54 protein-coding genes (2 of these 54 running past the window's edge) are annotated in these 56514 nt (G+C 61.6%); 7 read left to right on the top strand and 47 right to left on the bottom strand.

Translation table 11 applies throughout. The features are described from left to right. The 12 genes from murA to rsmD all read right to left on the bottom strand — a co-directional run. Positions 1 to 1093 carry the 5' portion of a UDP-N-acetylglucosamine 1-carboxyvinyltransferase gene (gene murA / locus C816_RS13160; protein ID WP_016322887.1) on the bottom strand. The gene continues 170 nt to the left of window position 1, outside the view, so the window shows 1093 of its 1263 coding nt (coding positions 1-1093); it begins with the start codon at positions 1091 to 1093; its stop codon lies off the left edge, out of view. A 66-nt stretch (positions 1094 to 1159) separates the two neighbouring features. After that, positions 1160 to 2305: an undecaprenyldiphospho-muramoylpentapeptide beta-N-acetylglucosaminyltransferase gene (gene murG / locus C816_RS13155; RefSeq protein WP_371254377.1), complete on the bottom strand. Its 1146-nt coding sequence runs from the start codon at positions 2303 to 2305 to the stop codon at positions 1160 to 1162. Positions 2306 to 2529: 224 nt separating this feature from the next. Then, the gene (gene ftsW, locus C816_RS13150; RefSeq protein ID WP_016322885.1) at positions 2530 to 3756 is read right to left on the bottom strand and encodes a putative lipid II flippase FtsW; all 1227 of its coding nucleotides are present in this window, start codon (positions 3754 to 3756) and stop codon (positions 2530 to 2532) included. Between the two features lie 165 nt (positions 3757 to 3921). Continuing rightward, on the bottom strand, positions 3922 to 4926 hold the full coding sequence (mraY, locus tag C816_RS13145; RefSeq protein WP_016322884.1) for a phospho-N-acetylmuramoyl-pentapeptide-transferase: 1005 nt from the start codon (positions 4924 to 4926) through the stop codon (positions 3922 to 3924). A gap of 100 nt (positions 4927 to 5026) precedes the next feature. Further along, positions 5027 to 6475 (bottom strand): UDP-N-acetylmuramoyl-L-alanyl-D-glutamate--2,6-diaminopimelate ligase, encoded by a 1449-nt coding sequence (locus C816_RS13140; RefSeq protein WP_016322883.1) that lies wholly within the window; start codon positions 6473 to 6475, stop codon positions 5027 to 5029. 129 nt (positions 6476 to 6604) lie between these two features. Then, positions 6605 to 9097 (bottom strand): penicillin-binding transpeptidase domain-containing protein, encoded by a 2493-nt coding sequence (locus C816_RS13135; protein WP_016322882.1) that lies wholly within the window; start codon positions 9095 to 9097, stop codon positions 6605 to 6607. A 191-nt stretch (positions 9098 to 9288) separates the two neighbouring features. Continuing rightward, positions 9289 to 9855, bottom strand: coding sequence for a hypothetical protein (locus tag C816_RS13130; protein ID WP_016322881.1), 567 nt, complete (start codon positions 9853 to 9855; stop codon positions 9289 to 9291). Positions 9856 to 9905: 50 nt separating this feature from the next. Then, a complete protein-coding gene (gene rsmH, locus C816_RS13125; RefSeq protein WP_016322880.1) occupies positions 9906 to 10853 on the bottom strand; it encodes a 16S rRNA (cytosine(1402)-N(4))-methyltransferase RsmH in 948 nt (315 codons plus the stop codon). 6 nt (positions 10854 to 10859) lie between these two features. Continuing rightward, a complete protein-coding gene (mraZ, locus tag C816_RS13120; protein ID WP_016322879.1) occupies positions 10860 to 11303 on the bottom strand; it encodes a division/cell wall cluster transcriptional repressor MraZ in 444 nt (147 codons plus the stop codon). 417 nt (positions 11304 to 11720) lie between these two features. Beyond that, the gene (locus C816_RS13115; protein WP_016322878.1) at positions 11721 to 12242 is read right to left on the bottom strand and encodes a hypothetical protein; all 522 of its coding nucleotides are present in this window, start codon (positions 12240 to 12242) and stop codon (positions 11721 to 11723) included. A 6-nt stretch (positions 12243 to 12248) separates the two neighbouring features. Further along, positions 12249 to 12740: a pantetheine-phosphate adenylyltransferase gene (gene coaD / locus C816_RS13110; RefSeq protein WP_016322877.1), complete on the bottom strand. Its 492-nt coding sequence runs from the start codon at positions 12738 to 12740 to the stop codon at positions 12249 to 12251. Further along, positions 12737 to 13309: a 16S rRNA (guanine(966)-N(2))-methyltransferase RsmD gene (gene rsmD / locus C816_RS13105; RefSeq protein ID WP_016322876.1), complete on the bottom strand. Its 573-nt coding sequence runs from the start codon at positions 13307 to 13309 to the stop codon at positions 12737 to 12739. Before rsmD ends, coaD begins: the two co-directional genes overlap by 4 nt. 213 nt (positions 13310 to 13522) lie before the next feature. On the opposite strand from rsmD, the gene C816_RS13100 reads away from it, so the two are divergent. Together C816_RS13100 and C816_RS13095 are read left to right on the top strand one after the other, a co-directional pair. Further along, complete coding sequence (locus C816_RS13100; RefSeq protein WP_016322875.1) at positions 13523 to 13873, top strand: Asp23/Gls24 family envelope stress response protein; 351 nt, start codon at positions 13523 to 13525, stop codon at positions 13871 to 13873. A 16-nt stretch (positions 13874 to 13889) separates the two neighbouring features. Next, on the top strand, positions 13890 to 15575 hold the full coding sequence (locus tag C816_RS13095; protein WP_016322874.1) for a DAK2 domain-containing protein: 1686 nt from the start codon (positions 13890 to 13892) through the stop codon (positions 15573 to 15575). 49 nt (positions 15576 to 15624) lie between these two features. Here the strand turns inward: C816_RS13095 and C816_RS13090 are convergent, their stop codons facing one another. The 5 genes from C816_RS13090 to C816_RS13070 form a co-directional block, all read right to left on the bottom strand. Next, positions 15625 to 16062, bottom strand: a complete 438-nt coding sequence (locus C816_RS13090; RefSeq protein WP_016322873.1) for a hypothetical protein — start codon at positions 16060 to 16062, stop codon at positions 15625 to 15627. A 7-nt stretch (positions 16063 to 16069) separates the two neighbouring features. Beyond that, complete coding sequence (locus C816_RS13085; RefSeq protein ID WP_016322872.1) at positions 16070 to 16654, bottom strand: hypothetical protein; 585 nt, start codon at positions 16652 to 16654, stop codon at positions 16070 to 16072. Positions 16655 to 16741: 87 nt separating this feature from the next. Beyond that, positions 16742 to 17221 carry a hypothetical protein gene (locus tag C816_RS13080; RefSeq protein ID WP_016322871.1) on the bottom strand — a complete coding sequence of 160 codons (480 nt, stop codon included), beginning with the start codon at positions 17219 to 17221 and terminating at the stop codon, positions 16742 to 16744. Between the two features lie 103 nt (positions 17222 to 17324). Then, on the bottom strand, positions 17325 to 18005 hold the full coding sequence (locus tag C816_RS13075) for a DUF2461 domain-containing protein (protein ID WP_016322870.1): 681 nt from the start codon (positions 18003 to 18005) through the stop codon (positions 17325 to 17327). A 75-nt stretch (positions 18006 to 18080) separates the two neighbouring features. Then, the gene (locus C816_RS13070; protein WP_016322869.1) at positions 18081 to 18704 is read right to left on the bottom strand and encodes a ferritin-like domain-containing protein; all 624 of its coding nucleotides are present in this window, start codon (positions 18702 to 18704) and stop codon (positions 18081 to 18083) included. Positions 18705 to 19006: 302 nt separating this feature from the next. On the opposite strand from C816_RS13070, the gene C816_RS13065 reads away from it, so the two are divergent. Continuing rightward, positions 19007 to 19747: an ABC transporter ATP-binding protein gene (locus C816_RS13065; protein ID WP_016322868.1), complete on the top strand. Its 741-nt coding sequence runs from the start codon at positions 19007 to 19009 to the stop codon at positions 19745 to 19747. Next, entirely contained in the window at positions 19744 to 20670 is a 927-nt protein-coding gene (locus C816_RS13060) for a SufB/SufD family protein (RefSeq protein ID WP_016322867.1), read from the top strand. Before C816_RS13065 ends, C816_RS13060 begins: the two co-directional genes overlap by 4 nt. 154 nt (positions 20671 to 20824) lie before the next feature. Here C816_RS13060 and C816_RS13055 read toward each other — a convergent pair whose 3' ends face one another. The 11 genes from C816_RS13055 to C816_RS13005 form a co-directional block, all read right to left on the bottom strand. After that, positions 20825 to 21667, bottom strand: a complete 843-nt coding sequence (locus tag C816_RS13055) for an anti-sigma-V factor rsiV (RefSeq protein WP_016322866.1) — start codon at positions 21665 to 21667, stop codon at positions 20825 to 20827. Continuing rightward, positions 21664 to 22155, bottom strand: coding sequence for an RNA polymerase sigma factor (locus tag C816_RS13050; RefSeq protein ID WP_016322865.1), 492 nt, complete (start codon positions 22153 to 22155; stop codon positions 21664 to 21666). Before C816_RS13050 ends, C816_RS13055 begins: the two co-directional genes overlap by 4 nt. A gap of 146 nt (positions 22156 to 22301) precedes the next feature. Next, on the bottom strand, positions 22302 to 23555 hold the full coding sequence (locus tag C816_RS13045) for an ABC transporter permease (protein WP_016322864.1): 1254 nt from the start codon (positions 23553 to 23555) through the stop codon (positions 22302 to 22304). Then, positions 23552 to 24292 carry an ABC transporter ATP-binding protein gene (locus tag C816_RS13040; protein ID WP_016322863.1) on the bottom strand — a complete coding sequence of 247 codons (741 nt, stop codon included), beginning with the start codon at positions 24290 to 24292 and terminating at the stop codon, positions 23552 to 23554. The genes C816_RS13045 and C816_RS13040 overlap by 4 nt, the downstream gene beginning before the upstream one ends. Before the next feature lie 7 nt (positions 24293 to 24299). Then, positions 24300 to 25916: an efflux RND transporter periplasmic adaptor subunit gene (locus tag C816_RS13035; RefSeq protein ID WP_016322862.1), complete on the bottom strand. Its 1617-nt coding sequence runs from the start codon at positions 25914 to 25916 to the stop codon at positions 24300 to 24302. Between the two features lie 75 nt (positions 25917 to 25991). After that, complete coding sequence (locus C816_RS13030) at positions 25992 to 26609, bottom strand: TetR/AcrR family transcriptional regulator (protein ID WP_016322861.1); 618 nt, start codon at positions 26607 to 26609, stop codon at positions 25992 to 25994. A 17-nt stretch (positions 26610 to 26626) separates the two neighbouring features. After that, on the bottom strand, positions 26627 to 26836 hold the full coding sequence (locus tag C816_RS13025) for a hypothetical protein (protein WP_016322860.1): 210 nt from the start codon (positions 26834 to 26836) through the stop codon (positions 26627 to 26629). Next, positions 26823 to 27500: a 3'-5' exonuclease gene (locus tag C816_RS13020; protein WP_016322859.1), complete on the bottom strand. Its 678-nt coding sequence runs from the start codon at positions 27498 to 27500 to the stop codon at positions 26823 to 26825. Before C816_RS13020 ends, C816_RS13025 begins: the two co-directional genes overlap by 14 nt. Beyond that, a complete protein-coding gene (locus C816_RS13015) occupies positions 27500 to 28231 on the bottom strand; it encodes a DNA/RNA non-specific endonuclease (RefSeq protein WP_016322858.1) in 732 nt (243 codons plus the stop codon). The genes C816_RS13020 and C816_RS13015 overlap by 1 nt, the downstream gene beginning before the upstream one ends. Next, positions 28209 to 28646 (bottom strand): hypothetical protein, encoded by a 438-nt coding sequence (locus C816_RS13010; RefSeq protein ID WP_016322857.1) that lies wholly within the window; start codon positions 28644 to 28646, stop codon positions 28209 to 28211. The genes C816_RS13015 and C816_RS13010 overlap by 23 nt, the downstream gene beginning before the upstream one ends. 229 nt (positions 28647 to 28875) lie before the next feature. Continuing rightward, a complete protein-coding gene (locus tag C816_RS13005; RefSeq protein WP_016322856.1) occupies positions 28876 to 29064 on the bottom strand; it encodes a hypothetical protein in 189 nt (62 codons plus the stop codon). 68 nt (positions 29065 to 29132) lie between these two features. On the opposite strand from C816_RS13005, the gene C816_RS13000 reads away from it, so the two are divergent. After that, positions 29133 to 29579 (top strand): GNAT family N-acetyltransferase, encoded by a 447-nt coding sequence (locus tag C816_RS13000; protein ID WP_016322855.1) that lies wholly within the window; start codon positions 29133 to 29135, stop codon positions 29577 to 29579. A 63-nt stretch (positions 29580 to 29642) separates the two neighbouring features. Here the strand turns inward: C816_RS13000 and C816_RS23735 are convergent, their stop codons facing one another. The 12 genes from C816_RS23735 to C816_RS12945 form a co-directional block, all read right to left on the bottom strand. Continuing rightward, on the bottom strand, positions 29643 to 29798 hold the full coding sequence (locus tag C816_RS23735; protein WP_155979012.1) for a hypothetical protein: 156 nt from the start codon (positions 29796 to 29798) through the stop codon (positions 29643 to 29645). A gap of 33 nt (positions 29799 to 29831) precedes the next feature. Then, positions 29832 to 30278, bottom strand: coding sequence for a hypothetical protein (locus tag C816_RS12995; RefSeq protein ID WP_196803641.1), 447 nt, complete (start codon positions 30276 to 30278; stop codon positions 29832 to 29834). An 88-nt stretch (positions 30279 to 30366) separates the two neighbouring features. Further along, on the bottom strand, positions 30367 to 33021 hold the full coding sequence (locus C816_RS12990) for a hybrid sensor histidine kinase/response regulator (protein ID WP_016322853.1): 2655 nt from the start codon (positions 33019 to 33021) through the stop codon (positions 30367 to 30369). 115 nt (positions 33022 to 33136) lie between these two features. Further along, positions 33137 to 34915: an ABC transporter substrate-binding protein gene (locus C816_RS12985; protein WP_016322852.1), complete on the bottom strand. Its 1779-nt coding sequence runs from the start codon at positions 34913 to 34915 to the stop codon at positions 33137 to 33139. A 232-nt stretch (positions 34916 to 35147) separates the two neighbouring features. After that, entirely contained in the window at positions 35148 to 37112 is a 1965-nt protein-coding gene (locus C816_RS12980) for a methyl-accepting chemotaxis protein (RefSeq protein WP_016322851.1), read from the bottom strand. A 497-nt stretch (positions 37113 to 37609) separates the two neighbouring features. Beyond that, positions 37610 to 38662, bottom strand: a complete 1053-nt coding sequence (locus tag C816_RS12975; protein WP_016322850.1) for a carbohydrate kinase family protein — start codon at positions 38660 to 38662, stop codon at positions 37610 to 37612. Between the two features lie 3 nt (positions 38663 to 38665). After that, on the bottom strand, positions 38666 to 39388 hold the full coding sequence (locus C816_RS12970; RefSeq protein ID WP_016322849.1) for a glucosamine-6-phosphate deaminase: 723 nt from the start codon (positions 39386 to 39388) through the stop codon (positions 38666 to 38668). 20 nt (positions 39389 to 39408) lie between these two features. Further along, the gene (locus C816_RS12965) at positions 39409 to 40305 is read right to left on the bottom strand and encodes a sugar phosphate isomerase/epimerase family protein (protein ID WP_016322848.1); all 897 of its coding nucleotides are present in this window, start codon (positions 40303 to 40305) and stop codon (positions 39409 to 39411) included. Between the two features lie 3 nt (positions 40306 to 40308). Further along, positions 40309 to 41397 carry a Gfo/Idh/MocA family protein gene (locus tag C816_RS12960; protein ID WP_016322847.1) on the bottom strand — a complete coding sequence of 363 codons (1089 nt, stop codon included), beginning with the start codon at positions 41395 to 41397 and terminating at the stop codon, positions 40309 to 40311. A gap of 55 nt (positions 41398 to 41452) precedes the next feature. Beyond that, complete coding sequence (locus C816_RS12955; RefSeq protein ID WP_016322846.1) at positions 41453 to 42304, bottom strand: carbohydrate ABC transporter permease; 852 nt, start codon at positions 42302 to 42304, stop codon at positions 41453 to 41455. A 23-nt stretch (positions 42305 to 42327) separates the two neighbouring features. Then, a complete protein-coding gene (locus C816_RS12950; RefSeq protein ID WP_016322845.1) occupies positions 42328 to 43200 on the bottom strand; it encodes a carbohydrate ABC transporter permease in 873 nt (290 codons plus the stop codon). Between the two features lie 85 nt (positions 43201 to 43285). Next, positions 43286 to 44590 (bottom strand): ABC transporter substrate-binding protein, encoded by a 1305-nt coding sequence (locus tag C816_RS12945; RefSeq protein WP_016322844.1) that lies wholly within the window; start codon positions 44588 to 44590, stop codon positions 43286 to 43288. A gap of 448 nt (positions 44591 to 45038) precedes the next feature. Between C816_RS12945 and C816_RS12935 the strand changes: the two genes are divergently transcribed. Both C816_RS12935 and C816_RS12930 read left to right on the top strand, forming a co-directional pair. Further along, positions 45039 to 46745 (top strand): sensor histidine kinase, encoded by a 1707-nt coding sequence (locus C816_RS12935; RefSeq protein WP_016322843.1) that lies wholly within the window; start codon positions 45039 to 45041, stop codon positions 46743 to 46745. A gap of 25 nt (positions 46746 to 46770) precedes the next feature. Further along, positions 46771 to 48336, top strand: a complete 1566-nt coding sequence (locus C816_RS12930) for a response regulator (RefSeq protein ID WP_242832217.1) — start codon at positions 46771 to 46773, stop codon at positions 48334 to 48336. 392 nt (positions 48337 to 48728) lie between these two features. Here C816_RS12930 and C816_RS12920 read toward each other — a convergent pair whose 3' ends face one another. The 7 genes from C816_RS12920 to C816_RS12890 all read right to left on the bottom strand — a co-directional run. Further along, entirely contained in the window at positions 48729 to 49766 is a 1038-nt protein-coding gene (locus C816_RS12920) for an aldose epimerase family protein (protein WP_016322841.1), read from the bottom strand. Between the two features lie 14 nt (positions 49767 to 49780). Then, positions 49781 to 50479 carry an L-ribulose-5-phosphate 4-epimerase gene (locus C816_RS12915; protein WP_016322840.1) on the bottom strand — a complete coding sequence of 233 codons (699 nt, stop codon included), beginning with the start codon at positions 50477 to 50479 and terminating at the stop codon, positions 49781 to 49783. Positions 50480 to 50583: 104 nt separating this feature from the next. After that, positions 50584 to 52050 (bottom strand): L-arabinose isomerase, encoded by a 1467-nt coding sequence (araA, locus tag C816_RS12910; RefSeq protein ID WP_016322839.1) that lies wholly within the window; start codon positions 52048 to 52050, stop codon positions 50584 to 50586. Positions 52051 to 52062: 12 nt separating this feature from the next. Continuing rightward, positions 52063 to 53613, bottom strand: coding sequence for a xylulokinase (locus tag C816_RS12905; RefSeq protein WP_016322838.1), 1551 nt, complete (start codon positions 53611 to 53613; stop codon positions 52063 to 52065). 12 nt (positions 53614 to 53625) lie between these two features. Continuing rightward, entirely contained in the window at positions 53626 to 54672 is a 1047-nt protein-coding gene (locus C816_RS12900) for an ABC transporter permease (protein WP_016322837.1), read from the bottom strand. A 1-nt stretch (position 54673) separates the two neighbouring features. Beyond that, the gene (locus C816_RS12895; RefSeq protein ID WP_016322836.1) at positions 54674 to 55783 is read right to left on the bottom strand and encodes an ABC transporter permease; all 1110 of its coding nucleotides are present in this window, start codon (positions 55781 to 55783) and stop codon (positions 54674 to 54676) included. Continuing rightward, on the bottom strand, positions 55780 to 56514 hold the 3' portion of the coding sequence (locus C816_RS12890) for a sugar ABC transporter ATP-binding protein (RefSeq protein WP_016322835.1). Its footprint extends 783 nt past the window's final position; 735 of the gene's 1518 nt are visible here — the last part of the coding sequence; its start codon lies off the right edge, out of view; it ends in the stop codon at positions 55780 to 55782. Before C816_RS12890 ends, C816_RS12895 begins: the two co-directional genes overlap by 4 nt.

Raw genomic sequence — 56514 nt, 5'->3', positions numbered from 1 at the left:
CCGGCGCGCCGCGGAGGATCTCCGTACCGGTGACCACCGCCACGCGGCCCGCCACCCGGATGTCCGCCCCCATGCGGACCAGTTCGTCCACATGGCGGTACCGGTTTTCAAAGATGGTCTCCTCAAAGACCGTGGCCCCCCGGCTGCGCAGCAGCGCGGCCATCAAAACCGCCTGGGCGTCCGTGGGAAAGCCAGGATAGGGCGCCGTCCGCACGGGGCGGACGCTCCCCAGCCGCCCCCGGCAGACACAGCCCACGCCGTCCCGGTCCGCCCGGACAACGCACCCCGCCTCCCGCAGCACGGCGGTCACGGTGGACAGCTGGCTCTCCCGGGCCTTTCGTAAGTAGATCTCCCCGCCGGCGGAGGCCGCGGCGCAGAGATAGGTGGCCGCCACAATGCGGTCCGGCATGATCTCGTAAGTACAGCCGTGGAGGGGACGCTTTCCGACCACCGTGACGGTGGAGGTCCCCGCGCCGGAGACGGCCGCGCCGCAGGCGTTCAAAAACTCCTGCAGGTCCACAATCTCCGGCTCCCGGGCGGCGTTGGCAATGGTGGTGACGCCCTCCGCCCCGCAGGCGGCCAGCATCAGGTTCTCTGTGGCCCCCACGGAGGGCAGGCTGAGAACCAGATCCCTTCCCCGCAGACGGGAGGCCCTGCACCGGAGCATTCCGCCGCTGTCCCGAATCTCCGCACCCAGGTCCCGAAGTCCCGCCAGATGCAGATCGATGGGCCTGGGACCCAGCTCACAGCCGCCGGGGTAGCTCATCTCCGCCTCCCCGCACCGGGCCAGAATGGCCCCCAGAAAAATGGCTGAGGAGCGCATCTCCCGCATCAGTATATCAGAGACGGCGCAGCGGTTCAACCCGGCAGTATCTGCCAGAAGGCTGTCCCCCTCCCAGCGGGCGTCGCAGCCCAAGGTCTTCAAAATCCGGATGGAGGCGTCCACATCCCGCAGGCGGGGACATCCCCGCAGCTCCACCTGTCCGCCTGTCAGCAGCGTCGCCGCCAGGATGGGCAGCACGCTGTTTTTCGCTCCCTGGACGGCCACTTCCCCCGTGAGGCTGCCGCCGCCCCGCACCAAAAGCTGGCTCATATATGTTCCCCCCGTACCCAAAAATGGTCTCATACAGACCATCCTATGGGCCCGGGGAAAAACTGGTTACTTACACACCTCCAAAATCGTCTGATAAATGCGCTCGGCGGCGTCCCGGATGCCCAGGGCCGCCATGGCCTTTTCCATTCCGGCCCGGCGCTCCCCGTTGTGGAGGATGCCGCAGGCGGCCTGGAACAGCGCCTGACCGGAGCTGTCCTTTTCCAGCAGCACCGCCGCGCCGCCCGCCTCCTCCAAGGCCCGGGCATTTTTCTCCTGGTGGTTGTTGGTCACATAGGGAGAGGGCACGATCAGCGCCGGTACGCCCAGGGCCGTCAGCTCGCTGATGGTGGAGGCCCCGGCCCGGCAGATCACCAGATCGGCCGCCCGCATAACCGCCGCCATATCGTAGATGTACTTCCGGACGTCCAGCGCCGGGTGGTCCTGCAAATCGACGCCCTTCTCTTCCAGCAGCGCCAGCAGGAGGGGATACCCCGCCTCCCCCGCGCCGTGGATGTGGTGGAAGGGCTCTTTTTTCGCCTCCAAGGCCAGGAAATCCGCCATCTGACGGTTCATGCCGGAGGCCCCCAGGGACCCCCAGAAGGAGACGATCAGCGGCCGGCCGTCATCCACGCCCAGCCGTTTTTTGGCCTCCTCCCTGGTGAGTTCAAAAAAGTCCCCCCGCACCGGCGTGCCGGTGACGGCCACCTTCTCCGGGCGCCGGTAGTGCCGGCGGCAGGACTCAAAGCCCACCAGAATCCGGTCCGCGAAGGGCTCCAGCATCTCCGTAGTCAGGCCCGGCACCATGTTGGACTCGTGGACCACCGTGGGGACGCCGGCTTTGGCGGCGGCCTTCACCATGGGATAGCTGGCGTAGCCGCCGGTGCCGATCACCGCGTCCGGCGAGAACTCCCGCAAAATCGCCCGGGCCTCCCGGGGGGCCCGCAGGAGGTTGCAGACAGAGATCAAATTGTGCCGGATCTCCCCGGGCCTGAAGGAGCGATGAAAGCTGGAGATATGGACAGTGCGGAAGTCATAGCCCGCCTTGGGGATCAGGTCCTTCTCCAGGCCCCGCTCCGCGCCCACAAACAAAAATTTTGTCTCCGGGTCCTTCCCGCGCATCAGCTGCGCCAGGGCGATGGCCGGATTCACATGCCCCGCCGTACCGCCGCAGGTGAAGATGACCCGTTTCAGGTTTTGAGGCAAGGCAAGCACCCTCTTTCGCAACGAGAAGTCAGGAATCGCCGCTCCTCCCGCGCCCGCAGACACAGAGAAGGGGATTCCCCGATTCTTCCGCCGGAGGCGGAGGAAGGAATTTCAGTCATTGCCGCCTTGGACGGCGGCGCCAGTCCGCAGACTGGCGGAGGGAGCGGCCGAGGCCGCGCCCGCAGGGCGGCTCTTAGGCCGGAGATGGAGTCCGCTCCCCCGAAAAGCTGGTGCTAGCCCGCTTTAGTAGGTTTCATCTGCCGCGAGACAGACAGCACAATGCCCATCTCCGCCAGCTGGATCATCAACGCCGTGCCTCCGTAGCTGAAAAACGGCAATGAGATGCCCGTAGTGGGCAGGAGACCCGTCACCACGCCGATGTTCAAAAACGTCTGCATGGCGATCAGGGTGGTGACGCCCACCACCAGCAGGCTTCCAAACCTGTCCCGGGCGTGGAGGGCGATCCAGTAGCCCCGGAGGATCAGTGCCGCGAAGAGCAGCATGATGATGGTGGCCCCGACAAGGCCCAGCTCCTCGCAGACGATGGCAAAGATAAAGTCGTTGTGCTCCTCCGGGAGATACAGGAATTTCTGGAGACTCTTGCCCAGACCCACGCCCCACAGGCCGCCGGAGCCGATGGAGAGCAGGCTCTGCACCAGCTGGTAACCGTCGCCCCGGGGGTCCAGCCAGGGGTTCTGCCACATGGCCAGACGGGACTGACCGTATTTGATGACCCCGGAGAACATCAAAAACGCGATGCCGCCGGCGCCGGCCACTGCCGCCGCCACCCAGGTGAGATTGATGCCGCCCACCAGCATCAGCACCGCGCCGGCGCCCAGAATCAGCACCGTGCCGGACAGATGGGGCTCCAGCATCATCAGCACGGACAGCACCCCCAGAATCAGCAGGTAGGGGGCCACGCCGTACCGGGTGGTGTTCATCTTGTCCTTCTTCTTGGAGATGGTGTCGGAGAAATACAGCACCACCGCCATCTTGGCCACCTCCGAGGGCTGGAACTGAAAGCTGGTGTTGCGGATGCCCAGCCAGCGGGTGGCGTTGTTCCGGGTAAGGGCAATGGGGTTGCCGGGAATGATGACCAGCACCAGCAGCACAATGGAGAGATACAGCAGCGGCTTCGCAGCGCCCCGGAACCGCTGGTAGTTGATCTTGCCGATGAAGAGCATAGCGGCCACACCGGCAATGGCAAAGACGCCCTGCTGGCGGAAGTACTTGATGGGGTCGTTATTGTCATAATAGGCGGAGGGAAAGCTCGCAGAGAGCAGCATCACAAGGCCGATGCCCATCAGCATCAGCACCAGCAGGCAGAAGGGCAGATCGATGGGCCCCTTGGCCAGCTCCCGGTTCAGCGCCTCCCGCTCTTTCTGACGGTGCTTTTTCTCCTGCCGGGCCAGTGCCTCCTCCCGGCTGATCGGCCGCCTGCGCCGCCGTGTCTCTACCATAGAGCTCCTCCTCTCAAAAAAGTCTCAGGGTTATTCTGAAAAAACGCAGGAAGATGCAAACTTCCCAGCAAATTATGCCGGTAAGCCGTTGGACTGATGTGAACATGCTCCGCTCATCGGAATCTTAGATTTTGAGACCTGCCAACCTCCTGCGCTGCGGTGTCCTCAATGGCGCCCCTGGATGGCCAGATACGCAAGAGCGCAGCAGACCAGCGTGACTGCGCTGAACACCGTGACTATCTTGGCCTCGCTCCAGCCGCACCGCTCCAGGTGGTGGTGTACCGGGGCCATCTTGAAAAACCGCTTGCCGTGTGTGGCCTTGAAATAGGCCACCTGGATGATGTCGGACAGGGTCTCGGCGATGTAGATAATACCCACCGGGATCAGAATCAGGGGCATATCCATTGCGAAGGCCAGCGCCGCCACCGCGCCGCCCAGAAAGAGGCTGCCGGTATCCCCCATGAAGGTCTTTGCGGGATGGTGGTTGTAGACGAAAAAGGCCGCCAGTCCCCCCGCCAGTGCGGAGGGAAACAGGGCCAGAGCCGTCAGGCGCCACAGCACCGCCGCCGCGGTGAAAAACACCATCACCACAAAGGTCACGCTGCACGCAAGCCCGTCGATGCCGTCGGTGAGGTTCACGGCGTTCACCGCTCCCACGATGACAAAGGCGGCGAACATCAGGTACAAAATCCAGTTGACAGCAATATTTATCTGGAGTCCCGGGATATACAGGCGGTTGGTCAGCAGGCCCTCGTAGCGCATCAGGCTGAGGAACACCACCGCCGCCAGCAGCTGCAAAATAAACTTCTGCTTTGCGGTAAGGCCCTCGTTCTGGTGCTGGCGCACCTTGCGGTAGTCGTCTACGAAGCCGATAAACCCGAAGCACAGGGCGAAGAGGTAGACATACAGATGGGCAAAGTTCCCGCCCAGCATCCGCGGCCAGCCCAGAACAAACACAATCACTCCGGTGCCGACGATGAACATGATGCCGCCCATGGTGGGCGTGCCCGCCTTAGAGGCGTGCCAGGCGGGGCCGTCGGCCCGGATCTCCTGGCCGGCCTTTAGTTTTCGCAGCTCGGGAATCAGGAACCGTCCGATCACCAGGGTCAGCAAAAAAGCAGCCCCGGCGGCAATCGGCGCCTCTGTCCATTCAGTCCAGATCCATACCATTTCTTGCTCCCTCTCGCCGGCCAGATACGCCGGCGCTTTCACACAGTTGGTTTTCCGAATTTTTCATTGTCTCCACAGAACGCCGGACCTCCGGCGGACTTTATCGCGCGGCATTCAGGTATTCCGCCACAATTTCACGCTCATCCATATGGTGCTTGACGTGGTTGATCTCCTGGTAGGTCTCATGGCCCTTGCCGCACAGAACGATCACATCACCCTTCTCCGCGTGGTCCATGGCCCAATGAATGGCCTCAATCCGGTCAGCTACCACCACATAGGGCGTGCCGCTGCCCTCCAGCCCCGGCAGGATGTCGGCGATGATGGCCTCCGGGTCCTCGGTGCGGGGGTTGTCGGTGGTGACCACCAGAAAGTCCGCGTTTTGAGCGGCAGTCCGTCCCATCTTGGGCCGCTTGGTCCGGTCCCGGTCACCGCCGCAGCCGAACACCGCCACGGTGCGGCCCTTGGCAAAGCCCCTCACCGAGGAGAGGACATTCTCCAGCCCGTCGGGACTGTGGGCGTAGTCGATTAGAACGGTGTAGTCCTTTCCCGGGGTGGGGACTACCTCCACCCGCCCCTTCACAGGAGGCACCTGGGCCAGAACTTTGGCGCTGTCCTCCAGGGAGACGCCTAAGGCCAGGGCCGCCCCCAGCACGTCCAGGGTGTTGTATACCATGAACCGCCCCGGGATGTTCACCCGCACAGGCACCCGCGTCTCCTTTGTCACCGCCGTGAAGGCCACATGGTCCGCCTCCAGGACGATGTCCTCCGCCCGCAGGTCCGCCTCCGCCGTCTCGGCGTAGGTGAGCATTTCACAGGTCGAGTCCGCCGTCAGCCGGGGCGTCCAGGGATCGTCGGCGTTGACCACGCCGGTCTCACAGTTCCGGAACAGCAGCGCCTTGGCGCCGCAGTACTCCTCCATGGTACCGTGGAAGTCCAGGTGGTCCTGGGTGAGGTTGGTAAACACGCCCACCTGATAGCGCACGCCGTACACCCGGTCCAGGGCCAGGGCATGGGAGGAGACCTCCATCACCACATGGGTGCAGCCCGCGTCCCGCATCCGGGCGAAGAGCCTTTGGAGCTCAAAGGACTCCGGCGTGGTTCGCTCCGTGGGAAGGGCCTCCTGGCCGATCATGTTCTGATTGGTGCCGATGAGGCCCGCCTTGGCCCCCGCCGCCTGCTCCAAAATGGCTTTGAGCAGGTAGGTGGAGGAGGTCTTGCCGTTGGTGCCGGTGATCCCCACCATGGTCATGTCCTCCGCGGGATGGCCGAAGAAGTTGGCCCCCACCGCCGCCAGCGCCCGGCGGGAATCCGCCACCTGGATATAGGGGACGTTCCCCTCCGGCGCCTTCTGGCACAGCACCGCCGCCGCGCCGGCCTCCATGGCCTTTTCGATGAAATCGTGCCCGTCTGCGGCGAAGCCGGTCATGGCTACAAACAATCCGCCGGGCCTCACCGCCCGGGAGTCATAGCTGACGTCCGAAATCTCCAGCTCCATGTCCGCCGTGGCGGACAGGACGGGGATTCCCTCCAAAAGTTCTTTTAACCGCATAAAACCGCGCCCCTTCCTTTGTAATCAGCGGAGAATCCGCCAACCTCCATTATAGGCGGCATAAAACGCAAAGTATACGGGAGAAAGTGTCAAAAGATATGCAAAAACTGTCCACCAGTCTCGTTCGGGTCAGTCCAGTACAGAGCTGTCTCCGAACCACACCGTCACCACGCTGCCGGCAGGCAGCTCCGTGCCCTCCGCCACGTTCTGGGACATGGCGTGGACGTTGCCGGAGCTGGTGACCGTGGTGCCCGCCATCTTCATGATGAGTCCTGCATTGGTCAGCATCCGGTTGGCCTCCGCCGCGGTCCTGCCGGAGACGTTGGGCACCGTGCAGGGGGTGTCCGGCTTCTCCTGATCCAGATAGAGGATGATGGAGGCGTCGTTGGGGACAATGACCCCTCCCACCGGGGTCTGGGCGGTGACCGTCTCGCCGCTGCCCACCGTCCGGCAGGCAAAGCCCGCGCTCTCCAGCTTGGCCTTGGCGTCCGCCGCGCTCTGGCCCACCACATTGGGCACCGGCACGTCGGCCACCAGCAGCTCCGAGGAGGAGTAGTCCGGCTCAATGCCGAGATCCGGCAGGATCTCGCCCATAATGCGGCTGGCGGTAGGGGCAACCATGTTGCCGCCGGAGACGAAGACGCCGGTGTTCCGGCTGGGGGTATCCATAGTGATGAGCATGATGTACTGGGGATCGTCCGCCGGGGCAAAGCACATGAAGGAGACCACCACGTCGCCCTTGGGGTTGCTGGAGGTCTTGGTGCCGGTCTTGTCGGCGGTGCCGGTCTTGCCGCCGATGCGGTAGCCCGTCACCTGGCCGTTCTTTCCGGTGCCCTCCGCCACTACATACTCCAGGCACTCCCGCACCAGGGCGGAGGTCTCCTCGCTGACCACCTGCCGGACAGGTACGGCGGCGCCGTGCTGCTCAATGATATTGCCGTCGCTGTCCAGCACCTGATCCACCACATAGGGGGTATACAGATAACCGCCGTTGATGCAGGCTGCCTGTGCGCGGATCAGCTCCAGGGGGGTGACGTTAAAGGTCTGGCCGAAGGCGTAGGACGCCAGGGAGACCACATTGGAGTTGAAGCTCTTCTCGTCGGCGAAGATGCCCTTACCCTCTCCCACCGCCATATCAAACCCAGTGGGGTCCATCAGGCCGAAGGAGCGGAGATAGCTGTAATACTTCTGGGTGCCCATTTTTAATCCGATGGAGATGAAGGCGGGGTTGCAGGAGTTGCCGGTGGCCACCTTCAGGGTCTGGGTTCCATGACCTGCCTTTTTGGAGCAGTAAAAGGGTTTATCCCACCCCTGAACCATGACAGAGCCGGAACAGCTGAAAGAAGAATTCATGTTCACCACGCCCTCCTCCAACGCCGCCGCCAGGGTGATGGGCTTGAAGGTAGAGCCGGGCTCGTAGGTGTCGCTGACGCAGCGGTTGCGCCACTGGAGGCCCTGTGCCCTGTCCCAGACAGCTGTAATGGCCTCGCTGTAATCCTCCGGCTTTTCGTAAGTTTCCTTTTTTTCCTCCAGCTCCTCCAGCGCCGCGTTCACGGAGGCCAGGAGCTTTTCATCCTGGATGGCGTTGTAATCGGCTGGATCGAAGTTGGGATAGGAGGCCATGGCGATGATGGCCCCGGTGTTGACCTCCATGACGATGCCGGTGCCGCCGTTTTTGGCGTCGAAGGTCTCCAGCATGCTCTCCATGTTCTTCTCCAGGGAGGCCTGGACCCGGGTGTCCAGGGTCAGCACCATGTCATAGCCGTTCTCCGGGTCGATGATGTTCTCATAGTGGAAGGGCAGATCCGTGTTGCGGGCGTTTTTGGCGGCCACGGTGTAGCCGCTGGTGCCCTCCAGCACGTCGTTGAACTTGGACTCCAGGCCGTAGGCCCCCTGGTTCTCACCGTTGACAAAGCCCACCACATTGGATGCCAAGGTGCCGTAGGGGTAGTACCGCCGGGAGTCCAGCTCCAGAAAGATCCCCTGGAGGGCCGTGGGCGCCTTGGTTGGATTGGACAGCAGGCGGGTCCTGCCCTCCTCGTTGACAAAGGTGAGCTCCCGGCCCTGATCGTCGATCTCGCCGTTCATGAAGCGGCGGACCTCGTCCGCCACACCCTGCTCCACCCGCTTGGTGATCCGCTGATACTGGCTCTCGGTCATTGCTGCCAGACGGAGGATCTCCTCTTCCTCCACACCCAGAATCCGGCTCAGGCCCCGGGCCACATAGGCCTCATCCAGCACCTGCGCGGGGACGTAGGTCCTGCCGGCCTCCTCCGCCTTCTTCCGGGCCTCCTCGTTGTCCTCCTCCTGCTTTCTGACAAAGGCCGCCAGCTCCAAAGGGGAGAGGCACACGTTCTCCGCCGTGGCGGATGTGGCCAGGGGGTGGTAGTTCCGGTCGTAGATGGTTCCCCGGGAGGCGGCCACCGTGCTCTCCCGGGTCTGCTGGCCGGCGGCCTCGTTCTGCAGCTCGTCGTGCCGCCGGATCTGCAGGTCGTACAGCTTCCAGAACAGCATGACAAAGGTGACCACGCCCAACAGCAGCATGACCAGCACCGTCCTGCTGCGTACTACCTGATTGGCCCTGCGGGCCGCGTCGCTTTTTCTCGGGGATTTGCCTGCCATGGGACCTCTCTTTCTCACGCCGCGGGGCGCGATATACCAAATTTGAGGGAGCAAGAAGACCTCTTCTCACTCCCTGCAAACCCACCGGCCATCAAGCGGCAATACGGTTTTTTGGGGGCCGGCACAGCCGCCGGCAGGCGCATTGCCCTCTGTCAGCCGATGGTTTTCCTCAAAGCATTATAGTGCTCAGCTCAGTCGAAATATTCCACCACCGCGTAGATCCCGTGGTGAAGGGATTCCCGCAGTCCCTCCAAAAGACCGGGCTCCTCCTGGTGGTAGACCACGGCGGCGTCCCCGCCGGAGCCGTCCACATAGTAGACCTGGCTGGCGCCGGGCTTCGTCATGCCCGCGGCCTCTGCCGCCGCCTTCACGGTGGCCAGGTCGTAGATCTGCTCATACTGGGTGGTGAGCACCACGTTCTCCTTCTCCAGCACCTTCAATTCACTCCGCAGCCCCACCATATCGGCGGAGAGCACCGTCAGCTGGATGTAGCTCAGCAGAAGCAGCACGACCAGCACCGCTGCCGCCGCCGCGCCCACCACGGCCAGAGGGGCCACATGCTGCGCCTCCCGCAGCTGAACCTTGGGGAGACTGTGTACCTTGGGCTTTTCCCGGGCCACCTCCCGCCGCCGGGGGGCCTCCCCGGCGTGGCGCAGTTCCCGCTCCCGGACCTCAAAGTCCAGGCTGCGGGCCAGATTGCCGTCCACGGACGCGGGACGGCCCTTGCGGTAACGCAGATCCTTTGCCGCCGAAGCCAAAGAAAATCCCCCTCTCTGCGAAATTTCGGGACAGCTTGTCCCGTCAAACATCAAATGTCAAATAGTCCACACTTCTCCGCCGCCCGGAGCTTGGCGCTCCTGGCCCGGGGATTTTCACTCAGCTCCGCCGCCCCGGGCACAATGGGCTTCCGGGTCACCAGGCGGATCTTCGGCTTTTTGCCGCACACGCACACAGGGAACTCCCGCGGGCAGGTACAGCCCCGGGCCTGCTCCCGCAGGGTCTGCTTGACAATCCGGTCCTCCAGAGAGTGGAAGGTAATCACCGCCAGCCGTCCGCCGGGGTTCAGGCTGTCCACCGCTGCCTCCAGCATGGGGGGCAGCACATCCAGCTCGCCGTTGACGGCGATGCGGACGGCCTGAAAGGTCCGCTTGGCGGGGTGCTGCTTCTCCCGCAGCGCCGCCGGGGGCATGGCGCTTCGGACGATCTCCACCAGCTCCAGCGTGGTCTCCACAGGGCTTGTCTCCCGGGCCCGGACAATGGCTCTGGCGACAGCGGGAGCGTACCGCTCCTCGCCGTACTCATACAGGATGCGCCGCAGCTCCTCCTGGCTCCAGGCATTGACCACCTCCCAGGCTGTCAGGGCCGCGGTGTCGTCCATGCGCATATCCAGCGGGGCGTCCTGCATGTAGGAAAAACCCCGAGATGCGTCGTCCAGCTGGGGCGAGGACACGCCCAGGTCAAACAGAGCCCCGTCCACGCCGGAGACTCCCGCGTCCCGCAGAATGTCCGCAAGATCGGAAAAGTTGCCGTGGACCAGCGTTACCCGGTCCCGCCAGGGGGCCAGACGCTCCTCCGCCGCCTGGATGGCGGCCGTGTCCTGGTCAATACAGATCAGTCTGCCGCCGTTGAGCCGCCGGGCAATCTCCCGGGAGTGCCCGGACCGGCCCAGGGTCCCGTCCACATACACGCCGCCGGGGCGGATGTTCAGCATCTCGATGCACTCGTCCAAAAGGACCGGCTTATGGGTATACTCCATAGGCGCTCACCCGCGGTTCCTTCGGGCGCGGGCCAGGGCGTCCATGGCGGCTGCCATATCGTCGCTCTCCAGCATCTTCCGCTCCCGCTCGGCCCAGGTCTGCTCGTCCCAGATCTCGGCAAAGGAGTTCAGTCCCACGATGGTGGCGGTCTTTTTCAGCCCCGCGTGAGCGCGGAGGCTGGCGGGAATCAGCACCCGCCCCTGCCCGTCCGGCTCGCACTGGACGGCATTGGCGTACAGCAGGGTCAGCGCCCGCATCTCGCTGTAACTGAGATCGTCCATCTCCTCGGACATCTGCTCCCACTTGGCCTGGGGATAGATGGTCAGGCAGTGCTCCGCGCCGATGGTGATATAAAAGGTGTCGCCTAGGGCCTCCCGCATGGCGGAGGGAATGACCAGGCGGCCTTTGGAGTCGATGCTGTTGTTGGATTTTCCCAGCAGTCTCGCCATGGAAGGCCGCCCCCTTTCTCCCCTCTTTTTGGGATTTCGTGGGCTTTGATGGCACTCAATACCCCTAATCACCCACTTTTCCCCACCAGTGTTTTATAGTATACGCAAAAGCCGGGGAAATTGCAAGGATTTTTTTCCGCCGGAAATTCGCAAAAAATACGCAAATTCCCACGTTTTTTGTCTAAAATTTGCATTTTCAAACGCGCGTTCGATCAGAACTCCACTGGTTGACGTAAAACAAAAAACACCCGCAAGCACAAAATCTTGTGTTTGCGGGCGCAGCTTTGTGGTCTGTGACCCAGATATAGTTTTTTCGAAAATATTACCGGAGGTTTTCCGTCATTTTTAACAAATTTATATAAGGTCTCTCTCAGCCGCTCGAAAAGCCCCGGGAATTATGGTCAACCACGGACAGGCTCAGCCGGTGGGGGCCTCCAGATCGCCTTTGCCAGCCAGCTTGTCACGCTGCTCCTGCATGGCGGCGGCGGAGGCGCTGCGGAAACGGACCCGGGACTGCTTCACCTCGTCCAAAGCGGCCTGAACGGCCTCCTCCGTGCGGGCCAGGGCGTCCTCGGCGTACTCGTTGGCCACCTGGTAGAGCTGGCGGGAACGCTCCTCCGCCCGGCCCACAATCTGCCGGGCCTTCTCCTTGGCGGCGTAGATGACCTCGCTCTCGGAGACCTTGGTCTTGGCGTCCAGCTCCGCCTGGCGCATCATGCGGTCCACGTCCCGCTTGGCCTCCTCCACAAACTTCTCACGGGCGGCCAGCAGCTCCTGCGCACGCTTGATCTCCACCGGCAGCTGGGCCCGCAGCTCCTCCAGCAAATCCAGAATCTCATCCCGGTCCACCAGACTCATATTGGGCTTCAGCGCCGGGGACTTGGCGTCCTCGATCCGCTCAAACAGCATATCGATCAGACGGTTAATATCATTGGCCATAGGTCCCTATCCTTTCTGACTTTCCATCATCTCCAGCACCATCGGCACAATGGACATGGGCAGGTATTTCTCCAGCGGCTGGCGGTAGCGGATCATCTCCCGGGCCATGGAGGAGCTGAAATGCTGGTACTCCTGCCCGGCAGGCAGCAGCATGGTCTCCAGTCCGGGACAGATCCCCTTGTTAATGAGGGCCATCTGGTACTCCGCGTCAAAATCCGTCACGTTCCGCACGCCCCGGACGATGACGCCCGCCCCGTGGGCCGCGGCGAAGTCCGCCAGCAGGCCGGGCCAAAGCTCCGCCTCCACATTGGGGAGCTCCGCTACGGCGGCGCGCACCAGCCGAAGCTTCTGCTCCGGCGTAAACATCTGGCTTCGCTTCTCCGCGTTGGGGCTGACGCAGACCACCACGCGGTCAAAACAGGCGGCGGCCCTGCAGATCACGTCCAGGTGGCCCAGCGTGATGGGGTCAAAGCTGCCTGAGCAAACGGCTGTTCTCATGGGAGTTGTTCCTCGTTCTCTTCGTTTCCGCCCCGGCGGAAGACGGTCAGGCCGATCTTCCCGTAGCGGTAGGTCCGGCGGATGCGGTAGGGCTCCTCCGGCTCCGCCATCACCCGGTCCGCCGGGTGTTCCGCCACAATTATACCATGTGGATTCAAAATGTCAAATCCTGTTAGAAGCGCCAGCGCGGGCTCCAGCAGTCCCGCCTGATAGGGCGGGTCCAGAAGCACAAGGTCGAACCGCTCCCCCGCCGTCCGCAGGTACTCCAGAGAGTCGCCCCGCACCACCCTGGCCCGGTCCTGGAGGCCGGTGAGCGTCAGATTCTCCCGCACCAGGCGCACCGCGTCCTCCCGCCGGTCCACAAAGACGGCGGAGGCCGCTCCCCGGCTGAGGCACTCAATGCCCAGCTGGCCCGTGCCGGCGAAGAGGTCCAGCACCCGCCGGCCCTCGATGTCGCACTGGAGGGCGCTGAACAGCCCCTCTTTTACCCGGTCGGTGGTTGGGCGGGTCTCCATTCCCCCCAGCTCCTTCAAACGGCGGCCCCTTGCGGAGCCGGTGATGACGCGCACGGCGCTCCCTCCTCTGTCCTCCGCCGTCGTCCGGCGGTTTTCCCCTATTCTACGGCAAATCCCACCGGTTTTCAATAGATTTTTGCGGTTCAAGCCCTCTTTTTTGGGACTTGTACTTTCCGGAGGAATCGTATATAATAGAATTCTCTTAATATGGCTCGCAGGGGCGGCTGTTTCCTCCCCTGTCAATATCAGGAAAGAAAGGACGTTCTCATGATTCAATTCAAATCTGATCAGGGTGAGATCTCCATCAGCAGCGCCGTATTCTCTAATATCACCGGCATGGCCGCCACCAACTGCTTCGGCGTCAAGGGCATGGCCTTCCGCTCCATGACCGACGGCCTGGTCCACCTGCTGCGGCGGGAGGCCATGAGCAAGGGCGTCAGCATCACCTATCACGACGACAACTCCATCTCCATCGAGCTCCACATCATCGTGGAAAACGGGGTCAACCTGCCCGCGGTGTGCCGCTCCATCATGAACGAGGTGCGCTATGTGGTGACAAAAAACACCGGCGTACCCGTCAAGGCTGTGGACGTGTGCGTGGATTCCATGACCTTGTGAGGGAGGAACGAGCCGAATGAACGAACAGATTACCGGGGCCCTCTTCAAACAGATGGTGCTCCATGGCGCCGCCGCCATCACCGCCCAGAAGCAGGCCATCAACGACCTGAACGTCTTCCCGGTGCCCGACGGGGACACCGGCACCAACATGAGCATGACCATCGGCACCGCTGTCACAGAGCTGCGGAAGGCCGCCCCTGCCACGCTGACCCAGGCCGCCGACCTCACCGCCTCCGCGCTGCTGCGGGGCGCCCGGGGCAACTCCGGCGTCATCCTCTCACTGCTGTTCCGGGGAATGAGCAAAGGCCTCAAGGGCCTGGAGACCGCCGACGCCGCCGCCTTCGCCGCCGCCATGCAGCAGGGCGTCTCCTCCGCCTACAAGGCGGTGATGAAGCCCGCCGAGGGCACGGTGCTCACCGTCTCCCGCCTTGCCGCCAAGCGGGCGGTGGAGGCCGCCGCGGAGGAGCGGGACATCGAAAAGGTGCTGGAGGAGGCCATCCGGGAGGGATATGAGACCCTGGCCCAGACCACCGACATGAATCCCGTGCTGAAAAAGGCCGGCGTGGTGGACGCCGGCGGCAAGGGATACCTGCTGATCCTGGAGGGGATGCTGGCGGAGATGCGGGGCGAGCCCATGCCCGAGACCTCGGGAGACGCTCCCCAGGAGAAGGCGGACTTCGCCGCCCTGTCCAGCGAGGACATCACCTTCACCTTTGACACGGTGTTCATCGTCCGCAAGACGGTGGAGCGGTCCCTGGACCCCCTGCGGACATATCTCGACAGCATCGGCGACAGCCTGGTCATCGGCGAGGATGACGACGCCTTCAAGGTCCACGTCCACACGGACATCCCCGGCGCCGCCCTGACGGAGGCCCAGAAGTACGGCACTCTGGAGCTCGCCAAGATCGAGAACATGCGCACCCAGGCGGAGGATCTGGCCGCCGGCCGCCATGTCCAGAGCACCGACGATCTGGACGCCGTGGAGCAGGCCCTTGAATCCGGCGCCGCCCCCGCCGGCGGCCACGTGGTGGCCCCGCCGGAGAAAAAGTACGGCTTCCTGGCGGTGTGCGCCGGAGCGGGCCTGGAGGCAGTCTTCAAGGACCTGGGTGTTGACAGCGTGGTGTCCGGCGGGCAGACCATGAATCCCTCCACCGAGGCCATTCTGGAGGGCGTGGACGCCGTCCCCGCCGAGACGGTGTTCGTCCTGCCCAACAACGGCAACATCATCATGGCCGCCCAGCAGTGCGCTGCCCTGACGGAGAAAAAAGTGGTGGTCATTCCCACCAAAACCGTGCCCCAGGGCATCACCGCCATGATGAACGCGGATTTTGAGGCCCCGGCGGCGGAGGACATCACCGCCGCCATGACCGAGAGCCTGCCCACTGTCACCACCGCCCAGATCACCTATGCCGCCCGGGACTCCGATTTTGATGGATTTGACATCAAAGAGGGCGACTACCTGGCCCTGGAGGAGGGCAGACTCTTCGGCACCGACGGGTCCCTCCCCGCTCTGCTGGAGCGGCTGGCGGGCTCCGCCAAAGAGAAGGGCTCCTCCTTCATCTCCCTGTACTTCGGCGAGGACGTGTCCCAGGAGGACGCGGAGGCCGCAGGGAAGCTCTTTGAGCAGACCTGCCCCGACGCCGAGGTGGCCGTCCTCTCCGGCGGACAGCCCGTGTATTACTATATCATCTCCATGGAGTGAGCGAACCACGCAAGAAGCGGTATGGCCCAGGCCATACCGCTTCTTTTTGTCATTCAAACTCCCCTGGAGGCGGGGTCCGCCTCTCCGGCCTCTCCCAGCCGCGCCGGTCCTTTGGGATGGTCAGGCACATGATCGCCCCCGCAATGCCCGCCGTCAGGAAGATGGGGCCGGCCACGAAACCCGGGGTTATGAAGCCCCCCGCCATCGCTAAAAAGAAGGTATACGCGCCGCCGTACAACAGCTGGATGAACGCGCCCAGCAGAACCCCCCAGTGACTGCGGCTCCACTGGGACACCAGCAGAACCAGCGCCGCCAGGGCCAGCAGGGGCAGGCCGAAGAAATCCAGGGCGAACATAATCATGGCCCCCAGGAGCCCTACGTCTGACAGCGTGTTGAACCAGTAGGCGTACCATCCCCCCAGGGTGATGAAGCCCGCCAGGGTTACAAAAATATCGATTTGGACAAACCGCTTCCAGGTTGTTTCCATGGCTTTTTTACAGCGCCGCCATCTCCGCTGACACACTCTCCTCGCAGGAGCGCATGGCCAAGATGGTCTTCTCCATCAGCTCCTCCAGGGTCCAGCCCAGCCGCTCCGCGCCGTCCTTGATGACGTCCCGGGAGCAGCCGGCGGCGAACTTCTTGTCCTTGAACTTCTTCTTGAGGGAGCTGACCTCCATGTCCTGGCAGCTCTTGCTGGGGCGCATCCGGGCCGCCGCGCCGATGAGGCCCGTCAGCTCGTCCGCCGCGAAGAGGACCTTCTCCATCTCCTCAGCAGGCTCCACATCAGAGCACAATCCGTAGCCGTGGCTGCACACGGCGTGGACCAGATCCTCGCCGCAGCCAATCTCCGCCAGCAGCTCCGGCGCCTTCCTGCAGTGCTCCTCCGGCCACTTCTCAAAGTCCACGTCGTGGAGGAGGCCCGCCGCGGCCCAGAAGTCCGCCTCCCCGCCATAGCCCAGCTCGTTTGCGTACCACCGCATGACGCCCTCCACCGTCAGGGCGTGCTGAATATGGAAGGGCTCTGTGTTGTACTTTCTCAGCAGCGCCAGGGCTGCTGCCCGGTCGGGACAGGTTTTCATCGCAATCGCTCCTTTATTGTCAGTTTTTAGACCAATAGTATAGACGGTTACATCTGGATTTTCAACCCTTTCGCAGGTAAACGGGAATTACAGCAGCACACCGCCCTCTGTGATCTTCTCCAAAAACGCCTCCAGAGAAGCGGCGGCCGTCTCGCACACCTCAAACTCCGGCTCGCCGCCGGACACCACCGCGCCGTCCGCCGCGGAGAGGGCGTAGTAGGAATAGCGCCCATCCGCCACTGACATGATAATGGGAAGATGCGCATCCCAGAAGCGCCGGATCTCCGCCTCCCAGGCCGGGTCTCCATCCGCACTCGCCAAACTGAGCAGCTCCCATTCGTCCCACCGGAACGCCGCCCCGCCCTGTCCGGCATAATCCTCCGCGCACAGGAGCCACGTCGCCTCATCGCCGTTGACGGCGGATTTTACCCCGCCAATCCACGCAAGCCACCGTTCAGCGGCGGGGTACCGCTTCCGCAGCGTCTCCGGAACACCAGGGGCCGCTCCCTCGTACCGTTCGATCTTCCAGCCTCTGCTTTGCAGACACCCAAAAAACCGCTCATCCATTGGGACCTCTCCTTTCAAGCGCTCCGCAAAAGCCCAGCGCGGCGGGTTTTACGGGGAAAATGCAAAATCAGCGGAGCGGCCCTGCCCGCAGAGCGGGGCCGGTTTATTCCGCCGCGGGGTCCGGGTCTCCGTCCAGAGTGACAAAATAGTCGTAATAGGGCAGCAGAAACTCCCATCCCTTTTTCACCCGCTCCACAACGTCCCGCCCAAAGAGCTCCTCCGTCAGCTTGTCCTCATGGATGATGGTGAAAGACTTGGCCCGGAACCAGGGCTCCAGCGCCGCCGAGGGCGCGGCGCATTTGGGCCGCTTGTAGTCCTGTGTCTCCAAAGCGAACTCCGCCTGTCCCGCCAGCTTCCTCGTCAGCTCCTCCATGGTCCTGGGGTCCCGGGTAATTCGGGCGCGGAGCTTGGCCATGGTGGCGGGCTTGGGCATCCAGTAACCCATGCCGTAGGTCCAGCCCTCCGGCATCAGCTCGAACCAGAAGGTGGGCCGGGCAGTCCACTGCTCCCCCGCCTGCTCCACTGAAAGCCACAGGCTCTCCTTATAGGGCCCCCGGCCATGGAGCCGCCGGGCATCCCGGTAGATCCGGGTCACCTTGCGGATCAATCCGCAGTCCGGACGCTTTTCCAGCATGAAGGCGTACAGCTCCTCCGCAAGGTCGCACATGGGGTGGTAGAAATGCGTCAGGTAGATCTCCTTGTGGGCCTCAAACCACGTCCGCTCGTTGTTGAAGCGGATGCCCCACATGAAGTCCACGGTCTCGTCTGTAAATCCGGTAAACATAGTGCGCTCCCCATCCTCTTTTTCTGCCGATTATAGCAGAAAGGAGAAGCGGGGTCAATGACCCCGCTTCCTTTTTTACCCCTGGATGGCCCGCTCCAGCATGGCCATCAGCTCCTCGGCATGGCGGTACTCGTCGGCGCTGAGCTCGTTTAAGAGCTTGCTGAGGCACGGGTCCGTGGTGCCGTCCGCGGAGCGGGCGTAGTTCAGCCCGTTGCAGGCCTCCATGTGATACCGCTCCCGCAGCGCCGGACACCAGCGCCCGATCGTGATGGAACCGCTGGCAATGGCGGGCCGGTAGCACTGGCCGGTGATCAGATAGTAGGCTGCCATGAGCCGCCGGGCGTGAGCACCCTCGTCTGCGGCAATATCCCGCAGCCGCTGCCGGGCCCAGGAGGGCGCCTGGCGGCTCATGGCCAGGAAGTACCGCCGGTCCGCCAGCTCCTCCTCAATATATCCGGTGAGCACCTCCAGCATCTCAGATGCCGCGCTGCCCATGCAGCAAGGGTCCTGGGCGGCCCCGGGCAGCTGACTCTCCTGCCGGGCCATGGATGCCGCGGACGCCGCCTGCGGCGGGGGCGCTGGCATGGCCGCCGCCGTACTCACACCGGGATAGGGCTCCAGATCCGGGGCCACCCGCTGCCAGACCCGGTCGTACCGCCGGAAGTCGTATACCTCGGGGCTATGTAAATTCTCTGCCATAAAAGCCACTCCTTTGCTCTTCGTTTGCGTCCCATCCTATGCGGCAGCGGACTTTTTTGTTCATTGTTGCATTTATCACAGGTAAATTTCTGTCAAATGGGGTAAACTATCCTCGAAAAGCACGGCGCTCTCCCGCAAATACCCATCATATAGATATGTTGTCTTTTCCTGGCATATCTGGTAAAATGGATATGTTTTGAGATCCGGGCCCTGTCTGAAAAATGGCAGGCCGGGTCGGCGCATCCGCCGGTCCGGCGTTCTGCTTCGCGTCAGATCAGCCCTGTACTGAGGAGGTTCCAAATATGCTGGAACTCAAGTCCATCAGCTATTCCGTCCGGGAGGGAGACGGAGAGCTGGGCATTTTGAACAACATCTCCCTCACCATTCCGGACCACCGCCTGGTGGTATTCACCGGCCCCAACGGCGGCGGCAAGACCACCCTGGCCAAGATCATCATGGGCCTGGTGACGCCCACCTCCGGCCAGATCCTCTGGAACGGGCAGGACATCACGTCCCTTGGCATTACGGAGCGGGCCCGCCTGGGCATCAGCTACGGCTTCCAGCAGCCCCCCCGCTTCAAGGGGCTGACGGTGCGGGACCTTCTGACCCTGGCCCACGGGGAGGAAAAGCTCTCCAAGGACAAGTGCTGCCAGTATCTCACCAAGGTGGGCCTGTGCGCCAACGACTACCTGGACCGGGAGGTGGACGTGTCCCTTTCCGGCGGCGAGGTCAAGCGCATTGAGATCGCCTCCGTCCTGGCCCGGAACGCCCAGCTGATGATCTTTGACGAGCCGGAGGCCGGCATCGACCTGTGGAGCTTCGCCCGGCTGACGGAGACCTTCGAACAGATTCACGCCGCAGGCAGCGGCACCATGATTATCATCTCCCACCAGGAGCGTATTATCTCCCTGGCGGACGAAGTCATCGTGGTGGGAGACGGCACCATCCGCCACCGGGGCACGGCTTCTGAGATTCTGCCTCAAATTCTGGCGGACACCCTGGGCGGCTGCCCTGTACTGACAAAGGAGGCGAACGCGCTATGATGGACACTGAGCTCGACCGTGAGCTGCTGGAGAAGATCGCGGACCTCACCGGCAAGCCCGTGGGGGCCTTCAACATCCGCAAGGACAGCGGCTGCGACGGCCGCCAGTCCACGGAGCACATTGAGATTACCTCCAAAACCGACGGCAAGAGCGGCATTGACATCCGCGTCAAGGACGGCACTGTGGGCGAGACCTGCCACATCCCCGTTCTCATCACCAAGTCCGGTGTGGAGGAGCTGGTCTACAACGATTTCTACATCGGGGAGAACTGCGATGTGGACATTGTGGCCGGCTGCGGCATCCACAACTGCGGCGACCAGACCAGCCGCCACGACGGCGTTCATACCTTCCACGTGGGCAAAAACTCCAAAGTGAAGTACACGGAGAAGCACTACGGCGACGGGAACGGCAAGGGCGGCCGGATCATGAATCCGGAGACGGTGGTCAACCTGGAGGAGGGGGCCTCCATCCAGATGGAGACCGTGCAGATCCGAGGCATCGACTCCACCAAGCGCAGCACGAAGATCGTCTGCGGCAAGGGGGCGGAGGCCATCGTCACCGAACGGCTTCTGACCCATGGGGATCAAATTGCGGAGAGCGACATGGAGATCGTTTTGGACGGCGAGGACTCCAAGGGGCGGGTGATCTCCCGCTCCGTGGCCCAGGACCAGTCCAGCCAGGTGTTCTATCCCCGAATGGTGGGCAACGCCCAGTGCTTCGGCCACGTCCAGTGCGACTCCATCATCATGGGGGACGCCAAGATCAAGTCCATCCCCGCCATTACCGCCAACTGCACCGAGGCTCAGCTGGTCCACGAGGCCGCCATCGGCAAAATCGCCGGGGACCAGCTCTTAAAGCTGGAGACCCTGGGCCTCACCGAGGAGGAGGCCGAGGACTGCATCCTCAAGGGCTTCCTGGCCTGATACTTTATCTTGAAAGGAAAGTATGCAAAACAACTTTCACACGCTGCGCGGCCGGTCAATCAGAAAAGTCCCTGCGGCGGCAACGGGGGAACCGCGTCATTGGAAGAATAAAATTCGGGAGGGAACCGCTTTGGTTCCCTCCCGTTCCTTTTCTCTATTCCACAGGGAATTCGGGGCTTCCCGCCGCGCCGGCGGCGATGGAGTACCTGGGGAATACCAGTACCGGCACGCCGTCCTCCCGGATATAGAAGGCGGTGCTCTCGTCCACCGTGGCAAAGCCGCCCTCCTCCGGCGGGAAGAAGAAGGTGAAGCCCTCCTCGTCCACGCTGGCGGCAATCCCGGCCCGGACAGCCTCGTTGCACTGCTCCACCCAATTCTCCCCCAGCAGCTCCGCCAGTGTGATGTCCCGGTCCTCCGCCAGGTCCAGGTTGTAGCAGTAGGTCTCCTCCATGGAGGCCACCCAGCCCTCGCCAAAGGTCACCACAAAGGAGAGGCGGGCGTCCGTTTGGCTCTTGACCTCGTAGTCCACGATGACGTCCATGGTCCGCTCACCCCACTCCTCCTCCGTGCCGCCGGTGGCGAAAAAGGCCTCCTTGTAGTCCTCCCAGTCCTGTTGGGCCTTGGCCAGGTGGGCGTTCACCTTCTCCTGGATCACATCGTTGACACGCTGGGCAAGCTCGCCCTCCGCCTCCACGCCGGGGACGCTGATGTCATAGTTGATGCCGTCCTCCTCCCCGTGGAAGTCCCGCACGGTGAGCACCCGGAAGAGACCGCCCAGCACCGGCACCTCCGCCGCTGCGGCCGCCACGGTGGGCGACAGGTTCAGCGCCCCTGCCAGCACCACAAGGCAGGCGGCAGTCCCTGCGGCGTACTTCCTCCACCGCCGGCGGCGGTAGTTGGCCTTCCCCTGGCGGATGCCCGCCCGGACCCGGTCCTCCAGCTCCTGTGGAATGGGGGTGGCCTCATAGTCCTCTCTGGCTTTTTTGAATTCGTTCATTCCAATGTCACTCCTTCCAGTGATACCCGCAGTTTTTTCAGTCCCGCGTACAGGCGGCTCTTGACGGTGTTCAGGTTCCAGCCGGTGACCTCGCTGATCTCCCGGAGGGTCATATCCTCATAGAACCGCAGCTTTACCACGGTCTGCGCCTCCGGGGGCAGGCCGTTCACCCGGTCGGCCAGGGCGCCGTCCTCCGGCAGCGGGTCCTCATAGCTGCCGGCGTCCAGGGCCTCCGGCGGCACGAAAGTCACCCGCCTCCTCTGCCGCAGCAGATCCATGCACGTGTTCACCAGGATGCGGGTAAACCAGGTCCCCAGGGCCGCCTCATCCCGCAGGCTGTCCCGCCGTTCCAGGCAGCGGCAGACGGCAGTCTGCACCGCGTCCAGGGCCTCCTCCCGGTCCCGGAGGTAGCTGTACGCCAGACGGTAAAACCGCTCCTGCCCGCCGATGAGGTAGGATTCCAGCAGCTCCTCCTTCAAAGACGCCATGCACACACCTCCCTTCTGTGTCGTTCTGTATTATAGACGATGACGGGGCGGAAAAAGTTTGAAAAGATAAAAAATTCCGGTGAAGAATTTTCACCGGAATTTTTTCTGTCACGGAAATGCATTCGGACCCGTGTGCCCAGCAGCTCTCAGTCGTACCGCAAGGCGTCAATGGGGTTGAGCTTGGCGGCCTTGTTGGCGGGGAGGTAGCCGAAGAGGACGCCGATCCCCACGGACACGCCGAAGGACACGGCGATGGCGCTGAAGGTGGGAACCGCGTTGAAGGTGATACCGCTGACCCCCATGGACTTCACCAACATCCCGCCCATAATGGCGCCGATGCCCGTGGCCATCAAAAACCCGAAGCCGATGCCCAGCAGCCCGCCGATGGCGGAGGTGGTGCCGGCCTCGATGACAAACTGCCGCCGGATGTCCCGCCGCTTGGCCCCCAGGGACTTGCGGATGCCGATCTCCCTCGTGCGCTCGGTGACGGAGACCAGCATGATGTTCATGATGCCGATGCCGCCCACCAGCAGGGAGATGGCCGCGATGGCCACCAGCACCGCCATGGCCACGCCCATCATGCCGTTAATCATGGCCACCTGTTCCGCCATGGTCTGGATGTAGAAGGTCTGCCCGTTGTCGCTGTACTGCTCGCCGTAGAAGTCCAGCATCAGCTCCGTCAGCAGCTCCTTGGCGAGGCCGGAGGTCTCCCGGGAGGTGCAGGTGAGCTGGAAGAGCTGGACCTGCCGGGTGCCGGAGAGCTGGAGGGCGTTTTCATAGGGGATGTACACCATATCGTCGCCGCCGCCCTCCTCCATGACCTCGCTGCCCTGCTTCATCACGCCGATGACGGTGTAGGGAACGCCGCCCACGATGAGCCCCTGTCCCAAGGCGTCGCCGCCGAAGGCGTTCTCCTCCAGATACGCGCCGATAACACAGACATTGCTCCGCTGGAGCACGTCCACATAGCTCAGGAAACGGCCCTTTGCCAATTGGTCCCCGTCCAGGGTGGCGGACAGCTCCGGGTTGTAGAAGACCTCGCTGACGCCGTAGATGCCGGTCTTCTCGTACTTCTCGCTTCCCTTCCGGGTGCCGGTGCCGGCGCTGACCCAGGGGGTAACGCCCGCAAACACGTCCGGCCGCTCCTCCACCAGGTCGTAGATTTCCTGGGCGTCCAGGGCCAGTGCGCCGCCGCCGAAGCCCCAGTTGTAGGCGTAGATCTGGTTGATGCCCACCTTCTCCACCTGCTGTTCCACCATACCGGTGAGGCCGTTGCCCAGGGAGATGATGACAATCACCGCCGCCACGCCGATGATGATGCCCAGCATGGTGAGAATGGCCCGGGCCTTGCTGGTCCGCAGGGACTTGATGGCCAGCTTGAAGGACTGGGTAAAGCTCATGCCCCCACCTCCTCGTTTCCGGCGTCCTCCGGCCGCACCACGGCCTTGGGGTCGCTGGCGTCGCCGTCGTAGATGACCCGCCCGTCCTGGAGGCGGACGATGCGCTTGGCCTTCACCGCGATGGAGTTGTCGTGGGTAATGAGGACCACCGTGTCCCCCTCCTCGTTGAGCTTCTGGAGGAAGCCCAGCACCTCCCGGCCCGTGCGGGAATCCAGGGCGCCGGTGGGCTCGTCGGCCAGGATGACAGAGGGGTCCCCCGCCAGGGCCCGAGCGATGGACACCCGCTGCTGCTGGCCGCCGGAGAGCTGGCTGGGCAGGTTCTTCCGCTTCTCGGCAAGACCCACCCGCCCCAGGGACCGGACCGCCCGCTCCCGGCGCTCCTCGGCGGAGACGCCGGCGTACAGCAGGGGCAGCTCCACGTTCTCCTGCACGGTCAGCTTTGGAATCAGGTTGTACTGCTGGAAGATAAAGCCCAGCATTTTGTTCCGGATCTCCGCCTGCTGGTCGTCGTCCATGGTGGAGACATCGGTGCCGCCCAAGTGGTAGGTACCGGAGGTGGGTACGTCCAGACAGCCGATGATATTCATGGCCGTGGACTTGCCGGAGCCGGACTGGCCCACGATGGCCACGAACTCCCCGGGATCGATGGTGATGTTCACCCCGTCCAGGGCGTGGACCTCCTCGGAGCCCATCTGATAAATCTTATAGACATTTTTCAGCTCAATGAGATGCTCCACTTGACCCTCAGCCTCCCATAACCGCTGTCTGGTCCAGAATCAGCACGGTCTCTCCCTCCGACAGGCCGGAGGTGATCTCAATGTACGCATCATCGCTCCTGCCCAATGTCACGGAGCGCTCCTCCAGCTTGGAGGGGTCCGCCACGGCGGCGCCGTCCTCGGTCATAGCGCCCTCGCCGGGGACCAGGACCGTATTGCCCCGGTTCACGGCGCCCACGGGCACACAGAGGGCATTTTCCACCGTATCGCCCAGAATGGTGGCGGAGACGTTCATGCCCGGCTTCAGCTCGCCGTAATCCTCGACGACGATGGTCACCGGATAGGTGGTAAAGCCGCTGGTGGTGGTGCCGTTGACGCTGACCCGCTCCACAGTGCCCTGGAAGGTCTGGCCCATCAGGGCCGCCGCCGTGATCTCCACGGCCTGGCCGGCCCGCACCTTGCCGATGTCCAGCTCGTTGACGTTCATCTCCACCTTGAGATAGCTCATGTCGTAGATGATGGCCAGGGTGCCGGAGGCGGCGCCGTCCACCTTATCTCCGGCCTTAAATTTCTTCTCAATCACCGTGCCGGAGATGGGGGACTCAATGCGGTAATCGTCCAGATTGTCGGCGGCGCTGCCAGCGGAGAGGTTGGCGCTGGCCACGCTCAGTCGGGCGTTTTCCGCCTGGGCCCGGTTGGTCTCGGACTCGATGGTGCACAGCACCTCTCCCTTGGCAACATTGCTGCCCGCCAGCTTGTTAAAGCCTGTCACCGTGCCGCTGCCCGCGGAGTACACCGTGGCGGTGCCGGCCATGGAGACTGTGGCCTGCCCGTAACTGGAATAGCTGCCGATGGCGGCGGAGGCCTTGAAGCTGTCCGACAGCACACCGGGGTTGGTGATCTTCACTCGGACGGAGCTGCCCTCCTGGCCGTTGCTCATGACGGAGGTGGAGTCGGACACCGCCTCAACAGTGCCCGGAACGGAGTCCACAAAGTCCCCGACGAACACAGTGGCGCTCTGGCCCACATAGAACTCCGAGGGCGCCACGTAGGGGAACAGGAAGTCAATGGACAGGTCCCGGCTGGTCATGATCTTGGCCAGGGCCGTTCCGGCGGTGACGCTGTCGCCGTTGTGGACGAAGACCTCGTTGATGACGCCGGCGATGGGCGCAGTGGGGTTCAGGGCCTCCCGGGCCTGCTCCAGGCTCAGCCGGGCCTGGGCCGCGGAGATGTTGGCCCGCTGGACGGAGCTCTGGGCGTCGCCGCTGTCCAGGGTGTAGAGCAGCGTCCCCTTCTCCACCAGATCGTCCTCCTCAAAGGGGGCCTCCTCGATGGCCCCGGAGATCAGGGTGGAGACGTTGTAGGCGTCCGCCGGGGCCAGGGTGCCGCTGCCGGAGACTGTCACGGTGATGTCCTGCCGGATGACGGAGACCGGCTGGTAGTTGGCCCCCGCCTGGGCGGTGTCTCCCTGCTGGAGGCGGGAGAAAATCAGCGCCGCCGCCAGAATCACCGCCGCTCCCGCGATCAGCCTGCGCCGGCGGGGCTTCTTCCCCTTGGGCAGACTCCACTTTTTCCGCTTTTTCTCCGCCTGAGGCGCGGTCTCCTCCGGGGCCGTCCCCCGCTCTTCCATCAGTTCGTTTTTCATGTCTCGTTCTCCTCGCTTTCTGATACTCTGGGGCTGTCAGCAGTCCTCAAAACGCCGATCCGGTTCTCCCGCCGGTCACGCGTCCTTATCCTTCGCCATGCCCCGCCGCAAAATGTCCAGAATCCCATCCAGATGCTCCCGGCTACCGGGAGCATCTCCGGCCTCTATGCCGGCATAGAGCAGCGGTCCGGCGACAGACAGCAGCACCGCCAGCATGTCGTCCAGATCCTCCTCCCGCCGCAGGTCCAGCAGCTCCGGGTTCACGGACTGGCGCAGCCGCTCCAGCGCCTCGCCGGAGTCCAGCAGGTCCAGCAGGGCGCCCCGCTGCATGCCGCCGTTGCGGCTGATGATGGCCGACATGGCCCCCATGCCGCCCAGGGACTGCTCCTGCCGCTTCTCCCACACGTAGTCAAACAGGGTCCGCAGCGCCGCGAACACGTCGCCTCCCTCCCGCAGCAGCGCCTCCTCCAGCACCATCAGCATCTGATCCACATAGCCGCGGACCAGGTAGCGGAACAGCTCCTCCTTGTCCTGGAAGTACATGTAGAAACTGCCCCGGGGGATGCCCGCCTCCTGGATGATCTTATTGATGGAGGCCTCGTTGTAGGGCTTCGCGGAAAATTCCCGGGAGGCGGCGTCCATGAGCCGGGTCTGCTTATCCTCCGGCAGGTTCAAAAACGTATTGCTGGGCATAGCCTCTCTTCCTCTCTCTAAACAACATATAACGAAACGGGGCCGCCGTTTTCTTCAACCCGCCGGAAGATTGATCCAAAGTTTACAGCTTCCACCGGGGGGAAGGTCAAGAACTTTTTCCGCGCCGCCCCGAAATAATACGACAACCTGTCAGGTATCATACCCGACAGGTTGTCGTATTGCAAGAGGGTCCTGGGAATGTTTACAAAGTTTTCATATTTCTTCATACAGCGGCCGCTCCCGCCGGTAGGACTGGGGACGGTAGGTCACAGAGGAGATGCGCCGCCCCGAGAGGCCGTACTTGGGATGGGTGCCGAAGAGATCGATGTATTGCCCAATGTCGTCCCGCTCCGCCGCCATGGCCTCCAGCAGCTGCACCGTGGCCCGGGCGTCGTCCACCGCCCGGTGGCTGTTCACCGCCGTGTCCCCCAGGCCGTATGCCTCGATGGCGTTGCAGAGCTTGTGGGGGTAGTCCCGCCGGTCCCGATACACCGTCAGCGCGTCCAGAAAGCGGGGCGGGCCCAGCGCGCCCACCCGGCCGCAGGGGCGCAGGAAGTGGTAGAGGAAATTCAGGTCAAACTGGGCGTTGTAGGCCACAAGAAGCGGCCGCTCACACCCCTCCAGCAGACGGCAGAAGTCCTCCGCCGCCTCTTCCTGTTCCACGCCTTCCGACCGCAGCTGCGCGTCGGTAATGCCTGTCAGCTCCACGATAAAGGGGGGCAGGGTCCGCCCCTCCGGCAGGCGGATCAGCGCGTCCAGGCTGTCCGTCTCCGTCCCGGCCTCCAGGCTGACAGCTCCCAGCTCGATGATCCGGTCTTTGCCGAATTCAATGCCGGTGGTCTCCGTGTCAAAGACCACGATCCGGTCAAACTGACGCCAGAGCTCTTCCATCAGGCGGCCTCCTGTTCTTCCAGCCAGTTGTCCCCGGTGGCGTAGTCAATGCCGATGCCGGGCTGGACGTTGTAGGCGTAGACATTGAAATATACGCCCTCGCCGCCGTCCTCCACGCTCATGGCCTCCATCACCACGCCCCGGGCCACCAGCTCCGTGCCCTCAAACACCGGCGTCACCCGGTAGAGCACGTGGTTCCCGGTCTCTTTCACATAGTCCGCCACCAAGTTCTCAAAGGGCAGCATCCCGTCCACGTTCATATACCGGGTGCCGGTGATGAGGTTTTTCTCGTTGGCGTTCTCCCCCGCCAGCTGAAAGCCGATGAGATGGCAGCGGTTGTAGAGGCTCTTGCCGTCCACGTTGTCGTACTGCACCGACTGCCAGCCTGTGGGCTTGACCCGGCCGATGTCCTCCCGCTTCTCCGTGGGCATCAGCTCCTGACAGATGTTGGCGTAGGCCACGCCGCACCGGCCCAGGCCGTCCAGCTCGCTGTACAGCTCGAAGGCCTCCAGCGTCAGGTCCTCCTCCGTAAAATCCGGCACGTTGCCGTTGATCTCTATGTAGGGACTGCCGCTGTACGCCGGGATCTCCTCCAGTGGAATGTCAGGGTACTGATCCTCATACAGCCGGGCCTCCACGTAGCGCAGCGCCAGTATCACCAAAAGACCCAGGATCACCGCGGCGGCCCGCCTGGGTGTCCACTGTTTCTTATTCCCGCTCTTCCTGGCCATGGTCCGCCTCCCGCACATAGATTTTCCGGATGATCCTCTCATGGGAGGTGCCTGGGAACTCCCGCTCCTCCGCCAGCGTAAAGCCCGCCTCCGCCGGGTCGAAGTCCAGGTGGACGTCCGCCGGGTAGGCCCGGTCCCAGTCGTACAGGATCATGGCCTCAATCTGCTCTGCAACGGGCGCGATGGGGCGGTCCTCCACAAAACAGACCTCTCCAGCCTCCGCCTTGGTCAAAAACTCCTCGTCCACCCGGATCTCCTCCCGCTCCCCAAAGAGGGGCGCGGAGTAAGGGGCGATCCAAAGCCGCCGTCCGGCGCAGAAATTCAGCAGATCCTCCCGCTGTCCCCGGTCCTGGCTCTGCCGCCGCCGGTTGAACGCCATACCGCCCCGTCCGTCGATACAAACCGCAATAATCAAGGGCTTTTCCTCCTTCCGCATACCGCCAAATATGGCTTTGTTTTCCATAGTACCATCTGCGCCGCCATTTTTCAACGGTTTCCGACAGTGCGCGGGAGAAAAATCCAAACCTGTCCTTGCAATTCCAGCCCTTTCATGGCAAAATGAGATGCGTTCCCTGTACGGCGGGTGATCCGGAAGAAGGCGCCCCGAGAGGGCTCTCCCGGGGCGCGCAGTATCAGGGCTCTGTCTATCCCAGCAGACCGGAGTCCCGCAGGCGCTCCGCCCGGGCCTGGAGCTCGTCCAGCGTCCCCACGCTGGCGTCCTCCCGCCGCAGGGCGGTCTGCACCTCCGGCGCCAGGGTCTGAAAGTACTCGTAGGAGGACAGGTCCTGGTCCAGCAGGTCCGTCAGGCAGAGATAGTTGGGGAATTCATCCATTCATGCTCACCTCCGGAACTAGTGTGCCCGAAGGTGAAATGGGCCATGTGGCCGGGAGGTGCTTTTTTATGGAAATCCGTCAAATTCCGGAGAACAAGCGGTACTTTCTTCCCCTGCTGCTTCTGGGGGACGAACAGGAGGACATGATCTGGCGCTATCTGGACCGGGGGACGCTGCTGGCCCTGTACGACGGCGGCCGCCTCCGGACCGTGGCCGTGGTTACGGATGAGGGCGGCGGCGTCTTTGAGCTGAAAAATCTGGCCACGGAGCCGGACAGTCAGCGCCGGGGCTATGGCCGGGCCATGGTGGAGCATATCATTGAGTCCTGCCGGGGCCGCGGGACGCGCCTCCTGGCGGGCACTGGGGACAGCCCTCTGACCATCCCGTTTTATGAGCGCCTGGGCTTTCAGGAGAGCCGCCGGGTGAGGAATTTCTTCACGGACCACTACGACCACCCCATTTATGAGGCGGGACGGCAGCTGGTGGACATGGTGTACCTCGCCATGGAGCTGTAGCGGACTGCCCGGGCGTATCATTTCAAACGGCAAACACGCATAACTGATTCCATCAGTACTCCCCTAAATCCTCCGCTCCTCCCGGACCTGCAGCGGGCACTGGAAGCTCTCCATGCACGCCAGGATGGTCCGGATCTGCTCCTCACTCATGTTGTGGCAGCTGAAACACAGCAGCTGATGCTCCCGCCGCGTCTCCGTTTCCCGTCCGTATCCAAACATCCAAAAGTGCGTATCCGTCCAGTAGTCCGCCTGCTACGGACAGACAAAGCGCCAGCTTTTTCCATCCTGTACCGCGTCAGGATACCGTGTCCAGCCTAGAAACAGTTTCCCGATTTTTTCAAGGATTTCTTCCAAAGGCAAGGGCTCTAACGCCTTTAACGTTCCTCGTCCCAAACGGTATGTTTTGTATATTTCCTTTTCGTCCAGGACGATGCCCGGCAGACATTTCCAAAAGACAAGATCCGCCTGATAAACAGGCGGGTACTCCTTGTGAAACATGAGATACGCGGTTTCCTCCAGCGATGCCCTGCTTGTATACGCAAAACAATGCCGCCACTGTTCTTCCGCCGTCCAGTCAATGCCGGTCAGATCCCGCATTTGCCGCACCCGTTCTTCCGTGGGAGGTCCTTCCCGGCTATAATCGTCCAAATCGTTGGTCAATCGCTTTACCTGCTCTAAATTCCGCATCTCCAGATCCACCCTCCACAATCCAGGCCGGCAGTTACCAAACGGTAACTGCCGGCCCAGCTGCTTTTATGAAAAAATGGGGCGTGAAGCCAGTCAGGCCCTAACCTTGGGCCTCCATCACCGCCCGAACGGTCTGCTCCAGCACGGCCATGTCGATGGGCTTGGCCACATGGGCGTTCATCCCGGCCTCCAGGGCGTCCCGAATGTCCTCAGCGAAGGCGTTGGCCGTCATGGCGATAACGGGGATCGTCCGCGCCAGCGGGTGGCCGGAGTCCCGGATGGCCCGAGTGGCCTCGTAGCCGTTCATCTCCGGCATCTGCACGTCCATCAGGATCATCTGGTACTCCCCGGGAGCGGAGCTCTCAAAGACCTTGACCGCAAGCCGCCCGTTCTCGCAGATCCGGCAGGAAGCCCCCGCCATGTCCAGCAGCTCTCCCAAGATCTCCGCGTTAATCTCGTTGTCCTCCGCCACCAGGATGTGCATTCCCCGCAGTGCGCTCTCCCCGCCGGCGGCCGGGGGCTCCGCCTGACGCCCGCGGCTCAGGAGCGCCTCCACCTTCTGTCGGAAGCTGGTGAGGAAGAACGGCTTGGAGAGAAACGCGTCGATCCCGGCGGCCCGGGCCTCCTCCTCGATCTCCGGCCAGTCATAGCTGGACAGCACCAGAAGGGGGCCGTTTTCCGGCACCTCCCGGCGGATACCTCGGGCGGTTTCCAGGCCGTCCATTCCCGGCGTTTTCCAGTCCAGCAAAACCACATGATACGGATGGCCCTCTCCCTGGGCGGCCTTCACCCGCTCAACAGCCGTCTGGCCGTCCAGCGCGTACTCCACGGCCACGCCGGTGCCCTCCATAGCCAGCCGGATACTCCGGCAGACCGCCTCCTCGCCGTCCACCGCCAGAAGCCTGGTGATGCCGTGACTTTTCCAGAAATCCTGGTCAACGGCCTGCTCGCTGATGGGGAGCTCCAGGTCCACCGTGAAGGTGGATCCCCGGCCCTTCTCGCTCTCCACCGTGATCTTTCCGCCCATCAGGTCCAGCAGGTTCTTGGTGATGGCCATGCCCAGGCCGGTGCCCTGGATCTTGTTGGTGACGCTGTCCTCCTCCCGTGTGAAGGCGTGGAAAATCTTCTTGGTGTACTCCGGGCTCATGCCGTAGCCGTTGTCCTCCACCACAAACCGGTAATGGGCCAGCTGCCTGGCGTGCTGAGGAAGCTCCCGCACCGTCAGCACCACGCGGCCGCCCTCCGGCGTGTACTTCACCGCGTTGGACAGCAGGTTCAGCAGGATCTGGTTCAGCCGGAGCTTATCCATCACCACCCGCTCGTGCCGCAGGTCCTCGCCGCAGACCTCAAAAGTGTGCCCCTTGGCCTTCATCTGAGGCCGGATGATGGCGTCAATATTTTCGATCAGCTCCACCATGCTCTCGTCGGTCAGGTTCAGCGTCGTCTTGCCGGCCTCGATTTTGCTGATGTCCAGCACGTCGTTAATCAGGCCCAGCAGATGCTGGCTGGAGGCCGTAATTTTTTTGGTGTACTCCCGCACCTTGTCGGGGTTTTCCGCATCCCGGGCCAGGAGGGCGGAGAACCCCACAATGGCGTTCATGGGGGTACGGATGTCGTGGCTCATGTTGGAGAGGAAGGAACTCTTGGCCCGGTTGGCCTCCTCCGCGATCTGGAATGCCTGCTCCGCCGTCTCCTTGGAGCGGGCCAGCATGGCGTTGGTCTCCTCCAGCCGCCGGTTCATCTCCTCCTGGCGGCGCAGGTTCTCCTGCTCCTGGCGGAAAAGACGGGCGCTGCTCTGCTGCTGGGTGACGGCCGCCGCCGCCAAAATCAGCATCACCAGAAGAATCACCACCAGAAACAGCAGCATCCGGATCACCGCTCCCACCATCTCCACAGTCCCGGCGGCCACAAACTCCGCCGGGATTAGAAACAGCAGCAGCGTGTCATACTCCGCCAGAGCGGTGACACAGTAGTAGTACTCCCTTCCGCCGTACCGGAAGCTGGCGCTGATGGTATCCGCCTCCTCCAGAGCGGCGCTGATGTCGGGATAGGCCTGGTTCTCCATCTCCTCCAGCACTTTGAGGACGTTGTACGCCTGGATGGTGCTGCCGCCGGCGGAGACATCGTCGTGCATCCGCGTCCCGTTGCTCTTGAGAATATATGTCTCGTTCCGGCTGCCGTAGGCGCCGCTGTCGTAATACTGGGACATGGTATACACGTCCTTCAAAAGGACAGCGTGTGTAAAGGCGGCGCCGTCCTCCTCTGTCAGGAGGGGGGTGTTCAGCTGCAGCACAAATGCCCAGCAGCTGCCCGGATAGAGATAGCTGTCAGAAATAAAGGTATGCCGCGCACCGCCGCCGGAGATCTGGTCGATGTCGCTCCAAACGCCGTGCCGGCCCTCCGCGTCGTAGCAGTTCCCCCGGCTGTCCAGCAGCATCAGCGTGGCGCGGTAGCTCTCCAGGTCCAGGAGCTGTTCCAGTCCGGCAATCCGCTCTGTCACGTCCTCCGCCGTTTCGTACTCCACAGCAGACAACAGGTTGGCCGCGGTGTTCAGATACTTCCAGTGGGAGTCCAGGGCGACGCTCAGATTCACCCGCACCTGCGCGGTGATCTCGTTGAGCTGCGTGGTGCGCTCTTCAAAGATCCGGTCCTGGAGGTATCGGGCAAAATAGAAGCCGCTCACCAGCAACAGCAGCAAAAAGCAAGCCGTCAGTGCTGCCGGAAGCGCAATATGGGTCTTTCTGTCAGCCTTCATTCAGCCCGCCTCCTCTTTCCAGATTACCCGCCGTCTGCGGCGGCGTACAACGCGCTTCACACCGGCCGCAGGGATACCGCGCCGGAAAAACGCGCAATCGGCCCTGGGCGTTCCGTCACCGCCAGGGGTTTCCGTCCGGGGACACGGTCCCCTGCTCCTCCAGCCACTCCCGCAGGAAGGTCCGGATCGAACCCTTTTCCACCTGGGCGCCATAGGCCGCTCCGGTCTCCTCGGTATAGCTCTTCATCAGAAAGGCCACCCGGCAGATCCCGCCGTCCTCCAGCTCTCCGCCGCCCCTTGTCACCAGGACATAGGGAAACGGATTTCCGTCCCCCGCGAAGTCGAAGCCCGCCTGCGCCAGGGCCTTGGCCTCCGCGCCGGTCATGGTGAGGACGGCGTATTCCCCGTTATAGTTGGGGGTGACGGTGCTGACAATCTCCGCATTGATTCTCCCCGCATAAAGCTTTCCGGTGATGCCGGCGGGAAGCTCCACACCGTCGTGGAACGCTCCCAGGACAATCATGGCCGCATCCGCGCCGGCGGCGCTGCCCAATGCCCTGCCTACCAGCTCCGCCGTTTCCTCCAGCGTAAAATCAGCGGCGCTCTGGCTGAAATAGACCTCCTCCGAGCGGCTCAGAACGCTCTGCTGGAGCGCATCCATCCGGGCGATGCACTGGGGGCCGTCCGCGCCGTTCTCCCCACGGAACCACTCTTTATACGCCTGCCCCATGTCGGCCAGAACGTTCTCCCAGCCGGCGTAGGTCATGGGGAAGGCCCGCCCCTCCCGCAAAGCCCTCTGCGCGTCGCCGATCAGGGCGTCCTCCGGCAGGGCAGCGCCGTCCAGCACGCTCATGACGCAGGGAGTCTGCTCCGTGATAAAGGCGTCCTGCCCCTCCTGGGAAAAGAGAAGGGTCAGAATCCTGACAGCGTCCTCCAGCTTCTTCTCATTGCCGGGCTCGGTAAGCCGCCTGCTGATGCCAAAATAACAGAAGGGACTGTACATATAGACATTTTTGCTTCCGTCCTCGCCGATATAGGGCATCAAGCCCAGTTCGTCGCCGGTGTCGGGGAACACCGTGAAGCTGACGGGCTGCACGACCGTGCAGAATACCGCCTTCCGCCCGCCCAGATAGTCCTGTATCAGCTCTACATTGACGCGGTCGTCTGGGTCGGTGGTGAACATGCCCATGTCAATATACCGCTGGACCAGCTCCATGGTGCCTTCCCACATCCCCTCCGCTCTGGCGGTGCCGGACAGAAAATCCCGCTCCCAATTGATGCCCTCCGGCGTGGTGAGCCAGCTGGTCTTGGCCAGGTTGAATACGGTGGAAAAGGGGCCTCCGGTGAGCATGGTGCCCACCACGCCGGGGATCAGTCCCTCCGCCCTAATTTCCGCGCACAGCGCCTCCAGCTCCGCGAGATTCGCGGGGACCTCCCAGCCCTTCTCCTCCATCAGGGTCTTGTTATAGTAGATGCCGTACATGGTATTGTTGACCGGCAGAAGGTATATGCCGCCGTCAATGGCCACCTGATCCAGGATCGCGGTGGAGAAGTCATTGACAAAGCCGTATCCGGACAGGTCCGCCAGACGCTCCTCGGCCAGCGTCTTGTCCAGAATCTGGGAGGAGATGAAGATGTCCGGAATATCGTCCGCCCGCATCTGCGCCCAGCTGTAGCCGGTGGCATTGCCGCCGGCATAGGAGATAAACTCCAGCTCAATGTCCGGACAGGTCTGGCTCAGAAGATCCAAAAACGGCTTGTGCCGGGCATAGTTTCCCCCGGTGCCCCAGGTGAGGGCGTCCGTCTCCTCCGTTTGTCCGGCGGGAGCGCAGGCGGTCAGCACCAGGAGCACCGCCGCCAGCGGCAGCAGACGCCGAAGCAGTCTTATGGTCATTGGAAACGTCTCCTTTCGCGTTTGGCAGGCTCCGGCAGTACGCCGGACCGCCCCTCTCTCAGTATAGCAAAAACTGCGCCGTTTGAAATCACTCCCAGAGACAACGGGACTCCCGCCCACCGGGCGGGAGTCCCCTGTTGGATGGGCCGTTTTGCGGGGCAAATGCTCGAAAAGGCCCTCAGAGCCCATTCCCATACGGACGCTGTTCCTACGGGCATTTGGGGAAAGTCTTTCAATCGCTGGCCAGGGTAAACTGGTCTACCAGCTGCTTGAGACTGGCGGCCTCGGCGGAGAGCTCCTGGCTGGCCGCCGCGCTCTCCTGGGCGGTGGCGCTGTTGGTCTGCACCACAGAGGAGATCTGGTCCACGCCCTCGGTAACCTGGACGAGGGCGGCGGTCTGCTTCTCCACGGCCTCCACCACAATATCCATCTGGGCAGTGACATGGCCGGCGGACTCGCTGGTCTGCTCCAGGGCCTCAGTGACCTTTGCCACCGTCTCACTGCCCTCGGCGACGGCGGCGATGGAGCTCTCGATCAATTCCTTGGTGGCCTTGGCGGCCTCGTCGGACCTGGTGGCGAGATTGCGCACCTCATCGGCCACCACGGCAAAGCCCTTGCCTGCGCTGCCGGCCCGGGCGGCCTCCACGGCGGCGTTCAGGGCCAGAATATTGGTCTGGAAGGCAATGTTTGAAATGGTGGCGATGATTTTGGAGATCTCCTCAGAGGAGCCGGAGATCTTGTCCATGGCCGCGTTCAGCTCCTTCACGTGCTCTACGCTGGTACCCAGATGGGCGCCGGCCTGGCCTACGAAGCGGCCCGCCTCCTTGGCGGCGGCAGAGGTCTTCCCGGCACTGTCGGAGATGTCGTTGATGGTGGCCGCCAGCTCCTCCACGGAGCTGGCCTGCATCATGGAGCCCTGGCTCAGGGTCTGAGCTCCGGTGGAGACCTGCTCGCCGGCGGCGGACACCTGACTGGCGGATGCATCGATCTGGCGCATGGTGCTGCTCAGCTCCATCTTCAGGTTCCGCATAGACAGCAAAATGCTCTGGAAGCCGCCCACGTAGGCCTCCCGGTGGGCGGACTGGATGTCGAAATTCTTGTTCGCCATCTGGTTGAGCAGATAGCCGATGTCGTTTATGATGGTGTTCAGGCCCTTCACCATCTCCGCCGTGGAGCGGGTCAGCTCCGCGGTCTCGTCCTGACCTCTGGCCTGGGGAACCGGGGACTCCAGATCGCCCTCCACCAGCAACTTCATCCGCCTGGCGCAGGCCTGCATGGGGACGCTGATATTGCTGGAGAGCTTCAGGGCCACCGCGATGGAGGCCAGGATGGAGGCCACGATCACCAGCACATTGATGAGCATACCGAAGTATGTATCGGCCAGATAGTCCTTCTTCATGGCGGTGACGGCGATGCTCCAGCCGTCAGTACCGTCCACGGGGGCGTAGGCCGCGAACCAGGGCCCCGCCTCATTGGTAAAGCTGCCGAAGCTGTTCTTCCCCTGGCGCATCTCCGCGTGGATAGCCGCCAGCCGGTTCAGGGAGGAGTCGCTCTGGGCCTCCTGCTCCACATTCTGGGTGGTGATGGTGTCCAGGGTAACGTCGGCGATGGTGTCGCCGTTTTTGTTAATCATATAGGCCCGGGAGTTTTCGCTGATGGTAATAGAGGAGACGATGTCGTTCAGGAACGTCTCCGGCGGCACAAAGTAGACCACGCCCGCGATCTCTCCCCGCTCGGAGTACAGCGGCGCCGCCACCATGATGGAGAGCTCCCCCGTGATTTTGCTGATCAGGGGCTCGGAGACGTAGACGTTCCCCTGCATGGCCTGCTGAACATACTCCCGATCGGAGTAGTCGTTGCCGTCAAAGATACTGATGCCGTCCTTGCCGATGATATTGCCCCGCTGGAAGCCGTGCAGGCTGACGCGCTCGTCGATCACGGCGCGCTTTTCCTCCAGGGACATCATGTCGTTGGACAGCTGAGAGATGCGGCCCGTGTCCATGGCCACATTCTTGTAGGCAATGAGCTCCTGCTCCACGCGCTCTGCCGCCAGTACGGCGGTCTCGCTCATCATGGCGTCCACTGTGGCAATGGTGCTCCGGTAATTCAGCGCGATGCTGGATGCCCCCACTGCCGCCAGAGCGATGAGGACGGTTGCCATCAGGCATACTGTGATCTTCTTGCGAATACTCTTCATCTCACTGCACCTCAATTTTACATAACTGAACTGCGCTCCCGGTCCCGGGAATCTTATTTTCTATTATATGGGCTGAAGCGGTTTTTTGTCAATGGTTTCTATTTATCCCAGGCCGAATCTGAAGCTGAAAAATAAATTTTGCCCCGGCTGCGCATCTCCGCGCAAAAACGAAGGGTTGGATGTTCCATGGCTGAACTCCGCTTCCAAAATCGGAGTGCCCAAACAGCATTTTCCGGCCGGCCGCAGGCGTCTGAAAGAGCCCCCGGACGGAACGCCGTCCGGAGGCTCACTCTGTCCCGCGCCGAAATAATCCGGCTGAATTGGCCTGGCCCTGTCCAGGCCGTGTTTCATAAATGGGGAAACGCTCAGCGGCGAGAGATTTTTTGCCGGTCAGGGCGATTTGACGCCGCCGCACTCCGTGTATGGCCAGGGAAAATCAATGCAAAGCGGCGGAAAAGGCCCGCCGATTGGGCGTTTGGACGTTTTTCAAGCAGGGTCTAAAGGCCCAGGGACTCCAGAGAAGGTGTTGTTCCGCTCTCCACATAAAGACTGGAAAAACGGTTTGACAGCGTCAGCCGCTCTTCGTCTGTAAGGCCCAGCACGGCTCCCAGGCAGGCGGCCGCGTTAAAGTGATCGCCCGCTCCTGTGGAAATCTTAGGCGCGGAGATAAACCGGGTGGCCTGCCGCGCAACGCCGCGAGGGGTACACAGCAGGCTCTTTCGCAGCGTGTGGATCAGCACCTCGGTGATTCCAAACCGCTCCCGCAGCGCCTCGCCCACGCCGGCAAGGTCCCGCGTTCCCAAACGGGCCGCCCGCGCGGCAACCAACGCCTCATTCTCGTTGAGGCTGAGAACCGCCGTCCGCTTCTCCGCGAATCGTCCTATCAGGGTCAGCACGGCCTCCAGTTCTCCTGCCGGGCGGCGAGTGCAGTCGCACAGATCGAAAAATGCCCAGCGATCCTTTTGCGGGGGCACATCCGCCAAACTCTCCTGGTAAACATGCTCCCACAGAGATTGGGCGAACGGCAGCTCGCTCCAATTCAGCAGGGCCATCAGATCCGACTCCGCGAACAGCCGTGAGGCGCCCCCGCCCGTGGCCTTCTGCACAAGCTGCCACGGATCGTCGGACAGCCGGTACTGCGGCGCCAAAAACACCTTTCCGTCCTGAAATTCCAGGCATGTGGATTCTCCGGGGGCGGCAAAGGAGTACATCCGGCACGGCATTTCCTGAAACAGGGGGCCCGGAGCTCCCTCCCCCAGCATTCCAATGCACGTGACGTTCAGTCCCAGCAGGCCGGCGGCCCGGGATACATAGGGCAGATTTCCCCCCAGCTGCCGGGCCTGGATCTTCAATTCCAGAGAGCAGCTTTTCTCCGCCTGAGCGGCCAGATACTCGCCGAAAGAGCGAATCGTGGGAAAGCAGGTCTCCAGGCGGCCCTCTCCCGCGGTTTCACGGACAACACGGACAATGGTGTCCGTGAAGCCGTCAAACCCCACCACCATGCGCTTGGAGGCAATTTCAGCTTTGCGGTCAAACAGATCGAGGCTCATAGCTTACAATTTGGCGGCGGCGGCTTCATCCAACACCACATAGCACTTGGGATGGTTTTGCAGAACGCTGGCGGGCACAGAGTTGGTCACGGGTCCGGTGACCGCCTTTTGTATGATGTCCGCCTTGTGGGCACCATTGGCAATGAGGATCACCCGCTCCGCCGCCATGATCTGGCGAATCCCCTGGGAAATGCCGTGGGTGGGGTGGAATTTCTCTCCAAAGTATTTGCTCATGACGCGCTTGGTGGTCTCGGACAAGGGCACGATATGCGCGTCCAGGTCAAAGGAAACGCCGTCCTCGTTAAAACCCAGGTGGCCGTTCATGCCGACGCCCAGAACGGAGACGGTCAGCGGCCCGTATTGGGCAAAATAGGCGTTCAGCGCGTCCCGCTCCGCCTCCATGTTCTCAGCCGCGCCGTTGATGATACGGCAGGCGGCGAAGGGTTTTTTCAGCCGGGCAAGGAGCTCCCGATTGTTAAATAGGCCGCAGGAACCCTCGTCGGCATTGGAGAGCCCCACCCATTCGTCCAGGGAAACATAATGGGCGCGGGATATGTCCACCTCCCTCCTGTTCACCATATCCGCGAAGACATGGACCGTGCCTAAAGGCGTCTCTCCGCCGGCAAAGCTCAAAAGGCCGTCAGGACGCTGCCGCAGTCCCTCCGCGGCCAGCTCCGCAGCCCTGCGGCTCATCTCCTCATAGTCTTTGCATACAATGATCTCCATGGTCTTCCTCCTTGTCAGTTTCAGTCGATCATCTGAATCTCCCTCAGATAGGAGAGATTGCGGCAGGCGGAGGCAAAGGCTCTCTCATTGGATGCCTTGGGCATGTCGGACTCCACAACGCCGATTCCGTCAAAGCGAATGTCCTCCAGCGCCTGCTTTACCGCTTTGAAATCAATGATGCCGTCGGGCAGGTCACACATCACATCCATATCAAAAGCGGTATCGGAATCCAGATGCTCCCGCAGGACGCGGGCGTACACCTCGCCATCCACCTGCTTAAAGTGGAGGTACTTGATACGCTCAGCGTAACGGCGGATAAAATTCGGGACGCTCGGATCGCCGCGTTGACCGTTTCCGTTTACATAGGCGTGATGGCCGGTGTCAAAGCAGAGATTCAGGCCGGTGGCATCCAGCAGGCAGGCAATCTCCTCCTCCGTCTCAATGAGAGATTTGATGTGGGGGTGGTAGACCATCATCAGGCCGAATTCCCGCCGGGCAAACTCCCCCATCTCACGGAACATGGCGAAATATTTTTTCCACACCGCCGGGGTGTAATCGGCCTTCTTTTCACTGTACAGGCCCACATCGGACTCGTCCATGGTGACCAGATACCTGCCGCCCATGGACGCGACCCGCCCGCAGAGCTTCTCCACAGCCGGACGGAAATCGGCGAACCTCTCATATTGGTCAAACCGGTAACAGGCCGTGCCGGAGGCAGCCTCCAGGCCGCGGCTGGACAGCTCCTGTTTCAAAACCTCCCGGTCCTCCGGCAGATAGCCGTCCGGCCCCAATTCCAAAGCCTTGTAGCCGGCCTGCCGGGCCTGGTCCAAAAACAGCCGGGCGGGGGTTTTGGAGGGAGTCCCGTCGGCATACCAGACCCCCCAGGAGCAGGGGGCGGTCGCAATCTTAACAGCCACGGCTCACTCCCCCTTTTGCTCCCGCAGAACGCGGATGATCTCACGGAACAGCTTCAGGTCCGCCGCGGCATCCTCCAGCGTGGTCTTGGGCTGCGTGCCGGCGGTGATGCACTCATGGAACAGATTCAGCTCCGTCTGGAAGGCGTCGCGGAAGTCGGGACCATAGGTGGTGGTGCGGGTATCCGTGCCGCTGGATTCAATGACCTGAACAGAGGCGGGCTGATAGCGGATATAGGGGGTCTCATACTTGACGAGGACCTTGCGGGTGTTCTGGAAAATTTCAATGGCGGCGTCAAACTGGACGATATTCTGGTTATTCACCAGCTCATAGGTGGCCAGGAAGCCGTCGAACTCCATGACGATGACCACATGCTGCCCGCCGACGGCGGTGGTGACAGAGTGGATCTTCTTCGGAAGGCCGTACAGCTCCCGCACAGCGGCGAAGGAATGACAGCCCAGGCCGGTCATCATCTGATAAGTAGTGCGTATCTCGTCGTTGGCATCGGCGCCGATGGCGCGGTCCAGATGGACGCGGCGGCGCTCGCGGCCCTCGGCGATAACCCCCGCCGGAACGTCCTTCGGGTAGAAGATGGGGCGGGTCTGCCCGATATAGAACGGCCCCTCGCAGATAATATCGTGAAAACGCAGATACTCGGTCTTCATGGGCTTTGCCTCCAGCAGCTCCTTCGCTTTCAGGAAGGGGCCGGCATAGCGGCGCATATAGCCCACCATGACGGTCTGTCCGGGGTAGTGCTCTTTCAGCGCAATGAGCTCCTCCAGCTCCTCCAGACAAAGGGTGACCGGCTTTTCCACAAACACGTGCAGGCCGCGCTTCAAGGCGCGCATGGCGTACTCGCCGTGGTACTGGTCCGGAGAGAGGATCAGCACAGCGTCAATATCGGCCTTCTCAATCAGCTCCACGGCATCCAGATACCCGGCGGCGATATGGTATTTCCTGCAGATAAAATCCACCAGAGACGGCGCCACGTCAGAAACTGCGGCGACCTGATACTGATCGCACAGATCCTGCAGGATGGGCAGGTGCATGAGCTGAGAGACCTCGCCGAGGCCGATGACTCCAAGTTTAATCATAAAAAACCTCCAAGAAAAATCATAATTGAAAATTGTACTGCCGCCGCGGCAGTCATCAGCCCTTGACAGAGCCGGCGGTAAGGCTGGAGACCACCTGCTCCTGGAAAACGGCAAAGACGACGATGGACGGGATCACCGCAATCGTCACAGCGGCAAACATCGCGGTATAGTTAAAGCTGAACTGCGCGGTGAAATAGCTCAGGGAGAGGGGGAGCGTTCGGGCATCCTGTCCATTGGTGAGCATCAGCGCGAAGGTGAACTCGTTCCAGGAGTTCAAAAACGTCAGAACCGCCGCGGAGGTCAGCCCCCCCTTGGCGCAGGGCAGCATAATTTGAAAGAACGTCCGCAGAAAACCGGCGCCGTCCAAATAGGCGGCCTCTTCCAGTGCACGGGGAATGGACTGGAACGTGCCGCGCAGAATCAGCAGTGACATCGGCATGTTGATGGCGGTGTACACCAGGATCAACCCCATTTTCGTATCGTACAGCCCCATCGTATTGACTACGCTGTACACGGGCTGCAGCAGCGCGGTGGTGGGCACTACCAGAGAAAGGGACAGGATGAAATACAGCAGATTTTTCCCGCGAAACCGGGATCGGGCAAACACATACGCCGCCATCGCCAAAAACAGCACATTCAGCACAGTGGTGATAACGGTGATGACAACGCTGTTTGCAAAATATTTCAGGATCGGAGATATGGTCAGCGCCGCGATATATCCGTCCGGGTTCAGACTGGACGGCAGGCCAATGCCGCTGGAGAGAATCTCCGCATTGGTCTTAAAAGAAGACATAATCACCCAGACGATGGGGAACAGCGCTACCAGGGAGCACAGCCCCATAAAGAGATACCTGCCGATAAACGCCGCCTGTTCCCTCGCCGTAAGGCTGCGAAAAGATGCGCGCATATCAAAAATCCCCTCACTTTCAATCAGTAATCGTCCTCGTTGGTCCGAAGCAGTCTGTTGATGACGGTCATAACGACGGCGCCCAGCAGGATAATGACCACGCCGATGGTGTTGGCATAGCCATAGTTGTTCTCAGACTTGTACACGCCATAGAGCAGCAGCGGCAGATTGGTGGTCGCCTTGCCGGGACCGCCGTTGGTGGTCACATAGATCAGATCAAACATCTGCAGCATATATGTAGCCGCCATAACCATTGTTGTGGCAATGATCTTGCGCAGCAGCGGCAAAACCACAAATTTATCCATCTGAAAGCCGGTGGCTCCGTCTACCTTAGCCGCTTCCAGGACAGACTCGTCAATGGACAGCGCCTCCGCGAGAACCAGCGTAGTGGTATAGCCCGCGAAAAGCAGCCACACCATGGTGACGGAGGGAAAGGCCGTGGCGGTTTCATTCAGCCAGTTGTGCGTCAAACGCTCCAGGCCGACCGACCGCAGGATGGAGTTCACCACGCCGTACTGGGGATTAAAGATATTGAGAAAAATCATGCCTACAGCGGCGTTGGAGATGATGTTTGGGATCATGTAGGCGGTACGGACAAATTTCCAGCCCTTCGGCTTCTTATACAGCACCAGCGCCAGGGCGACGCCAAGCGCTACGTGGAGAACACAGTGAATGATGATCCAGATGATCGTATTCAGCAGCGATGTCCGAAAGGCGGGGTCCTGAAACATCCGGACATAGTTTTTCAGGCCGATGAACGTCATGCCGCTGCCGGTCAGGCGATAGTCGAACAGGGACGTGAAGAACACCATTACCAGGGGGATCGCATAAATCAGCAGAAAAAGAACGACCGCAGGAAGCAGAAACAGTACGATCCATCCCTTTTTTGTTCGCATAAGACCACTCCTTTACTCGCTTTATCCGGTGGTATCCCGAAAAGACGGGACAGGGCCCGCCTGAAAGACAGACGGGCCCTGTTGCTCAATTCTTAGCGGCAGCGTCGGTCATAGCCTGGCAGAACCCGGCGGCGTCCAGCTCGCCGGAGTGCAGGCGGGGCAGTTCCTGGCTGATGACATCCAGCAGGTTGGAGAACATCGTGGCCTGCATATTGTCGGTGCTGACTGTGGCCTTGGAGGCCTTGTCCAAAAACTCGGCCAGCAGAGGATACTGCTCTTTGGCGGTATCCGTAATCTCGACGGAGGGGGAGGCGGGAACCATGCCCTGCATCTCCACCCCCAGCTGCTGCGCGTGGGCGGAGGTAAAGAACTTCACCATCTCAACGGCGGCTTCCTCCAGCTTGGGATCGTCCTGCTTGGTGACAATGTAGCCCTGAATGGGGGCGTCATACACAAAGCCGTCAGGATAGATGGCCACGCCGACCTTTTCAGCGAAGTCCGCGGTGGTTTTCGATGTGTCGGAGAAGTCGCCGATCATCCAGGGGCCGTTGGCAATCATAGCGGCCTGGCCGGAGAGGAAGTTGTTGGCGGCGTTTTCGTACTTGCCGCCAATGGCATCCAGCGTGGTGTACTCCTGGAGCATTTTCTGGATCTTCTCCGCAGAGGAGATCAATTCCGGCGTGTTGTAGTCCCGGGGATTCATGGTCTGCATGAAGGCCAGACCGTCCTCGCCGACGGTGGCCGTCATGGCGCCCCACCACAGTTGGGTGACCCACGCGGAATCAGCGGTATCCAGCGCCATGGGCGTAATACCGGCGGCCTTCAGGGTCTCGCACTGCTGGAACAGTTCGTCCCATGTGGCGGCAGGGGCCTGGATGCCGGCCTGGGCAAACAGCTCTTTGTTGTAGAAGTAACCGATTTGTGAACCCTCCACGGAGGAGGCGTAAATCTTACCGTCGCGGCTGTTGGTAATCAGAGAGGTGTCGGAATACAGGGCCTTCCACTCAGCGTCGGCCTCCACATAGGGAGTCAGATCCACGGCCAGATCCTTGGCAAGAACCAGATCCAGCAGATTGTACCCCGCGCCGTAGATCACGGGAGGCAGATCGCCGGTGCCCAGCTGGACCTTGATCTTATCCACATAGTTGGCGTCGCCGGGCACGTCTTCTTTTACAATCTGGTATTTTCCGGCATAGGTCTCATTAAACTCGGCAATCAGCTGGTCAACTACGGGGGCGGCAGTATTCACGCCGCACTGAAAGGTGGGGTAGTGAATAACGACAACGCCGGTTCCCTCAGCGGGGGTCTCGTCCTTTTGGGCGCCGCAGCCGCTCATGAGACCAACCAGCATGACGGCCAGCAGGGCAAACGCAAAAAGTCTTTTTTTCATCTTTCTGAAACCTCCTGTCAATTTTCGGACGGAGGCCGCTCCGTCCCTGTCTGGCAATTATTATATGGGGCAAATCCCCAGAACTCAATTTCACCAGAGGGAAAAGTCTGGACTTTTCTTGCCGGATATTTTCTGGAAAAGCATCGTCTCAGACGAATATAGACTTTTTTTGCAGCGGCAGCAGGATTATTTTGCCCGGTTGATAGAAGGGGGATTCTTTTCGGGGCTTGGACATTCGGCGCGGCCTGTGATATAATTCCCCATAAAGCCTGCGTTCACAGCCGCAAAACGCCGCGCAGCCAGCGCTACCGCCGTCATGCCGGGTTCAATTCCCCTTGAGACCCGTCAGGCCCCCGGAGAAAACGCCCCTATCTGCCGGTGAACTTCCCCGCCCATCCAGCGTTTCCTGGCCGTGAATGCCGGCGCACATGCCGGAGGAGGACTGCCGATGGATTCCAAAAAGAGACCCTCGTTAACGCTGCTGTGTCTGGCGCTCTGCTGCCTCTTTGTACTGATTCCCTCGGTCTGCGCCTCGTTCTATTTTTACCGCACCGTCTCCGCCGAGATGGAGGATAACGCGAGAGAGACCGTGGGCCTGTATCTGGACCGGACCCGGGAGTCCACCGAGGCGGTTCTGGACGCGCTGCGTAGCGGCATCTACTACCTGATGAGCGACCCGACCGTACAGGGATACATGCGGATGGACGGGCCTCTGGACCAAATGGCCCGTTCTCAGATCGAAAAGCAGTTCAGCCGGGTCCTCGTTCTAAGTCCGGCTCTGGGCCAGAATACAATGACCGGCATCTATCTGGTGCGTGAGAACGACGAGTTCATCCCCGTACAGCAAAACGGCATTTACCGCGGGGTGAACGCGCGAATCCGCAGCGTTTATGACCAGCTCCAGGACTTTAATTCGGCCAGAGAGCTGTATCTGATGCCCGGAGATTCAGAGCACAGCTATCTGCTGACAGACTATCTGAATCTGGATACGATGCGTCCCATCGGCAAGATCATCATTGAGCTGCAAACCGCGGCCCTGATCGACACCAGCTATATTAAATCTGTCTATCCCGGCGCGGAGGTATATTTCAGCCGCACGGACAGCCAGGTGCTTTACCGCAGCAGCAGCGAGGATCTTCCCGCAGTCTTCCGCGCGGGATACAGCGGGGACCTGTATCACCAGGGATGGCGTCTGGCGCCTTACAGGCTGCAGCTGGACGTGTTCGTGCCCAAGGCGGACATTGTCCGCTCTCTGCGGGAAACCATGACATTATATGTCGGTTTTATAGCAGCCGTCCTGCTGCTGACGCTGGTGATCGCCTCCCTTGTATACTGGCGCCAGCTGCGTCCTCTGCGCGGCATGGTGGACACCATGAACCGCATGGCCACCGGCGACCTTTCCGCCCGGATGGAGCCGACCTCTTACCGGGAAACCGAGCTTATGGCCTCCGCGTTCAATAAAATGGCGGAACGTCTGGGCAGTCTCTTCGAGGAGGTCTATGCAAAGGGTTTGCTGCTCAAGCAGGCGGAGCTGGGGATGCTGGAGTCCCAGATTCAGCCCCACTTTATTTTCAATGTGCTGGAAGTCATCAATGTGCGCTGTATGGCGGCGGGACAGTATGAGCTGTGCCGGATCGTGAGCAATTTGGCCAATTTGCTGCGGGCCAACGTATCGAACCGGGGTCAGCAGAAGATCACCCTGGAGGAGGAGCTGCGCTATGTCCGCTATTATCTGGAACTGCAAAAAGAGCGCTACGGCGAGAAGCTGTGCTACGAGATTGAACTGGAGAGCCAGGACCTGCTGTGCTACTACCTTCCCAAATTGACAATCCAGCCGCTGGTGGAAAACAGCGTCGTCCACGGACTGGAGAACAAGCGGGGCGGCGGCAGCGTCCGCATCAGCATCTGGGAGGAGGAGGACGGAATCGATATACGGGTCTGGGATAACGGTGTGGGCTTCGATACCACAAATCTCTTTCAGGCCGATGTCGATGAGGTGGATAACCAGCACAACCACGTGGCGCTTCCCAATGTTCAAAGGCGTATTCAGCTCTTATACGGCCAGGCATATGGAATCAGCGTAACCAGCACGCCCGGAAACGGAACGACCGCTCTGGTAAACCTGCCTCTGGACAGAGGCGGCAAAGACCTTTGAGAAAGGAGAGATCTCTTTGCTGAAAGTGATGCTTGTGGATAACGAGGCGGCAATTCGCAAGGGCCTTGCCCACGGAATCCGGTGGGAGAGTCTGGGCTGTACGGTGGTCGCGCAGGCGGAAGACGGCGAGGATGCTCTGGCGCAGATTCCCCAGGTTTTGCCGGACATTGTAATCAGCGATATTCGAATGCCCGGAATGGACGGGCTCTCCTTCGCGGGAGAGCTGTACCGCCGGTGGCCCCATATAAAAACCATTATCCTGACCGGATTTCCGGACTTTTCCTACGCGCAGCGGGCCATCGCCTACCAGGTGGTGGATTTTGTGCTGAAACCGACCTCTGTGGAACAGCTTACAGCCGCCATCGAAAAGGCCAGGGTTCTGATTCAGGAGGAGCAGAACCATCAAAAGCTCCGCTCTGAACTGGCCACGCGGTCAGAGGAGAATCTCTCTTTGCAGCAGGATATGCTGATAAGGGACCTGATCCACCGGGTACGCCTGTCCACTTTGTATGTATACGGCTGCATGGCCCAGCTGCGGATGGATCTGAGAAGCTATTATGTGCTCAGTCTGATCGTGGTGCCCCTGGAGGGGGAGGAAGAGTCCAACTGTCTCCCTTTTTTGCAGGACGTGCAGGCAATTTTGCGGGACAGCATTCCGGATTACAGGATATGGTTTGTCGCAGAGGGCGATCAGGCGTGCTACGCGGTTCTCCAGGCGCCTGAAATGCAGGATCTGTCAGCCCTGTGCGGCGAGGCGGTGGACGCGGTGGGAAGCGTTCCCCGCTATCAGGTCTCCATTGGCATCTCGCTTCACCATACGGACCCTTTGACGCTGGCCGATGCGGCGGAGGAGGCCGAGCAGGCCAGACAGTTCGCGGATTACGCCCACCCCGAGCAGCCGGTCATAGGCTATGCCGACATCCCCACCGTCGACCAGGAAGCCATGGCGGAGATCATCCAGGTCCTCCAGCAGATCAAAACCGCTGTGGAGCACGGAAAGCCGGACATTGCCCAAAAGAGCCTTCAGGCGTTGTTCCGGCACGTCCATATGAAAAAGCTTCCCGCCGGAGAAGTCCGCAGCATTTACATATCCGTTTATAATTTTTGCAGTACGCAGCTTTTCTGGAGCCGCGACACCGAGAACATCTCCAGCAATCTGCCCGCGCTGCAGGCGCTGCTGCAAAGCGGCTCCATCCGGGAGCTTGAAGAATATCTCTGCACTTTCGTGGAGCTGCTGTACCGGCAGAGGGATTACCGTTTGGAGAGCCCGGACGACCTGATTAAAGCGATCCAGCACTATATACAGCAGCACTACATGGAGGAACTGACCCTGGAGATTTTAGCCGACAAAGTCCACCTGAGTCCCAGCTACCTCAGCAAGCTGTTTAAGCGGGAGACGGGAGAAAATTTAAGTATTTATATTCAGAATATCCGCATCCAGCAGGCGAAGATTCTCCTGTCTACAACGGATCTCAAAACTTACGAGGTGGCAGAGCGGGTCGGCATCTCAGATCCCGTCTACTTTTCCCGCACCTTCAAAAAGATCACCGGCATTAAGCCCAAAGATTTTCGCCACTCAAAAGAGATCTGAATGCGCAGAGAGCAAGGCGCTCCCAAAGCGTGCATATGGCACGTACGGCAATCCGCAGCGGTCCAAACACCGGAGGGCTCTGCACGGCGGGCAGCCATGCCCCCGCCGGCGTTTCAAAAGCTGTACCAATGGCGTGCGCAGATTGGTACAGCCCCTCAGGCCAGGGAAAACCGTTGGGCGAGGCAGTTTTTCGGGATATTCAGCGGCATTTCCCGTCTCGGGAAGCGCCAAAGAGAAAACCGGAGCGGGATGGCGGGAAGATTCCGTTGAGGGAATATCGAAAGCGGCTGATTCCGCTTGATTTCAATCCAAAAAACAGGGAGCGCCCATTCAGATCAATGGACACTCCCTGTTTGATATCTCATTCACATTTTATAGAAGATTTCATCATCTCAGTCAATCCTGGAGAATCGAAATACCGTCTCATGGCTCCACACCTCGCCGGGCCGCAGGACACACTGGGGAAAATTCGGATGATTGGGCGTATCCGGGAAAAACTGGGTCTCCAGGCACACCGCATCCCGGCGGCCATACCGCACGCCGCCCTTTCCCGCGGGGCAGCCCGCCATATAATTCCCGGCGTAGAACTGGATGCCCGGCAGGGTGGTTTCCACCTCCATGCAGACGCCGCTCTCCCGGCTCTCCAGCCTGGCAGCCGGGCGAAGGACACCGGGCTCTCCGTCCACCACCCAGTTGTGGTCATAGCCGGAGCACAGCTCCAGCTGCCGGAACGGCTGATCGATCCGCGCGCCGATCACGGCGGGCCTGCGGAAATCCATGGGAGTCCCCTCTGCCGCCGCGATCTCTCCCGTCGGAATGCTGCCGGGCCCCACCGGGGTGTAGCGGCCGGCGTACAGCGTGAGAACCTGCTCCATGGCCCTGCCGGCATTGTGGCCGTTCAGATTGAAATAGGCGTGGTTGGTCAGATTGCAGATCGTGGTCCGGTCCGTGAGGGCCCGGTACTCCAGCACAAGGCCGCTCTTTTCCAGACGATAGGTCACAGAGACACTGAGGCGGCCCGGATAGCCCTCCTCCATATCCCCGCTCTCACAGGAAAACGTCACGCCGGTTTCCCCGTATGGCTCCGCCTTCCACACTTTCGAGAAAAAGCCGGTTGGCCCGCCGTGGAGATGGTTCTCCCCGTCGTTGCGCGCCAACGTGCAGTTCTTCCCATCCAGCGTGAACTGCCCGGCGGCAATCCGGTTGGCATACCGGCCCACCACAGCGCCCATGAACTTGTCCTGAACCTCGTAGTCCCCCACGGTGTCAAAGCCCAGGACCACGTCCACCGGCCCCTCTCTGCCCGGCGCCGTCAGCCCCCGCAGGGCGGCTCCATAGGTCAGGAGGGAACAGCGGAGGGTCTCATTTTCCAGGACGATCTCCTCCACGGCGCGGCCGTCACGGGTCACGCCAAAGGGTTTTTTCACCATATGCGCTCCCTCCGTCAGCCCTGTCCATAGTAGGCGCCGGGGCCGTGCTTGCGGAGGTAGTGCTTATCCAGCAGCTCTTGCTGCATAGCCCCCAGCCCCGGCGTCAGAGTCATGGCGTGGAAGTCCATAAACGCGCACTCCTCCAGCACCACGGCGTTGTGAACGGCGTTGAAGGGATCGGTTCCCCAGGCGAAGGGCCCGTGGCTGTGGACCAGAACGGCGGGAATCTGCATAGGATCGACGCCCCGCTGCCGGAAGGTCTCAATTATGACATTTCCGGTCTCCAGCTCATAGCTGCCGGCAATCTCCGCCGGGGTCATCTTCCGGGTACAGGGGATTTCCCCGTAGAAATAATCCCCCTGGGTGGTTCCCTGGGCGGGGACGCCTCTGCCCGCCTGGGCAAAGCTGGTGGCCCAACGGCTGTGGGTATGGACGATGCCTCCCACGGCTGGGAAGGCCCTGTACAGCGCCAGATGGGTATCCGTATCGCTGGAGGGCTTATAGCGGCCCTCCACCCGCTCCCCGGTCTCCAGGCTCACCACCACCATGTCCTCCGGCTTCATATCGCCGTATTCCACGCCGGAGGGCTTGATGACCATCATCCCCTGTCCCCGGTCAATGCCAGAGACGTTCCCCCAGGTAAACGTGACCATACCGTATTCCGGCAGCAGCAGGTTTGCCTCACAGACCTGCTGTTTCAGTTTTTCCAACATAATTGATCTCCCTATATGCCAGGGCTGGCCGCCGTCGCAGAACCCTCTGCGAGGAACCAGCCCTGGGGCGTGTCAATAGTTTTTTGTTTATATCAAGAAAAAGGTTATTTCAGCTTCCAGGCCAGGTCGGACAAAAACAGGTCATGCTCCAGAGACTCCACAGTTGTGTCCCTGGTGATATGGACAAACTCAATGTCCATCATGGCGGCCCAGTCCTTCATCTGCTCGGCGGTGACGTCGTAGCTGAGGACGGTGTGATGGGCGCCTCCGGCGGTGATCCAGCACTCCACGCCGGTGGTGAGGCTGGGCTCCGCCTGCCACATCACCCGGGCCACGGGCAGGTTGGGCATGGGCAGGATGGGCTTGACGCAGTGGATGTCCTGGCAGATCAAGCGCAGGCGGCCGCCCATATCGACGAGGGAAACCACAATGGCGTCCCCCTCCCTTCCCTCGAAGACCAGGCGGGCGGGGTCCTTCTCGTTCATGCCGATGCCCAGGTGGTGGGTCTCAATGCGGGGTTTGCCCGCAGCGCAGCAGGGGCAGACCTCCAGCATGTGGGCGCCCAGCGAATACTCTTTCCCCGGCTCCAGATGATAGGTGTAGTCCTCCATGAACAAGGAGCTGCCGTTGCCGCCCTCGCCCATGGCCTTCATGATGGCCGTCATGGCAGAGACCTTCCAGTCCCCCTCGCCGCCATAGCCGTAGCCCTGGGCCATCAGGTGCTGGCTGGCCAGGCCCGGCAGCTGCTCCATTCCGTACAGGTCCTGGAAGGTGTTGGAGAAGGCCATGCACCCCTCCGCGTCCATCATTTTCTTGATGGCAATCTCCTCTCGGGCCTGGTAGCGGATGGCGTCCAGGTTGTCGGTGGCGATGTCGTAGCTGGCCTTGTAGGTGTCCATCAGCGCGTCGATCTCCGCCTCGGTGACTTCGTTCATCACCTTTACAAGATCGCCTACGGCCCAGGTGTTCACCTGCCAGCCCAGCTTGGCCTGAACCTCCACCTTGTCGCCCTCGGTGACGGCCACCTCCCGCATGTTGTCGCCAAAGCGCATGACCTTCATACCCCTGGACACGGCCGCGCCTACAGCGGCCTTCATCCAGCTGCCGATCCGCTTCCGGACCGCCTCGTCCTTCCAGTAGCCGGCGATGACCTTCCGGGGCATCCGCAGACGGGCGGCGATGAAGCCGTGCTCCCGGTCGCCGTGGGCGGCCTGGTTCAGATTCATGAAGTCCATGTCGATCTCCTCGTTGGGGATCTCACGGTTGTACTGGGTGGCGAAGTGGCAGTAGGGCTTTTGCAGGCCGGCAAAGCCGTTGATCCACATCTTGGAGGGGCTGAAGGTATGGCACCAGGTGATGATGCCGGCGCAGGAGTCGTCGTAGTTGGCCTCCTTCACCACGTCGGCGGTCTCCTTGCTGGTCTTGGCGGTCACCTTGTAGACCAGCGGGAAGGGCAGAACCTCGGACAGCGCGTCCGCCATCTCCCGGGCCCGGGAGTCCACGGTCTCCAGCACCTCGGGACCGTACAGGAACTGACTGCCAACAACAAACCAAAACTGATATTTTTTCATAGATTGTCCTCCTTACAGTTTCTCCACAGCGGTTTTTTCCACCTCAAGCAGGGCCTTGTACCGCCGGATATAGGCATTGAAGCCCTCCACGGCGGCGGGGTCGGGCTGGAGCGTGGAGCCGGACACGCCGGCGAATACCCTGCCGGACAGAAAGTCCTCCAGACGCTCCCCCACGCTCCTGTTCAGCCGGTAGGCTGCCAGCAGGGCCATGCCGTAGGGACCGCCCTCCCCGGCGGTCTCCATACAGGCGACGGGAGCGCTGCAGGCGGCCGCCATATAGCTCTGTCCCACCACAGGGGTCTTGAAGAGGCCGCCGTGACCGGTGAGGGAATCAATGGCCACCCCCTCCTCCGCCAGGATGTCCATGCCGATTTTCAGAGTGGACATGGTGGAATAGAGCTGAGCACGAAAGAAATTGGCCAGGTTGAACTTCGTCTCCGGAGTACGGGCCACCAGGGGACGGCCTGCGTCCACATGGGTGACGCCCTCTCCTGCCAGGTAGTTGCACACCAGCACGCCGCCGCAGTCCGCATCGCCCTCCAGGCTCTTCTCATAGAGTTTGGTATACAGCGTCCCCATGTCAGGTTCCGCCCCAAACAGCTTGGCAGCCTCCCCCAGGACGCCCACCCAGGCGTTGGTATCGTTGGTGCAGTTGTTGCAGTGGACCATGGCCACCGGGGCTCCGGTGGGGGTGGTCACCAGGTCGATCTCCTCGTAGACCCTCTCCAGGGGGCGCTCCAGCACCACCATTGAAAAGATGGACGTGCCGGCGGACACGTTGCCCGTCCGGGGGGCCACGGCGTTGGTGGCCGTCATGCCGGTGCCCGCGTCCCCCTCGGCGGGGGCGAAGGGAATCCCGGCGGGAAGCAGGCCATCCAACAGGGCGGAGCCGGCTTCGGTGAGAGTCCCGGCGTCCTCGCCGGCAACCAAAACCTTGGGCAGGAGATCTGTCAGCGTCCAGCCGGGGCCGGCGTCAGGCGCAGAACCAAGGCCGTGTTTTTTCACCAGGGCATCGAATTTCTTCACCATCTCCTGGTCGTAGCCCAGCGTTTTGCTGTCGATGGGGAACATGCCGCTGGCCTCGCCAATGCCCACCGCGTTCACGCCAGTAAGCATATAGTGGATGTACCCCGCCAAGGTGGTGATATGGGCGACCTGCGGAATGTGCGCCTCCTGATTCAAAATCGCCTGGTACAGGTGGGCGATGGACCACCGCTGGGGAATGTTGAAGCCGAACAGCTCCGTCAGCTCCGCCGCCGCAGGGCCCGTAATCGTATTCTGCCAGGTGCGGAAGGGAGTGAGCAGGTTCCAGTCCTTGTCAAAGGCAAGATACCCGTGCATCATGGCGGAGACGCCGGCGGCGGCGATGTCCTGCCGGTTTTCCACCTGGGACAGGGCGTACCGCAGCCCGGTCCACGCCTCCTCCAGCGGATAGGTCCACACGCCGTTTTCATAGCGGGAGGCCCAGGTGTAATCACCGGAGGAGACGGGTCTGAAACCGCCGTCAATGGCGACGGCCTTGATGCGGGTGGAGCCCAGCTCAATGCCTAAACAGCTCTTCATATCCGCCCCCCCTTATTTCTTGTTCTTGCGCAGCAGGACCACGCTCTGGATTACCAGGAACAGGCAGAGCATGGCGGCCACAGTGATGTTGGACCACCACGCCTCATCAAAGCCCAGAGAGGAGACGATCCGCTTGATGGTGTTCAGGCTCAGAACACCGAAGAAGGTGCCCGCCACATTGCCCACGCCGCCGGTGAGCAGGGTGCCGCCGATGATAGAGGCGGCAATGGCGTTCATCTCATCCCCCGCGGCGTTGGCCACGTCGCCGCTGCCCACGTGCAGGAAGTAGAGAATTCCGCCGACGCCCGCCAGAAGCCCGCACAGCACATGGGCCAGGAACTTGGTGCGGCGCACATTGATGCCCAGCATATTGGCGCTCTGGCTGTTGCCGCCTACGGCGTAGAAGCTGCGGCCCAGCCTGGTCCAGCGCAGGAGGAAGAAGAGGGCGATCACCACCAGCAGCGCCACGATCACGCCCACCTCTACATACGCCGGGATGTATTGGCCCAGCTTGTTGGGCGCCCCCAGGCCGGGAACGGTGATGCGGGTCTCCTTCACCGCCAGAAAGCCCTCGTTGGTCACCCGCACAGGCTCCTTGCTGACGATGGTGGTCATGCCCTTGGCAAAAAACATTCCCGCCAGGGAGACGATAAAGGGCTGGATGCCCAGATGGGCCACCAGAAAGCCCTGGACCACGCCGAAGGCCAGGCCAATGCCAAGGCCGATGAGAACAACGGTGAGGATATTGCCGCCCTGCTGCTCCAGATTGACCGCGCTGGTCATGCACACAAGGCAGGTGACGGCGCCCACGCTGATGTCAATGCCTCCGGTAATCATCACAATGCTCATGCCGCAGGACAGGACAATGAGAGGCGCGTTGTTGTTCAGGATGTTGAGGAAGTTCTGGGGCTTTGTGAAGCCGCCGCCCAGGAAGAGCACGGCGGACAGATACAGGATGAAAAAGACCAGGATGGTGATGGTGAGCAGCAGATTGGTATCGCTCATGGAGACCCGGTTCCTGATTCGTCCCTGCCGGTCAACTGTAATCTCCTTCGGCATTTCAGGACACCCCCTTCGCAGCTTTGGCAGGCGCTTTCTTCATGCCCGCCAGCTTCTCCCGCACCACCGGGGCGCTGAGCACCACCAGCAGGATGACCACCACCGCCTTATAGGCGGGCAGGGCCGTGGAGGGCACGTCGTACTTATAGAGCGTGGTGGTGAGGAATTGGATGACATAGGCCCCCAGGATAGAGCCGTAGATGTTGAACTTTCCGCCGGAGAGCGCGTTGCCGCCCAGGGCCACCGCCAGGATGGCGTCCATCTCAATGTTCTCCGCGATGCGGGAGTAATTGATAGAGCCGCTGCGGCTGACGCGGATAAAGCCGGCCACCGCCACGCAAACGCCCAGGATCACATAGGTGAGCAGTTTAATCATCTGGGGGTCCAAACCGTTGAGACGGGACGAATTGGCGTTGATACCCACCGACTGTGTGTACAGCCCCAGGTTGGTGAACTTCAGCACCAGCCAGAACACCAGGATCATAAAGGCGGTGATAAAAATGGGTGTGGGAACAGGGATGCCGGGGAGGAATGTTCCCGCATACTTGAAGGAGATGTCGTTCATGATGGGCAGCTGGTTGTTGTTGATCCAGGCGGCGATGGAGCGTCCGGCGGTGAACATGATGAGGGTTGCCACCATGGGCTGAATCTTGAAATAGGCCACCAGCGTGCCGTTGAAGGCGCCGAAGAGCATGCTCACAAAAATACCGATCAGAACGGCCAGAATCAATGGCATATGAAGGGTATCCGCAGTAACCTCCGTACCGCAGACCATCCGGAGGATAACGCTTCCGGCGATGGCCATTGTCGCGCCTACCGAGATGTCCTGCCCGCCGGAGGAGGCGGTCACCAACGTCATGCCGATGGCCAGAATGACCAGCTCTGAGGCGTTGTCCAGTACCGAGATAATATTGCCGCTGAGCACCGGGTTGCCCAGACTGTTCTCCTTGATGCTGACCGCGAAGAAGGACGGGTCCGCAATCAGATTAAACAGCACCAGCAGCGTCAGCGCCGCAACGGGGATAAACAGCTGCTGCCGGGTAAGACGCTTGAAGAGGCTCTCGTCAGGCCGCTTCACCTGAGTCTCAGGCTCTTTTACGGAAGTCTTCATTCCTCATCACCTCCTGCGATAGTCGCCATGATTTTCGTCTGGGTCAGATCCTCGCCGCAGAGTTCGCCCACGGCTTTCCGGTCCCGCATGACAATGAGGCGGGAGCAGGTGCGCAGCATCTCGTCGATCTCCGAGGAGATGAAGGTAACGCTCTTCCCCTCTGCCGCCAGCCTGAGAACCAGCTTCTGGATCTCGATCTTGGTGCCGATGTCGATGCCCCGGGTGGGCTCATCCAGGATGAGGTACTTGGGGTCCGTCAGTATCCAACGGGCCAGAATGCACTTTTGCTGGTTGCCGCCGGACAGGGATTTGATGGGTGTGTCCGCCGAGGCGGTCTTGATCTCAAGAAGCTTGATGTACTCGTCGGCAAAGGCCTCCGCCTGCGCCCTGGAGAAGGGATGGAAGAACCCCTTCATCACCTGGAAAGCCAGGATGATGTTCTCCCGGACGGAGAGGTCGCCCACAATGCCGTCGCCCTTCCGGTCCTCCGGCAGGTAGCCGATACCCTGCTTCATGGCGTCCAGGGGCTTGCGGATCTTGACGTCCTTCCCGTCCATTTTGACAGTGCCGCCGGTGACATGGTCGGCGCCGAAAATGGCTCTGACGCACTCGCTGCGCCCGGAGCCCAGCAGGCCGGTGAAACCGTTGACCTCTCCTTTGCGGATGGAGAAATCAAAGGGCTTGATGCCCGCGCTGCTGCACAGGCCCGCAGCCTCCAGTACCGGAGCCCC

It is taken from the genome of Oscillibacter sp. 1-3, from assembly GCF_000403435.2.
Taxonomy (GTDB): Bacteria; Bacillota; Clostridia; order Oscillospirales; family Oscillospiraceae; genus Oscillibacter.
The sequence above is the reverse complement of the archived record's forward strand: the minus strand, read 5'-3'. Positions and strand labels throughout refer to the sequence as shown.

Bases quoted from the DNA above. Each gene is read 5' to 3' on its own strand.
- ftsW (WP_016322885.1), bottom strand. From the start codon at position 3,756: ATGGTAGAGACACGGCGGCGCAGGCGGCCGATCAGCCGGGAGGAGGCA.
- mraY (WP_016322884.1), bottom strand. From the start codon at position 4,926: ATGGTATGGATCTGGACTGAATGGACAGAGGCGCCGATTGCCGCCGGG.
- C816_RS13140 (WP_016322883.1), bottom strand. From the start codon at position 6,475: ATGCGGTTAAAAGAACTTTTGGAGGGAATCCCCGTCCTGTCCGCCACG.
- C816_RS13135 (WP_016322882.1), bottom strand. From the start codon at position 9,097: ATGGCAGGCAAATCCCCGAGAAAAAGCGACGCGGCCCGCAGGGCCAAT.
- rsmH (WP_016322880.1), bottom strand. From the start codon at position 10,853: ATGGAGTATACCCATAAGCCGGTCCTTTTGGACGAGTGCATCGAGATG.
- mraZ (WP_016322879.1), bottom strand. From the start codon at position 11,303: ATGGCGAGACTGCTGGGAAAATCCAACAACAGCATCGACTCCAAAGGC.
- C816_RS13115 (WP_016322878.1), bottom strand. From the start codon at position 12,242: ATGGCCAATGATATTAACCGTCTGATCGATATGCTGTTTGAGCGGATC.
- coaD (WP_016322877.1), bottom strand. From the start codon at position 12,740: ATGAGAACAGCCGTTTGCTCAGGCAGCTTTGACCCCATCACGCTGGGC.
- C816_RS13100 (WP_016322875.1), top strand. From the start codon at position 13,523: ATGATTCAATTCAAATCTGATCAGGGTGAGATCTCCATCAGCAGCGCC.
- C816_RS13095 (WP_016322874.1), top strand. From the start codon at position 13,890: ATGAACGAACAGATTACCGGGGCCCTCTTCAAACAGATGGTGCTCCAT.
- C816_RS13090 (WP_016322873.1), bottom strand. From the start codon at position 16,062: ATGGAAACAACCTGGAAGCGGTTTGTCCAAATCGATATTTTTGTAACC.
- C816_RS13085 (WP_016322872.1), bottom strand. From the start codon at position 16,654: ATGAAAACCTGTCCCGACCGGGCAGCAGCCCTGGCGCTGCTGAGAAAG.
- C816_RS13080 (WP_016322871.1), bottom strand. From the start codon at position 17,221: ATGGATGAGCGGTTTTTTGGGTGTCTGCAAAGCAGAGGCTGGAAGATC.
- C816_RS13075 (WP_016322870.1), bottom strand. From the start codon at position 18,005: ATGTTTACCGGATTTACAGACGAGACCGTGGACTTCATGTGGGGCATC.
- C816_RS13070 (WP_016322869.1), bottom strand. From the start codon at position 18,704: ATGGCAGAGAATTTACATAGCCCCGAGGTATACGACTTCCGGCGGTAC.
- C816_RS13065 (WP_016322868.1), top strand. From the start codon at position 19,007: ATGCTGGAACTCAAGTCCATCAGCTATTCCGTCCGGGAGGGAGACGGA.
- C816_RS13060 (WP_016322867.1), top strand. From the start codon at position 19,744: ATGATGGACACTGAGCTCGACCGTGAGCTGCTGGAGAAGATCGCGGAC.
- C816_RS13055 (WP_016322866.1), bottom strand. From the start codon at position 21,667: ATGAACGAATTCAAAAAAGCCAGAGAGGACTATGAGGCCACCCCCATT.
- C816_RS13050 (WP_016322865.1), bottom strand. From the start codon at position 22,155: ATGGCGTCTTTGAAGGAGGAGCTGCTGGAATCCTACCTCATCGGCGGG.
- C816_RS13045 (WP_016322864.1), bottom strand. From the start codon at position 23,555: ATGAGCTTTACCCAGTCCTTCAAGCTGGCCATCAAGTCCCTGCGGACC.
- C816_RS13035 (WP_016322862.1), bottom strand. From the start codon at position 25,916: ATGAAAAACGAACTGATGGAAGAGCGGGGGACGGCCCCGGAGGAGACC.
- C816_RS13030 (WP_016322861.1), bottom strand. From the start codon at position 26,609: ATGCCCAGCAATACGTTTTTGAACCTGCCGGAGGATAAGCAGACCCGG.
- C816_RS13025 (WP_016322860.1), bottom strand. From the start codon at position 26,836: ATGAAGAAATATGAAAACTTTGTAAACATTCCCAGGACCCTCTTGCAA.
- C816_RS13020 (WP_016322859.1), bottom strand. From the start codon at position 27,500: ATGGAAGAGCTCTGGCGTCAGTTTGACCGGATCGTGGTCTTTGACACG.
- C816_RS13015 (WP_016322858.1), bottom strand. From the start codon at position 28,231: ATGGCCAGGAAGAGCGGGAATAAGAAACAGTGGACACCCAGGCGGGCC.
- C816_RS13005 (WP_016322856.1), bottom strand. From the start codon at position 29,064: ATGGATGAATTCCCCAACTATCTCTGCCTGACGGACCTGCTGGACCAG.
- C816_RS13000 (WP_016322855.1), top strand. From the start codon at position 29,133: ATGGAAATCCGTCAAATTCCGGAGAACAAGCGGTACTTTCTTCCCCTG.
- C816_RS23735 (WP_155979012.1), bottom strand. From the start codon at position 29,798: ATGTTTGGATACGGACGGGAAACGGAGACGCGGCGGGAGCATCAGCTG.
- C816_RS12990 (WP_016322853.1), bottom strand. From the start codon at position 33,021: ATGAAGGCTGACAGAAAGACCCATATTGCGCTTCCGGCAGCACTGACG.
- C816_RS12985 (WP_016322852.1), bottom strand. From the start codon at position 34,915: ATGACCATAAGACTGCTTCGGCGTCTGCTGCCGCTGGCGGCGGTGCTC.
- C816_RS12980 (WP_016322851.1), bottom strand. From the start codon at position 37,112: ATGAAGAGTATTCGCAAGAAGATCACAGTATGCCTGATGGCAACCGTC.
- C816_RS12975 (WP_016322850.1), bottom strand. From the start codon at position 38,662: ATGAGCCTCGATCTGTTTGACCGCAAAGCTGAAATTGCCTCCAAGCGC.
- C816_RS12970 (WP_016322849.1), bottom strand. From the start codon at position 39,388: ATGGAGATCATTGTATGCAAAGACTATGAGGAGATGAGCCGCAGGGCT.
- C816_RS12960 (WP_016322847.1), bottom strand. From the start codon at position 41,397: ATGATTAAACTTGGAGTCATCGGCCTCGGCGAGGTCTCTCAGCTCATG.
- C816_RS12955 (WP_016322846.1), bottom strand. From the start codon at position 42,304: ATGCGCGCATCTTTTCGCAGCCTTACGGCGAGGGAACAGGCGGCGTTT.
- C816_RS12950 (WP_016322845.1), bottom strand. From the start codon at position 43,200: ATGCGAACAAAAAAGGGATGGATCGTACTGTTTCTGCTTCCTGCGGTC.
- C816_RS12945 (WP_016322844.1), bottom strand. From the start codon at position 44,590: ATGAAAAAAAGACTTTTTGCGTTTGCCCTGCTGGCCGTCATGCTGGTT.
- C816_RS12935 (WP_016322843.1), top strand. From the start codon at position 45,039: ATGGATTCCAAAAAGAGACCCTCGTTAACGCTGCTGTGTCTGGCGCTC.
- C816_RS12920 (WP_016322841.1), bottom strand. From the start codon at position 49,766: ATGGTGAAAAAACCCTTTGGCGTGACCCGTGACGGCCGCGCCGTGGAG.
- C816_RS12915 (WP_016322840.1), bottom strand. From the start codon at position 50,479: ATGTTGGAAAAACTGAAACAGCAGGTCTGTGAGGCAAACCTGCTGCTG.
- araA (WP_016322839.1), bottom strand. From the start codon at position 52,050: ATGAAAAAATATCAGTTTTGGTTTGTTGTTGGCAGTCAGTTCCTGTAC.
- C816_RS12905 (WP_016322838.1), bottom strand. From the start codon at position 53,613: ATGAAGAGCTGTTTAGGCATTGAGCTGGGCTCCACCCGCATCAAGGCC.
- C816_RS12900 (WP_016322837.1), bottom strand. From the start codon at position 54,672: ATGCCGAAGGAGATTACAGTTGACCGGCAGGGACGAATCAGGAACCGG.
- C816_RS12895 (WP_016322836.1), bottom strand. From the start codon at position 55,783: ATGAAGACTTCCGTAAAAGAGCCTGAGACTCAGGTGAAGCGGCCTGAC.